Below are 56,749 nucleotides of genomic sequence, written 5' to 3' on the forward strand. Positions count from 1 at the left end.
GGCCGGGGCACAGGGGGCCGGGGCACAGGGGGCCGGGGCACAGGGGGCCGGGGCACAGGGGGCCGGGGCACAGGGGGCCGGGGCACAGGGGGCCGGGGCACAGGGGGCCGGGCCGCACTCGACCGGGCGCGGAAGGCCAGGGCGCGGGCTAGCGGCGCAGGGTGTGCATGGCCTGCGCGAACTCGTGGTGCCTGGCGAGCTCCCGCTCCACCGGCTCCACGACCATCCCCTCGGCCACCATCCCCACGCGGCGCCGCATCTCCAGCTCCAGCCGCTCCCTCTCCTTCGACGCCCCGAGGACGACGAAGTTGCGGGCCGCCACCGACGACAGTGCCCCCAGCCCGAGGACGCTGGCCATGGCGATGCCGACCCACGGCAGGGAGGCGGGGTCCTCGACCAGGGAGATCCCGGTCGGGATGCCCGTCAGGGAGGCCACGATCCAGATGAAGCCCAGCAGGAACGCCGCCACCAGCAGGTACTGCCACACCTGGACGGCTCTCCACCACCCGGGCACGAAGCCGAGGCGCGGGGCCACTTCCTCCAGCTCCTCCGAGAGCGCCTGCGGCAGCTGCCCCGACCGCGAACGGGCGGCGTGCTGCACGGCGGCCTTCCATGACGGCTGCATGTCCACCGACAGCCCGTCGGCCAGCGCCTGCACGGCGTTCTCGACCTCGGCCGGCTGGGCCGTCACGGCGCCGTCGGCCAGGCCCTGGATCTCTTCGCGCAGGTCGTCGAGGCGCAGGGCCTTCAGGGGGTCGGGACGCAGGGCCGACACGAGGCGGGTGACGGGCCAGCCGACGTACGCGGCCGACCTTTCGGCGTGGACGTTCTCCAGGGCCTCGCCCACCGCCGGGACGCCGACGGCGTCGCACAGCGCGTCGGTGAGCCCGACGCGGCGGGCCGCGTCGACGGAGGCGGGCGCCTCGCCGGGCGGGTCGAGGCGGCGCACGAGGCGGTCCAGGTCGGATTCGAGGCGCTGTACGGCGGCGCGGCGCCGGGTGACGGCGTCGGCCAGAACACTCTTGAGCGAGTCGATGCCGCGCCCGGTCACCGCGGAGGTGGTCACGACGGTCGGCTGCGAGACGCCTTCGCGGCGCAGCAGGTCGTTGAGGTCGATGACCAGTTCGGCCAGTTCCTCGGGGGCGAGCTTGTCGACCTGGTTGAGGGCGAAGACGGTGCCCGAGTCGTGGCCGGCGAGCTCGGCGACGTAGCGGCGGTGGGTGGCCGCGTCGGCGTACTTCTGCGGGTCGAGCACCCACACCACCAGGTCGGCGAGCCCGATGAGCCGGTCGGCCTCTGGGTCGGTCAGTGCCCTGATCGAGTCGTGGTCGGGCAGGTCCAGCAGGATCAGCCCGTGCAGCTGGGACTCGCCCTTGTCGAGGGCCGAGGAGCGGGAGAAGCGGTGGCGCCACTGGATCTGCAGCCAGTCGAGCAGCGGCGCGGCCCCTTCCAGCCCCCACACGCAGGCGTGGGTGCGGGCGGTGGTGGGACGGCGGACGCCGGTGGGCGACAGCTCCAGCCCCGACACCGCGTTGAACAGGGACGACTTGCCCGATCCCGTGCCGCCCGCGAGCGCGACCACGGTGTGGTCGGAGGAGAGCTTCAGCCGGTCACCGGCACGCAGCAGCAGCGTGCCGGCGTCGGAGAGGATCTTCTTGTCGAGCCGTCCAGGACCCAGCTCGACCACCTTGGACAGGGCCGCGAGCCGGGGCACCAAAGCCCCGCGGGTCGCCAAAGGGGTCGTCATCGCGCCACCTCGAGGTTGTACGTGGCCTGGTAGAGGCGCGCGGCGGCGGACTCGTCGGGGATCCCGGCGGAGTCGAGCACCTTCACGTACCTCATGGCCTCCTCGTCGAACAACATGCTGATGCGCGCGCGCAGGTCACTGAGTGACTTCAGCGAGATGCCGCGCAGCGACTCGGCGCCGAGCAGGGCCTTGACCAGGCGCTGCGGCACTCCGTCGGTCTGGCCGCCGAACAGTCCGACCATGAAGATCAGCGACAGGGCGTCGGCGTCGAAGGAGACGACCTTGGAGACCGAGCGCTTGGCCACGCCCTCGGTCCTGATCAGCTCCATCACGTGCTCCTGCCAGGCGCTGACCGCCCGGTTGGTGCGCCGGACCAGGTCTTCCGAGGGCCGCTCCAGCCCGGTCACGAGCGTCGAGCCGAGCTCGGAGCGCCGCCGCCACCTGGCCGCGACCTCCTCCGACGCCTTCGACGCGGCCGAGACGATGAGCGACTCCAGCCCGATGCGCAGCGCCGCCTTGAACGCCATCAGGCGCTCGGGCAGCTGCTTGGGCGGACGCCCGCGCAACTGCACGGTACGCAGCAGATCGCCGGAGCCCGCGAAGTCCTGCCAGCGTGCCAGGACCTCGCCGCGCAGCAGGGAGCCGTTGCGCGCCGACTCCTCGATGCGGGTGACGGCCCCCATGTAGGCGGCCTCGACGTCGGTGCGCAGCTCCCCTCGGAAGGCCACATGGCCTTCCATGTGGCGGGCCAGCTCGGGGATGCGGGTACGGAAGCTGTCGAGCACGCCGTTGAGCGTCTGCCGTACGGCCTGCGCCCGCCGTTCGCCGTCGACCGACAGCTCGGCCAGCCACAGCCTCAGGTCGGTCATCTCGCTGTCGGGCAGCCGCCCGTCGGAGACCTTCGACTCCTCCACGACGAACCGCTCCACGTCGCCCAGGCCGTATTCGGTGAGCATGCGGACGAAGTGCTTCAGCACCGTGTCGCGCGAGCGGGGCTGCACACGGGAGAGCACGATCGCCAGCCGTACGCCTCGCTCGCGAGCCAGCCTCAGCAGCTGCCAGGCGGGCGCGTCGGCGTAGCGGGTGGCGGTGGTGACGAAGATCCACAGGTCGGCGGCGTCCATCATGCGGTGCGCGATCTCGTGGTGCTCCTCGACGACCGAGTCGATGTCGGGGGTGTCGAGCAGGGCGACTCCCTGCGGGAGCTTCTCCGTCGCGGTGAGCACGATGCTGTCGGGCCCGGCCTCGACGGACGGCTTGTCGAGGCGCTTGAGCCCGCCGAGCAGGTCGCCCTCGGCGAACCACGGCAGGTCACCCGGGTGGCAGGCGAGCACGGGGGTGCCGGTCGTCGGGCGGCGTACGCCCGTGCGGCTGATGTTCTTCTCGGCGAGGGTGTTGACGAGGGTGGACTTGCCGGCGCCGGTGGATCCGGCGACCACGATCATGGCGGGGGCGGTGCTCACCTTGACGCGAGGGAGCACGTAGTCCTCGAGCTGGGCCAGCAGCTCGGCCCGCGCCTTCCTGGCCTCTTCCGCGCCGGGAAGGTCGAGGCCGAAGCGCAGGTCGCTGACGCTCTCGCGCAGCTGGCCCAGGGCAGCGGTCAGCTGCTGGACGGCCTCGTCGGGCAACTGAGCCTCGGCCGCCGCAGGTACGGCATCAGCGGCATGGGCGACGTCGGCGGCACTTACGACATCGGCGTCGGCGTCGGGCTCGGCGGCGGAGGGCACGGCCTCGTCCAACACCTGGGGCTCGTCAGAGAACTCCTCCGAGGAGTCGCCGGAAGGCTCGTCCGAAGGCTCGGCATCGCCGGAGGAATCGCCCAAGCCCTCGTCGACGTCCCCCGCATCCGCCTCCTCGGCATCGGGCGCGCCGGATGACGCCCCCTCCCCCACGGCAGCCTCGTCCCCCGGTTCGTCACGTTCCGAACCGTTCTCCTCGACCTCGCCGTCCGCCCCGTCGGCGACGGCGCGGATGTTCAGGGTCTGCTCCCCGGGCGACTCCGGGTGCTCGTTGTCCATGGCGGCGCCACCCGTCCTGTCGGCAGCGGTGTTCACGTCACCCGCTCCGCTCGAACCATTCCGACCTCCTGGCCGACCCTGACGACATCGCCGACGACGATGATCGCCGGCGGCCGAATGCCAGCAGCTGACACGCGGTCGGCCACGGTGGATAGCGAGGCGATTAGCTCCCGCTGGGTGGGAAGAGTACCGTCCTGTACCACCATTACGGGAGTTTCCGGCGAACGTCCTTCTCGAATTAGCGCCTCAGCGATCTTCCCGATGCGTTCGACGGCCATCATGAGCACCAGGGTGCCCTCGGTTCGCCCGAGTGCGGGCCAGTCGACGGTGGAGCGCGGGTCGCCGGGCGGGACGTGCACGGAGATCACGTGGAACTCCTGCGAGACCCCGCGATGCGTGACGGGAACCCCGGCGGAAGCGGGGGCGGCCACGGCGCTGGTGATGCCCGGGACGACCACGACGGGCACGCCGGCTTCGGCGCAGGCGATGGCCTCTTCGCCGCCGCGTCCGAAGACGAACGGGTCGCCGCCCTTGAGCCTGACGACGAACTTCCCGGCCAGGGCCCGGTCGACGAGGATGGCGTTGATCTCCTCCTGCGGCAGCGAGCGGCCGTAGGGGACCTTGGCGGCGTCGATGAGCTCGACGTCGGGCGCGAGTTCGTCGAGGAGTGCCCGCGGCGCGAGCCGGTCGGCGACGACGACGTCCGCCTGGGCGAGGAGCTGGCGCCCGCGCACGGTGATGAGGCCGGGGTCGCCGGGTCCGCCGCCGACGAGGGCGACGCCGACGGGCTTGGTACGGCTGCGCCTGGCGTCGACGGTGCCGTCGCGGAGCGCTCCCACGATCGCGTCGCGGATGCCGGCGGCCCTGCGCGGGTCGCCTCCGGCGGTGACGGCGACGCTGATCTCGTCGACCCGTCCGGAGGCGGGTGTCCAGGCGGCCGCGGCGTCCTTGTCGTCGGCGCGCACACACCAGACGCGTTCGGCCTCGGCTTCGGCGGCGACGGCCGCGTTGACGTCGCGGACGTCGGTGCAGGCCTGCACGAGCCAGGCGCCCGCGCAGTCTCCGTGCTGGTAGGGGCGGGCGTGCCAGGTGATGCGCCCGGCCTCGATGAGATCGTCGAGCGCGGGGGTGACCTCTGGGGACACCAGCGTCACCTGGGCGCCGGCCTCGATGAGGGCGGGCACGCGCCGCTGGGCCACGCGGCCGCCGCCCACGACGAGCACCTTGCGGCCGGAAAGCCGCAGGCCGAGGAGGTAGGGGCCCATGTCGGCGGATCTCCCGTTCACGAAGAATGGTGTGTTAAGAGGCAAACTTACCGGGTCATTTGCCTCAAATGTGTTAACGGTCGTCAAGCAGCGGCTGGCGCGGATCCCACCGCGTGCCACCAGCAAGATCCTTACGCCGCCGGGCCATCGCCGAGAGCGCTTCGAGAACCACGCGATTGCCGAGCATGGCGGTGATGTCGGCATGGTCGTACGGCGGAGCCACCTCCACCACCTCCATCCCCGCCAGCGGAAGTTCGTAACAAATCCGCCGGACCGAATCCAGCAATTGGCGCGCGGTCAGCCCGCCCGGTTCCGGGGTGCCGGTGCCGGGTGCGTGGCCGGGATCGCAGACGTCGATGTCGACAGAAAGGAAAATCTGGTCGCATTCGTCCAGCGCGATCGCGAACGCCTCCGTCAGGCATTCCTCCAGGCCCCGGTGGACGATCTCGGTCATCTCGTAGGAGCGCATGCGCTGCCCGGCCATCCATTCCAGCGTCTCCGGCTCAGGCCAGTAGCCGCGCAGGCCGATCTGCAGAAACCTGTCTCCCCTGATGGCGCCCGACTCGATCAGGCGGCGCATCGGCTGGCCGTGCCCGTGCAGGTGACCGAAGGCGATGTCGCCGGTGTCGGCGTGGGCGTCGAAATGGATCATCGAGGTGCGGCCCGGCTCGTGGGCGCGTGCCGTACCCCTGGCGTCGGGCAGCGCGACGGTGTGGTCACCGCCCAGGATCAGGGGCACGGCGCCGGTGACCGCGATGCGGTGCACGGCGTCCTCGATCGCGGCCAGCGAGCCGTCGACGTCGCCGGAGTAGCACTCCACGTCGCCCGCGTCGAGGACGCGCAGGTCCTTGAGGCCGTCGACGCGCAGGGCCAGGCTCGGGCGCGAGCCGTCGTGCGGCAGGTAGCAGGCCTGGCGCAGCGCCATCGGGCCGAACCTGGCGCCGGGCCGGTGGGAGGTGCCGCCGTCGAAGGGCGCCCCGATGATCACCACGTCGGCGCCGGCGAAGCTCGCCGGGTCGTTGACGTCGCACCGCTCGACGCCCAGGAAGGTGAGGTCGGGGCCGTACATGGGCCCGTACCTGGTCACTTCACCACCAGCTTCACGAACGGCAGCGCCAGGCCCGCCCGCCGGTAACCCTCGGGGGTGCCGTCGGCCTCGACGCCGATCATCCTCATCAGCCAGCGCGCGACCGTCGGGTGCTTGGCCGCGTAGTCGCGCATGATCTCGGCGCCCTCCTCCGGAGGCAGCGGCACGGCCAGGGCGGGCATCACCTTCCAGCCCACCTGGATCGCCACGTCAGGGTTTTCTGTGATGTTCCTGTACCACTGGGACCCGGCGCCGAAGCCGGAGCAGACCGTGTAGGAGCCGAGGTCGCGGTCCCTCTCGACGACCTCGATCACCGCGTGCCTGGTCAGGCCCGACACCCGGCCGGTGTGGCCGAGCATCAGGAACCGGGGGCCGAGCAGCGGACCGAGGCCGATCTTGTAGAGATGGATCGGCAGGCGGAACAGAACCCTGCTGAGGATCTTCACCCGCCCATCATCACATGGGCTTTTCCGACACTCCCGCCGAGTCGAACGTGGCGACCTCGTGCATCACCCGTACGGCCGCGCAGACCAGCGGGTGGGCGAGCAGCGCGCCGGTGCCCTCGCCCAGGCGCAGCTCCAGATCGACCAGCGGGCGCAGGCCCAGATGGCGCAGGGCGGCGGCGTGGCCGGGCTCGGCGGAGCGGTGCCCTGCCACGCAGTGGTCGATGGAGGCGGGCGCCAGGGCCTGGGCGGTCAGCGCCGCGGCTCCGGCGATCACGCCGTCGAGGATCACCGGCACCCTGGCCTCGGCGGCGGCCAGGACGAAGCCGGCGATGGCCGCGTGCTCGAAGCCGCCGACCGCGGCCAGCACCCGCAGGGGTTCCGTGCCCGGCTCGATGCCGTTGACCGACAGCGCCCGCCGTACGACGGCGACCTTGCGCGCGTGCGTCTCGTCGTCGATGCCGGTGCCGCGCCCGGTCACCTCGGCGGGGTCCAGGCCGGTGAAGGCCGAGATGAGGGCGGCGGAAGCGGTGGTGTTGGCGATGCCCATGTCGCCGGTGATCAGGCAGCGGGCGCCGGAGTCGATGAGCGTTCTGGCCACGGAGATGCCCGCTTCGAGGGCGGCGACGGCGTCGCCGGCGCTCATGGCGGGGCCGATGGACAGGTCGGCGGTGCCGTACCCGATCTTGCGCACGACGAGCCCGGGACCGGCGGGCAGGTCGGCGGCGACCCCCACGTCGACGACCGTGACGGAGGCCCCCACCTGGGCGGCGAAGGCGTTGGCCACCGCGCCTCCGGCGAGGAAGTTGGCCACCATCTGGACGGTGACCTCCTGCGGCCAGGGCGAGACGCCCTGGGCGTGCACGCCGTGGTCGGCGGCGAAGATCGCCAGCGCGGCCGGGGCGGGCATCGCGGGCGGGCAGACCCCGCCGGAGCCCGCGAGCCGTACCGCGACCTCCTCAAGGGCGCCGAGCGAGCCCGCGGGCTTGGTCAGCCGGGCCTGGTGGGCCAGCGCGTCGGCGACCGCGGACGCCGACGCGGGCCCGATGCCGGCGACAACCCGCTCAAGCTCCGAAGACAAGGGCTTCCTCGTAACGCTCGATCACCACGTCGGCCAGGGCCTCGCAGTCGCCGATGACCTCGGCGCAGCGGATGTCGAGTTCGGGGTGGCCGGCGCCGTACGCCAGGGCCTGCGCCCAGACCCGCTCCAGCATGCCGCCCGCGAACAGGAGGTACGGCAGGACGATCACGCGGCGGGCGCCCAGGCGGCGGCAGCGCTCCAGGCCGCCGGGCACGCCGGGAGGCGTGAGGGAGACGAACGCCGTCTCGACGGTCATGTAGTCGTAGCCGTGCGTCTCCCAGAACAGCCGCGAGACGCGGTGCACCTCGGCGTTGGCCGCCGGGTCGGTGGAGCCCTCGCCGACCAGCACGATCGCGGTCTCGGCGGCCGAGATGGGCTCGTCCTCGTCGTCGGTGACGAGCCTGAGCGGCCCGGTCGGGGCCAGGTCGGCGACGGCCTCGTCGAGCCGTTCCGCCAGCAGAGCGAGCACGCGGGGGTCGGGACCCAGGGGGCGTCCGGTGTCGTACATGAGCGTGGGGTGCCTCTCCTGCTCGAGCGCCATCGCCGCGGGGAACTCGTCGGGGGCCCTGTTGAGACTCAACGGCAGCGCCACGAGCCGGTGGTGGCCGCGCGCGACCAGGTTGGCGACGGAGTCGCTCAGCCGGGGGTTGGCCTGCTTGAGGTAACCGCCGGAGACCTCGGCGGCGGTCTGGTCGAGTCGGCAACGGAGGCGGTGGACGAAGCGGCCGAATTCCGCGGAACCGGCATCGTCGTGCGAGCCCTGCCCGATGAGCAGCAGCGGCGGCTTCATGTCGCGGGTTCACCTCGGGGGAAGAAAGCGGGACACGCGACAATAACAGGTCACGCCGGGTGAGCGGGCACCCCGTGGATGACGAAGACGGCACTCGACGGGGCCAGACCATGGCGCCCATCAGGCAGAACGCTCACCTGGGAGGCCTGGATGCACACTCCTTCCGCGCGGTAGCCGTGCTCGCGCATCCGGTCGTAGACGGCGGGCACCTGTTCGAGGGCCTTGACCGTGCACACCAGCGAGCGCGGCCGGCGCCCGGCGCACACGGCGACCACGTCGGGCCCGCCTCCACCGACGAAGACCGCGTCGGGGTCGGGCAGCGGTTCCAGCGCGGGCGGCGCCTGGCCCCTGGTCAGCGCCACCTTCACGCCGTGCTCCAGCACGCGGCGCCGCAGCCTGGCGCACGACTGCTCGTCGCGCTCGACCGCGATGACCGCCGCCCCGAGCCTGGCGCAGTCGACGGCGACCTCGCCGGTGCCGGCGCCGACGTCCCAGACCAGGTCGCCGAGGCGGGGCCCGAGCTTGGCGACCACGAAGGCGCGTACCTCGGCGGGCAGGTCGTCGCCGGTGAGCGCCCACTCCCGCGGCCCTGGTCGCAGGCCGCCGACCCAGCTGCGCTCGTGCGGGCGGTGCAGCGGGTCGAGCACCAGCACCACGTCGGGGTCCTTCCACGGCCGGGTGGTGGCCTCGCCCATGCGGCTGTGGCTGACCCGCTCGTCAGGTCCGCCCAGGTCCTCGCAGACGATCAGCGCGCGCGGCGTCGTCGGCGCCAGCTCGCGGGCGATCTCGCCGGGGCCGACGCCGGGCGTGCACAACACGCCGACCTTGTGGTGGGCGCGGCAGGCGTTGACGACGCGGTTGAGGTCGTGCGGGCCGGAGGGCGCGACGATCAGGGCGTCGTCCCAGTTCAGCCCGGCGCAGGCGAACGCGCGGGCGGGCAGCGACACCGCGGGCACGACCTGCGGCGTGATGCCGTGGCCGCGCAGCTCGCGCACCACGCCGAAGAAGCCGGGGTCACCCCCGGCCAGCACCACCGCGTCGCCCTCGCCGTGCTCCAGGTGCTCGTCGAGGGCCCGCAGCAGGTCGTCGTACGGCACGGCGTCCTTGTAGGGCACCCGCCGCGCGAGCGCCTCGGGCGCCACGACCAGCGCGGCCCGCCTCAGCAGATCGTGCGCCTTGGGTGACAGTTCGGACCCGTCCCAGCCGACAACCGCGATAGTCACGCCTCCAGAGTGACATCCGCCGCCGTCAGGCTGTAGACCACAGCGTCGTATCCCGCCAGGACCTTGCGCGCCACTCCCTCGCGCACGTATCCGGCCTTCTCCGCGACCCGCTGGGAGCCGGAGTTGTGCGCCACGGCGCGCAGGGTGATCCGGTGGAAGCCCTGCTCCAGCAGCAGCCAGCGGCTGACGGCGACCAGCGCCTCCAGGGCGTAGCCCCGGCCGCGGTGGCCCGGCACCGTGTTGTAGGCCACCTCGGCCACGCGGTGGAACCAGTCGACCGCGTCGAAGGAGACGGTGCCGACGAGCTCGTCGGTGGCCACGGCCCAGTCGATCCCGCCCCCGCGCAGGCGCTTGCGCTCGACGGTCTCCAGCGCCAGCGCCCTGGCGGCGGTCTCGTCCTCGATCCGCAGCCCGGTGTTGGCCAGGGTCAGCTCGTCCTGCGCGAGGGCCAGGAGCGCGGGCACGTCGGCCTCGGTGTAGCGGCGCAGCACCAGCCGCTCGGTGCGCATCTCGGTGAAGGGCAGCACCGGCGAGGGGTCGAAGCCCTCGCCCCTGACGAGGCTGAACAGCACCCTGTCGCCCTCGTCGTCGTAGCGGCGGAGCATGCCCTCCCAGGTGAAGCCCGACTTCTGCGCCACCCAGAGCGAGGCGATGTTGCCCGGTGCCGAGGTCAGCTCGATCCGGTTGATGGCGGTGTGCTCGAACACCCACGCGCACAGGGCGCGCACCGCCTCGGTCATGTAGCCGCGCCCGCGGTGGCCGGGGTGCGTGCCGTACCCGATCTCGGTCCTGCCCGCGTCGAGATCGGTCTTGAACAGGCTGGTGGCCCCCACGATCCGGCCGTCGAGGTCGGTGATGGCCACGTCGGTCGACTCCTGGATCCAGGGGCCGACGGCGTCCGGGTCGGCGGGGAGCGAGGGCGGCAGGAACGGCAGGCTCTCGGCCAGGATCGCGCGGATCTGCTCCTCGTCGCCCGCCAGGAAGCGGCGCAGGACCAGGCGCTCCGTTGTGATCTCGAAGTCATGTCCGAACATCTACGCATCCTCCTATATCGGACGGGTAGGGGCGAGTCCATGGAACGTGGAAGCGACAAGCACGGTCCGCGCCCGGATGAACAGCGGAAACACGTGACGGAGAGTCCGGTGCGCGGCGAGGAGCGGGTGGAAAGGCGGGGGTGGTGAGCCGTGCGGCTGGACTTCATCCGCCCCCTCTACGAAAGGCAGGAACCCTACGCCTCGGTCTACCTGGCCGGACTGAGCGGCCTTGAGCGGCTGCGGCGGTGGCGCTCGCTCAGCGGTGAGCTGGCCGACGCCGACCCGCGCGCCGTGGAGGTGCTGGAGAAGGCCGTCGCCGACACCGGCAGGGCACGGGCGTTGTTCGCCTGCGGTGACGAACTCGTCATGGCCGAGACCCTGCCCAGGGCGGCCGAGCAGGCACGGTGGGCCCCGCTGCCGCATGTGACGCCGATGCTGCGCGAGCGCGGCGAGAACGTGCCCCACCTGCGGGTCATCGTGGATCACGCCGGCGCCGAGCTGACCGTCTTCGGCGGCGGCTCGCCCCGTCGCAGCACGGCCGAGGCCGCTTCGTGGCCGCTGCAGAAGACCGCCCAGGGCGGCTGGTCTCAGCGCCACTACGAGCGCGGCGTGGAGGAGGCGTGGGAACGCAACGCCACCTCGGCGGCACGCGGCGTGGACGAGCAGGTGCGCAGGATCGGCGCCGAGCTGGTGATCGTGGCGGGCGAGCCGCGTTCGCGCTCGATGCTCTGCGACCACCTCGGCACCAAGGCCTCCGACCGGGTACTCATGGTCGAGCACGGCAGCCGGCGCGACCACGGCGGCTTCGAACGCGACGCCGAGACGGCGCTCGACTCCTGGCTGGAGCGGCGGCGCTCCGAGCTGATCGGCAGATACCGCCAGAGTGCCGGGCCGACCGGCTTCGAGGAGGTCGCCCACGTGCTGCGCGAGGGGCGCGCCGAGGCCGTGCTGCTGCCGGGCGAGCTGTCCGAGAGCGTGTGGGTCGGACCCGGCGGCACCCAGCTCGCGCGCACCCCCGACGAGCTGCGGCGCTGGGGCGTGGAGTCGTCGTCGGCCGACCGCGCCGACTCCGCGCTGGCGCGTGCCGCGGCGATGACCGACGCCGAGTTCTGGTTCTGCGACGAGCTGGACCAGGTCGCCGCCCTGCTCAGGTACTGATGACGACTTCGAGGGTCCGCGGCCCGTGGACCCCCTCGACCCGGTTCAGCTCGATGTCGCTGGTGGCGGAAGGGCCGCTGATCCACGTGGTCGGCCCGGACGGATCGAGCCTGGACAGGGCCTCGGGGACCGAGGCGGCGATCTGGTCGGCCCGCACCACGCACAGGTGGTAGTCGGGCACCAGGGTGAGCGCCCTGCGCCCCTGGGCCGCGTCGAGCACGATCGTGCCGGTCTCGGCGACGGCGACCGCGCACCCGGTCACCACGCCGTCGAGCGCGTCGAGCTCCCGCACCCCGAGCCGCTCTTCGCCGCTCTCGACGGTCAGGGCGAGCGCCGTCCGGCCGAGAGCGGCGCGCCAGCCCGCGGGCAGGCTGCCGGACGCGACCAGCCGCCTGCCCGCGGCCAGCTCGGCCAGCCTGGCCTCCAGCTCCGCCCCGGGCACGACGTGCACGACGGCCCGGTAGTCGGCCACCCGCTCGGCGAACAGCTCGACGACGCCCTCGCGGGGCGCGCTCCTGCGGTAGTCGCGCACGATCTCCACCGCGGGGGCGTCCGCGACAGCTTTCCTGATGCGGGCGAGGATCTCCTGCTTGGCGTTCACTGGCTCTCCCACCAGTCTCGGAAGGACTGCTCGGGGATCTCCGGCAGGTCTCTGGTGTCGGTCCAGGCGCTCATGGGGCCGGGCAGGCGCCTGGGTGCCAGTCCGCGGAAGCGGATGGCCAGCCGTTGCGCCCTGGCCAGCCGTACCGGCTTGTCAAGCACCCAGCCGGCGACCTTCATGCCGGCGCGCTCCGCCCGCTTGTGCGGGACCTTGGCCCGCAGGTCGACCAGGACCTCCGGGATGTCGATGGCCACCGGGCAGACCTCGTAGCAGGCGCCGCAGAGCGACGAGGCGTACGGCAGCGAGGCGTCGAGCTCGGTCTCGACCCCGCGCAGTTGCGGGGTGAGGATGGCGCCGATCGGTCCGGGATAGACCGAGCCGTAGGCGTGGCCGCCCGCCCGCTCGTAGACCGGGCAGACGTTCAGGCACGCCGAGCAGCGGATGCAGCGCAGCGCCTGGCGGCCCACCTCGTCGGCGAGCACGTTCGTGCGGCCGTTGTCGAGCAGGACCAGGTGGAAGGCCTGGCCGTCGGTGGAGCCCGTCCAGGTGGAGGTGTAGGGGTTCATGCGCTCGCCCGTCGAGCTCCTGGGCAGCAGCTGGAGGAAGACCTCCAGGTCCTGCCAGGTGGGCAGCAGCTTCTCGATGCCGACCACGCTGATCAGGGTCTCGGGCAGGGTCAGGCACATGCGCCCGTTGCCCTCCGATTCGAGCACGACGAGCGTGCCCGTCTCGGCGATCATGAAGTTGGCGCCGGAGACGGCGACCTTGGCCCGCAAAAACCGTTCGCGCAGGTGCAGTCTGGCCGCCTCGGCCAGCGCCTTCGGCTCGTCGGTCAGGTCCTTGGGGGCGTCGGGCATCTCGCGCAGGAAGATCTCGCGGATCTCGGCGCGGTTGCGGTGGATCGCCGGGACCAGGATGTGGCTGGGGAAGTCGTCGCCGAGCTGGACGATCAGCTCGGCCAGGTCCGTCTCGTAGGCCGTGATGCCCTGCTCGGCCAGGTGCTCGTTGAGCCCGATCTCCTGGGTGGCCATCGACTTGACCTTGACCACCTCGTTCTCGCCGGTGGCCTGGACCAGCTCGGTGACGATGCGGTTGGCCTCGGCGGCGTCCCTGGCCCAGTGGACGGTGCCGCCCGCGGCGGTGACGGCCTCCTCCAGCTGGAGCAGGTAGGTGTCGAGGTGGGCGAGGGTGTGGTCCTTGATGGCCTTGCCCGCGGCGCGCAGTTCCTGCCAGTCGGGCAGCTCGGCGACCACGGCGCCGCGTTTGCCCCTGATGGTGCGGGTGGCCTTCCTGAGGTTGAACCGCAACTGCGAGTCCTGTACAGCTTTCGCGGCATTTTTCGGGAAGTCGCCGGGCATGCCGAGGAACGTGCTCATCTGGCCGCCTCCGTCGAGGCGAGGATCTCGGCGAGATGCATGACCCTGACTCCTGACCTCTGCCTCCTGAGGGTGCCGCCGATGTGCATCAGGCAGGAGTTGTCGGCGGCGCACAACACCTCCGCGCCGGTGTCGAGCACGTTGCGGACCTTGTCGGAGCACATGGCCGCCGAGATCGCCGGGTTCTTCACGCTGAAGGTCCCTCCGAAGCCGCAGCACTCCTCCGCGCCGCCCAGCGGGACCAGCTCCAGGCCGCGCACCTTCGACAGGAGCCTGGCCGGCTTGTCGCCGAGCTTGAGTCCCCTGAGCGAGTGGCAGGTTGGGTGGTAGGTCACCCGGTGCGGGAAGTAGGCGCCCACGTCCTCGACCTCCAGGACGTCGAGCAGGAACTCCGACAGGTCGTACACCCGGGGCACCGGCTCGTCGATCAGCCTGGGGTACTGCTCGCGCACCATGGCCGCGCACGAGCCGCTGGGCGCCACGACCGCCTCGTGGCCGGAGAAGACCTCGGTGAAGTGCCGGGCGAGCCGGGCGCCCTGCTCCTTGTAGCCGGTGTTGACGTGCATCTGGCCGCAGCACGTCTGGGCCTTCGGGAACTCCACCTCGCAGCCCAGCCTGCGCAGCAGCGACACCACCGCCCGGCCGGTGTCCGGGAACAGCGTGTCGTTCACGCATGTGATGAAGAGGGCGACCCGCACGACTTCCCCTTATGGTCTGACCACAGTATGGTCTGACCATATGGCAGGCAACTGGGCACCCGTCAAGCGCACCCGCACCTTCGAGGAGGTGCTCGCGAGGATCGAGCAGCGCATCGTCGAGGACGGGCTGCGCGTCGGCGACCGGCTGCCCGGCGAACGGCAGCTCGCCGAGCAGTTGCAGGTGGGCCGCTCCTCGGTGCGCGAGGCCCTGCGCGTGCTGGAGACGCTCGGGGTCGTCTCGTCCTCGGCCGGGCGCGGGCCCGACGCCGGCGCGGTGCTCACCTCACGTCCCGGCACCGCCCTGACCGACCTGCTCCGCCTCCATCTCGGCCTGGCCGGGCTGGAGCTGTCGGAGATCATCGAAACGCGGCTGATGATCGAGCGGTTCGCCGCCTCGCGCGCCGCCGCCCTGCGCGCCGACACCTCCGCGCTCGACCTGGCGTTGGCCGCCATGGACGCCGCCCGCGACGCCGCCGAGTTCGTCGAGCACGACATCGCCTTCCACTGCGCCATCGCCGACGCCTCGGGCAACCGGCTCATCGGCGTCATCATGCGCTCGATCCGCGACTCCGTCAGGCCGCACGCCGTGGCCGCCGTGGAGCGGCTCGGGGTCGGCTCGGCCAGGCTGCGCGCCGAGCACCAGCTCATCCGCGACGCCATCGCCTCAGGAGACGCGGCCGCCGCGGCGACCGCTGTGAGCGAACACCTGGCCCACACCTACGACCTGGAGCTCTAGCGCCTGGCGTCGGCCACCCGGCAGCTCGCGCCCGAGCAGGTGCGCATGCCCTCCAGGAGGTACTCCAGGCGGAACAACAACGTCGGGCTGGCCGTCGCCGCCAGGTTGCGCAACTGGTGCGGGTCGTCCACCAGGTCGTAGAGCTGCGACTCCCCCGTGGCGTAGCGCACGTAGGTGTAGCGGTCGGTGCGCAGCGCGTTGTACGGAGGCACCGGCGTCTGCTTGGCCGAGAGCCTGCTGGTCGGCCGGTGGAACTCCACCAGCACGTTGCGGCGCCACCCGTCGGGCCGCTGCCCGCGCAGGAACGGCACCAGCGAGCGTCCCTCGACGAAGGACGGCGCCCGCGCGCCGCCGAGCTCGGCGATGGTCGGGCCCAGGTCGATGGTCCCGCACAGGTCGGTGTTGACCTCGCCGGCCTTCACCCCCGGACCGCGCACCACCATGGGCACCCGGATGGCTTCCTCGAACGGGGTGGTCTTGCCCTGCTTGAGCCGGTGGGTGCCAAGGTGGAAGCCGTTGTCCGAGGCGAAGATCACGTAGGTGTCGTCGAGCTTGCCCGCCTTGTCGAGCGCGTCGATCACCGAGCCGACGAGGTCGTCGACGCCGAGCATGGAGCGCAGCCTGGCGCGGTAGCGGTCGTCGATGCGGTCGATCCCGACGTCCTTGATCTTCGGCAGGGAGCGCAGCCAGCGCGGTTCCGCCTTGACGTCGTCCTGGTTGAACGACTTGGTGCGCGGGGCCTTGGCGTCGGCGAAGGCGTTGCTGTGGCGCAGCGCCGGATTGGCCGGGTTGTGCGGGCCGGTCGGCGCCAGGTAGAGGAAGAAGGGGTCGTCGGAGGCGGCGACGAACTCGCCCGCCTTGGTCGCGAGCACGTCGGACAGGTAGTCGGTCTCGGCCCAGCCGTAGTCGACGAGCTTGCCGGTGGAGTTGAGCGTGTAACCGTACTCCTCGTAGAGGTTGCGGACCGGCACCTCCCAGCGGTCCCAGCCGGGCGGCACGTAGGTGGCCGCCGTCGTGCCGCCCGGGTAGTGGTTGAGGTACTTGCCCATGAGGGCGGTGCGGTATCCGGCGTCCTTCATCCAGGTGCCGACCGTGGAACGATCCAGGTTGAGCTGGTAGAAGCGGTCGAACCCGCCTTCGGGGGCCGTGTTGGTCAGCACGCCGTGGCTGTGCACGTACTGGGAGCGCAGGATCGAGGAGCGGGAGGGGCAGCACCAGGAGTTGGTGACGAAGGTGCGGTCGAAGGACATGCCCTGCCGTACGAGGTGCTGGGAGATCTTCGGGAAAAGCGCCAGATTTCCCGCCTCGAGGTCATCGGCGAGAATCAGCACGATATTCGGGCGTTTGGCACGTTCCATTCCCATGGCCGTCATCGGTTCAGCTGCCACAACCAGCAACAACAGGACACATACGACGCGGTACAGACCCTTCAGCACAGAGGTCACCTTGCCCTGAAGATCGTGCATTGACACCCGGCTCCGGATAATAGAACTTGTTCTAATGAAACTCGGTCTCAATCTCGGCTACTGGCAGCGCTCCGCGGACGACGCCACCGAGACCGTGCGACTGGCCGAGCGGCTCGGCTACGACTCGGTGTGGACCGCCGAGGCCTACGGCAGCGACGCCTTCACCCCGCTGGCCTGGTACGGCGCACGCACCAGCCGCATCAAGCTGGGCACCTCGGTGGCGCAGATCTCCGCCCGCACGCCCGTCGCCACCGCCATGACCGCGATGACCCTGGATCATCTCACCGGGGGCCGCCTGATGCTCGGCATCGGCGCGTCCGGCCCCCAGGTCGTCGAGGGCTGGTACGGCCAGCGCTTCGCCCAGCCGCTGGCCAGGACCCGTGAATACGTCGACATCATGCGCAAGGTGTGGCGGCGCGAGGAGCCGGTCACCAACGACGGCAGGCACTACCCCCTGCCGCTGCCCGACAGCATCGGCAAGCCGTTGAAGTCGATCACCCATCCGCTGCGCGCCGACATCCCGCTCTACCTCGGCGCCGAGGGCCCCAAGAACGTCGCGCTCTCCGCCGAGATCGCCGACGGCTGGCTGCCGCTGTTCGCCTTCCCCTCGAAGATCCGGGAGATGTACGGCGAGGCGCTGTCGGGAGCCCACGCCGACTTCGACATCGCCGCCATGGTGATGGTGATCATCAACGACGACGTGAAGCAGGCGCTGAACGCCGTCAAGATGATGCTCACCCTCTACATCGGCGGCATGGGCGCCAAGCAGCGCAACTTCCACGCCGACATCATCGGCCGCATGGGCTTCGCCGACGCGGCCGAGCACATCCAGGCGCTGTACCTGTCGGGCAAGAAGGACGAGGCCTTCCACGCCATCCCCGACGAGCTGGCCGACGGCATCTCGCTGGTGGGACCGGCCGGGCGCATCAAGGAGCGCCTGGAGGCCTGGCGGGCCAGCCCGGTGACGAGCCTGCTGGTCATGGGTCCGCGCGACGAGCAGTCACTGACGACCGTGCGGGACCTGGTGCTGGGCTAGAGGGAGGAGGCCGCACTCAGCCGTACCGCTCGGCGAGCGCGTGGCCGATCGCGGCCAGGTGGTCTCGCACTCCGGGAGGGCCGGTCACCTCGAGCCATTCGACCAGCCCGGCGAGCTCGCCGGCGAGCGCGTACTCGTTGTGGCCTCGGATCACGATCTCGACGCGGCCGTCGGCCGCGGCCCCTCGCACCCGGAGCCGGTCGCCGAGCATCATCCTGAGCCGGCCCATCCCCCGGGGCGCGCACACCGCCTGGATCTCGAGCGGCGTCCGCCTGCGGTCGATCTCGTCGGCGATCTCGCGCCAGCTCGCGGCCAGGTCGAAGTCCTCCGGACGGTGCGCGGGATCGCCGGTCGGCTCGGCGGACGACACGCGGTCGATCCGGAAGGTCCGCCGGCCCGCGTCGGTGGCGGCGACGAGGTACCACGACGGGCCCTTGGCGACGATGCCCAGCGGGTGGACGGTTCTCTCGGTCCCGGCGCCTTCGCGGTCGACGTAGCCGAGCCGTACCTGGACGCCGCGGATCACCGCGTCCTGGAGTTCGTCGAGGAAGGGAGGCGGCCGGCGCTCGACCCGGTTCGCCCCCCACCGTTGCGGATCCACGACCAGCGACGACGCCGCGGCCTCCGCCTGCACCCGGAAGGGCTCCGGCAGGGCCTGGACGAGCTTGCGCAGGGCCGCCTTCACGGCCGGCGTGGCGGCCGACGCCTGGCCGGCGACCAGGAACAGGGCGCGGGCCTCGCTCGCGGTCAACCCGGACAGGTCGGTACGGGCACCGCCCACGAGCCGCCAGCCGCCGCTTCTGCCCTGCATGGAGTAGACGGGCACCCCGGCCATGGCCAGGGCGTCGAGGTCGCGGCGGGCGGTGCGCTCGGAGACCTCCAGCTCCCTGGCCACCTCGGCCGCCGTCACGTGCTGGCGCCGTTGCAGCAGGAGGAGGACGGCCACCAGCCGATCGGTTCGCATGCGGGCAACGCTTCCAGATAAACCGGTCATGAGGTGACCGGTTCTGGTCGGCACGATGGCGGCGCCAATGGTCGCCGTCTTCTGGAGGAAATGTGATGTTCAGTCCGACCCTTGTCCCGGTCAACGGCGTGAAGCTCGAAGTCTTCGAAGCCGGACGGCAGAACGCGGGCAAGCCCGTGGTGCTCTGCCACGGCTGGCCGGAGCACGCCTTCTCCTGGCGTCATCAGGTGCCCGCCCTGGTCGAGGCGGGCTACCACGTCATCGTGCCGAACCAGCGGGGTTACGGGAACTCCTCCCGCCCGGCCGAGGTCACGGATTACGACATCGAACACCTGTCGGGTGATCTCGTCGCGCTTCTCGATCACTACGGGTACGAGAAGGCCACCTTCGTCGGGCACGACTGGGGGGCGACCGTCGTGTGGGGACTGACCCTGCTGCATCCGGACCGGGTCGACAAGGTGATCAACCTGAGCGTGCCGTACCCCGATCGCGGGGAGAAGCCGTGGGTCGAGTTCATCGAGGACCTGCTGGGCACCGACTTCTACTACGTCCACTTCAACCGGCATCCGGGCGTCGCCGACGCCGTGCTGGAGGAGAACCCGGCCCGGTTCCTGCGCAACATGTTCCGGAAGAACGTGCCTGCCGCGGAGCCCGAGCCGGGTGTGGCGTTGCTCAACCTCGCCAGGGCGCAGACGCCGCCCGGCGAGCCCATCCTGAGCGACGGCGAACTGGCCGTTTACGTCTCCGCCTTCGAGACGTCAGGATTCACGGGCGGAATCAACTGGTACAGGAACGCCGACCGCAACTGGCACCTGCTGGCCGATGTGGATCCCGTCGTCCGGCAGCCCGCCCTCATGATCTACGCCGAGCGGGACGTGGTCCCGAGGGCTGAACGGCTGACGGACTTCGTTCCCAACGTGGACGTGGTCAGCCTGGACTGCGGTCATTGGATCCAGCAGGAGAAGCCGGAGGAGACGAACCAGGCGATTCTCACGTGGCTGGGCCGGCACACGGCCGACTAACGCCCGCGCTAGTCGGGACGCGGCGCCGGGTTCAGGGTCACCGAGCGCAGCAGCGGCCTGCTGAGCGCGCCCGCGGCCATGACCCCGGCGAAGCCGACCGCCACGCAGGTCAGCAGCGTCACCAGCCCTCTGACGTTCATCCCGGCGAACATGAACGGCATCGCGCAGAACATGCCGATCGCGATCGAGCCGCCACCCATGATCACCAGCGGGATCAGCGTCTCCGAGCGCCTGGCCCGGTCGAGCACCTCCAGGGGTGTGCCGGCCAGGCGCAGCAGCGCGTACGTCTGCCGCCTGTCGAGCACCGACGACGCCGCGGTGATGCCCGCGCTGGTGATCGCCACCAGGAACGACACGGCGAGCACGACGATCGTGCCGGTGGCGATGTCGGTCAGCAGCTGGCCGTCGACCATGCCGTCGTCGTTCTCGGTCGAGGCCGAGCGGCCGGGCGACAGGCCCGCCAGCGCGGTGCGCGCCCGGTCGAGGTTCTCCTGGCTCACGCCGGTGCCCAGCGCCACGATCAGGGTGTCCTTCCTCCGCTCCACGGTGGCCTTCACCTTCGCCTCGGCCAGCCGGTCGCGCGCCTCGGTCACCGAGACGTTCCCCGACAGCCTCAGCTGATGGGCGTCGCGGGTGCCGAGCAGGTCGGCGCTGGGGCTGAGCAGGCCGAGGAAGCCGGCGACGAACCCGGTCAGCGCCACCCCGCTCACCGTGCGCCAGGCGGCGCGCGGATCGTCGACCAGGCGGCGTCCCGCCAGGAGCTGGTGCGCGCGGCGTGCCCTCTTGGCGGTGATGCGCCCGATGAGGCCCACCACCCACGGGCCGGCCAGGTTGATCGCCAGGAAGGCCAGCCCGAGCACGATCACGATCACCGTGACGCTCGTCGCGCGGCTCACCATCGGCACCATCACCAGCGCCGCGATCAGGGCGATCACCCGCACGAACCGCATCGCCGGCGGCGTCTCCCGCTTGGCCACGCCCAGCGGGCTGACCACCACCCGCCGCAGGCCCACCACCGCCGACAGGCCCACGAGCAAAGGTACGGCCAGCAGGACCAGGCCCATCACCCAGAGCGGCGGCAGCAGATCGGTGACGAACCAGGCTCCGCCCTGCATCGGGATGCGGCTGAGCAAGGGCGAGGCCAGGCCGTACAGAAGTGTGCCGGCCACGGCCCCCGCGAACGCGACCATCACCGCCTCGGCCACCGTCATGCCCGCCACCTGGCCGGGGGTCGCGCCGATCAGCCGCAGCGAGGCCAGGCGCCGGTCGCGCCGCGCGACCGTCAGCCTGGCCGCCGCGCCGCCGAACACCAGCAGCGGGACGACCATCAGCACGCTGCCGATGAGGGCGAGCATCTGGTAGGCGATCGCGTCGTCCGTCGGCTCGCCGGCGAAGCTCGCGATCCTGGTCGGGGAGGCCGAGCCGTAGTCGCGCTTCACCTTGAACGCCGGGTCGCCCGGCTCCAGGCCGACCACCGCGACCAGCTCGGACGGCAGGACCAGGGCCTGCTCTCCGAGTTCACCACCCACCTGGCCGAACCTGGCGGCGAGCTGCTCCTCCGGCAGCTCGCCCGCCAGGTCCTTCAGCGCCGGGGAGAGCCAGGTCGTGCCCGGCCCGGGGAAGGCCGGCAGCCCGGGAGGCGCGGGGGCGCCTGGCTTGAGCGCGGCCAGCTCGACCACGAGGATCGGGGTGTCGCGCACGTAGTCCCAGCGGGTCGCCTGGATCGCCACCGCGTCGCCCTCGGCGGCGACGGGGTTGCGCCAGGCGCCGTGCTCGGCCCGCGCGTCGAAGGCCAGGTTGGCGCTCACCGCGAACAGCAGCAGCGCGGTGGAGATCACGACCGCGCCGAAGGTGAGCCAGGTGCCGAGCATGCCCTGCCGGCCGCCGCCGCGCAGCAGCCGCCAGGTGAGGGAGAGGGTCGCGCTCACGCGTGACCTCCGGCGGGCAGGACCGTCGTGTAGGCCGTCGCCTGCTGGGCGGTCAGGCGGCCGTCGCGCACCTCGACCGTGCGATCGCACCAGGAGGCCACGTTCGGGTCGTGGGTGACCACCACCAGGCACGCCTCGTTGTGTTTCGTCGCCTCCACCAGCAGCCGCATCGTCTCCTGGCCCGTCGTCTGGTCCAGCGCGCCCGTCGGCTCGTCGGCGAAGACCACCGCGGGCCTGCTGACCAGCGCCCTGGCGATCGCCACCCGCTGCGCCTGGCCGCCCGACAGCTCGCCGGGGCGGCGCGTCTCCATGCCCTGCAGGCCGAGCGGCGCGAACCACTCCCGCGCCTGCCGTACCGCCTGGGTCCTGGTCACGCCGCCGAGCATCAGCGGCAGCGCCACGTTCTCCTCGGCGGGCAGCTCCGGGAGCAGCTGGCCGAACTGGAAGACGAAGCCGAACCTGGTGCGGCGCAGCTCGCTGCGGCGGCGCTCGCCGAGGTTGTCGACGCGGTGGCCCATCAGGTGCACCTCGCCCTCGTCCGGCTTCATGATGCCCGCCAGGCAGTGCAGCAGGGTGGACTTGCCGGAGCCGCTCGGCCCCATGATCGCCACCGCTTCTTCCTGGCGGATGGTGATGTCCACCCCGGCCAGGGCCGTCGTGTGACCGAAATGCTTGGTCAGGAAGTGTCCGGACAGTACGTCGCTCATGGCATGAGAGCCTGCCGCCGCGGGCTGTCGCGCCGGATCGGTCGGGCGGCCGGTACGGCATCGGCCGAACGGCTGATCTTAAGCTGGGGGCGTGATCCGTGTGCTCATCGCCGACGACCAAGAGCTCGTCAGAACCGGCTTCCAGATGATCCTCGACGCCCAGCCGGACATGGAGGTCGTCTCCGCCGTCTCCGACGGCGCCGCCGCCGTGGCCGAGGCCAGGAGGCTGCGTCCTGACGTCTGCCTGCTCGACATCCGCATGCCCAAGCTCGACGGCCTGGAGGTCACCCGCCTGCTGGCCGGCCCCGGCGTCACCGACCCTCTGCGGGTGGTCATCGTCACCACCTTCGACCTCGACGAATACGTCTACGGCGCGCTGCGTTCCGGCGCCACCGGCTTCCTGCTGAAGGACAGCGGCCCGACGCTGCTGCTGGAGGCCATCCGCGCCGCCGCGCACGGCGACGCCCTCGTCTCCCCCTCCGTCACCGTGCGCCTGCTGCAGCACCTGGCGCAGCCCGCCGCGCCCAAGCCTCTCGACGAGCCGCTGACCGACCGCGAGCTGGACGTCGTACGGCTGATCGCGCGCGGCAGGACGAACCAGGAAGTGGCCGCCGAACTGTTCGTTTCCCTTTCGACGGTTAAGACCCACCTTGGGAGCATCTTCACGAAGCTGGGTGCCAGAAATCGGGTGGAAATCGCAGCTTGGGCATGGGAATCCGGCGTGGTGAACTGATTAACAACGGGCTTGGCGGGATAGAAGTGAATCAGCACCTCGGCGCATGGAGCGGGGGGAGAAAGATTCGTGCGCTTCACCATCCGGGCCCTTTATGTGACCCTCGCCGCGCAGGTCGTCGCGCTTACCGCGCTCGTCGTCTTCGAGGAGACGCGCGGCAGCCGGCTCGCCACCCAGATCGCCACCATCAACGGCGACCACTCCAGCACGGCCGCGCAGGCCGTCGTCGGTGACGTGACCGCCTTCGCGGTGCTCATCATGCTGCTGGTCGTCACCTTCCTCGGCGCGGCCTCGGCCTACCTGACCTGGCTGGTGCGCGCCCGCCAGGCCAATGACCGCGCGGCCGCCACCGCTCCCGTCCTCGCGGGCTGGTTCGTCCCCGTGGTCAACCTGGCGGCCCCGCTCGTGCTCGTCGACGACGTGTGGAAGAACTCCCGCCCGCCGTACGACCGGCGGACGCGGTGGCTGTTCCTGATCGCCGCGTGGTGGCTGGCCTTCCTCACGGCGGCGGCCTCGATCTTCCTGCGCCTGTCGGACCCGTCGGCGGACACGCTCACGGGGCTCGGGATCCGCGAGCTGGCGCTGGTGTGCGTGGCGGCCCTGCTGTGCGCGATGTCGGCCCGCGAGATCGTCCGCATCCAGACCTCACCGAGCCGCACCCGGCTCGTGAACGGCTCGCGGGCCCACGAGGCGGTCAGCAGCTCTTGAAGGACCTGTACCTGGAGTTGTAGGAGCAGCTGTCCTGCAGCTTTCCCGTCTCGTCGCGGAGGTAGGCGGTGTCGCTCGTCTGGTTCCAGACGTAGGAGTACGTGCCCTCGCCGCCTCGGCCCCAGTAGAGGGTGCCGGCGGTGTCCTTGCCGCGGCCCGTCCGCACGGTCACCGTCTTGCCGGGCTTGAGGGTGAAGCCGGTGAAGGTGTACGTGTGGCCGTACCCCTTGGTCTTGTCGTGGAGCGTCCAGTCGTCGAGTGCGACCTTCTCGCGGCTGACGTTCTTGATCTGGACGTACTCACCGTTCAGGCTCCTCTGGCTGCCGCTGTCAGGGGAGCCGGGAGAGTTGTAGTAGATCTTGGTGATCCTGATGGCCGGGCCTGCCGCTTGAGCAGGGTGAGAAACCACGGTCAAAGCCACCATTAAGGCCATCGACAGACGAACGATCATGGAACGCTCCAGTTTCGGGGGGATAAGAGATCATAAACGACCCCCGTGGCCGCGTGGCCATCGTCGGGCGGGGCACACTCCTCACATGACGATCGCGATCACGGGTGCCACCGGTCGCCTGGGAGGCAGGGTGGCGGCGCGGCTGGCGGCGGCGGGGGTCGCGCAGACCATGCTGGTCCGTGACCCGGCCAGGGCGCCGTGCCTGCCCGGGGCCACGGTGGCGCGGGCGGCGTTCGGGGAACGGGAGGAGGTCCGGCGGGCGCTGAGCGGCCACGACGTCGTGCTGATGGTGTCGGCCTCCGAGGCGCCCGACCGGCTGGAGCAGCACCTGGCCTTCGTCGACGCGGCGGCCGCGGCGGGCGTCGGGCACCTGGTCTACGTCTCGTTCTACGGCGCCTCGCCCGCGGCCACGTTCACCCTGGCCCGCGACCACTGGGCCACCGAGGAGCACATCAGGGCCGCCGGCCTGCCCTTCACCTTCCTGCGCGACAACCTGTACGCCGACTTCGTCCCGTTCATGGTGGGCGACGACGGGGTGATCCGCGGCCCCGCGGGCCAGGGGCGGGTGGCGATGGTCGCGCAGGACGACATCGCGGACGCCGCGGTGGCGGTGTTGCGGGATCCCGGCGCGCACGCGGGTAGGACCCACGACCTGACGGGGCCGCGGGCGCTGAGTTTCGGCGAGGTCGCCGAGACGATGACGCGGGTGCTGGGCAGGAAGGTCGCCTACCACGCGGAGAGCGTCGAGGAGGCCTACGCCTCCCGTGAGAGGTACGGCGCGCCGCGGTGGCAGGTCGACGCGTGGGTGTCGACCTACACCGCGGTCGCCGCCGGCGAGATGGAGGGTGTCAGCCAGGCCGTGCCCGAGTTGACGGGCCACCCGGCCAGGACGCTGGAAGAGGTGCTCGCGGCCTCGTAGCGGTCATGCCGCGGCCGGGCCCGAGCTGCCCTGGCTGGCGTGCCAGAGCTGGCGTGACGGGCTGACGATCGCCGGCCCGAGGTCGGCGTACGGCGAGAGCAGGAAGCCGTTGGCGTACTCGATGCGCCCGCCCGTGACACCGGGCGTGCTCGCCGGGTCTCGTTCGACCAGTTCCCTGACCGCGTCCGGGCCGCGGGCGCGCCAGAGCTTCTCCAGGTCGATGAGGTTCCAGCAGTCGAGAGCGCGCATGGAGACCGCCTTGGGCCCGGTGCGGCGGATCACCCCGCGCGCCACCATGAGCCACGAGGTGAACACCGTGGAGGCGCAGTGCCCCTGCACCGACTCGAAGAAGGTCAGGTCGACCGGCCCCGTCGAGTCGTCGAGGGTGGCGAAGATGACGCGCTGGCCGGAGCGGACGGCCGGGGTCTGGGTGGCCACCTTGACCCCGCCCACCAGCACCTGGGCGCCGTTGCGCTGATCCAGCAGGTCTCTGGCGCGCACCACGCCGAGCAGGTCGAGCAGTTCGTCGTGGAAGCTGACGATGTGGCGGCTGACGTCGATGCCGAGGATCTCCAGTTCGGCCTCGACCATCTCGGTCTCGGTCATCTCGGGCAGTTCGCCGGGCGCGATGTGCTCGGCGAAGCCCAGGGGCATCTGCACGGCCTCGTCGAGGCTCTGCCGTACGAGGACGGCGCGGGGGGCGTAGCCCTTGCGGGTGCGCGGCCGCGCGCCGACACCCGAGGCGGAGGCCCGTTCCAGGGCGCCGACCTGGGCGATGAGGTCGCGGCGGGTGAGTTCGCCTGGCCGCCAGCGCGGCCCGCCGTCGCCAGGACGCAGCTCGTGCAGGTCGTCGAGGCCGCCGACCTGCACGATGCGTTCCATGACGGGACGCGAGGGCCTGGCGCGGTCCCAGAAGTCCGACATCGAGGTGTACGGCCGGCCGGCGACCATGCGGTCGACCTCGGCCTCGCTGATGCCCTTGACGGCGGAGAACGGCACGCGCAGGGCGTAGCCGCGTCCGAGCTCCTCGGCGTGGAACCTGGTCCTGGGCCCCTGCTCCTCGGCGGGTCCCGCCAGGGACCGGGGGTCGACCCGCACCTCCATGCCGAGCCGTTCGACCTGCCAGTGCCGCCCCGATCGGTTGATGTCGAGCGGCAGGATGGTCACCCCGCACTGCCGTGCCTCGTCGACGATCACCCGCTGGGGGTACATGCCGGGCTCGTGGGTGAGCACCCCGGCGAAGAAGGCGGCGGCGTGGTGGCGTTTGAGCCAGGCCGACTGGTAGGTGGGCAGCGCGAAGGCGGCGGCGTGCGCCTTGCAGAAGCCGAAGGCCCCGAAGGCGTCGAGCACCCGCCAGGCCTCCTCGACCACGGCCGCGGAGTACCTCTTGTGCACCGAGGCGTGGAACCACTGCCGCACGTTCTCGCGGGTGGCGGGCGCGGCCAGGCTGCGCCGCATCCTCTCGGCCTCCGACAGCCCACAGCCGGTCATGGCGTCGATGACCTTGAGCACCTGCTCGTGGAAGACGACCACGCCGTGGGTCTCGCGCAGCGCGTCGTGCAGGTCTTCGTGCGGGTAGCGGGAGGCCCGCCAGCCATGGCGCATCTCCAGGTAGGGCGTGACCATGTCGGAGTTGACCGGTCCCGGGCGGAACAGCGAGATGTCGACGATCAGGTCGTGCATCGTGCGCGGCTCCAGCTTGGCCACCAGCTCGCGCTGGCCGGGCGACTCGATCTGGAAACACCCGAGGGTACGGCTGGCGCAGATCATGTCGTAGGTGGCGGAGTCGTCGTGGGGCACGGCGTCGAGCTCGATCTCGAGGTCGTCGACCCGCTTGATCTCGCTGAGCGTGTAGGCCATGGCCGACTGCATGCGCACGCCGAGCACGTCGAGCTTGAGCAGCCCTGCCTCCTCGACGTCGTCCTTGTCGAACTGCGACATCGGGAACTCCAGCATGCTGCGCTCGATCGGCGTGGTGTCGCGCAGGGTGGAGTTGCCGATGAGCACGCCGCACGGGTGCAGGGCGATGTGCCTGGGCAGGCCGTCGAGCTTCTCGGCCAGGGAGAAGACCTTGCCGAGCCCGGCCTCGCCGAGCCGCGACTCGCGCAGCTCCGGCAGGTCGGTCAGGGCGGAGCTGATCTGGCGGGCCCTGATGTGCGGGAAGGCCTTGGCGATGAGGTCGATCTCGTGCGGGGGTAGTCCCATGGCGGCGCCCACGTCGCGGATGGCGCTGCGGGCGCGGTAGGTCTCCATCATCGACACGCAGGCCACGCGCGCCTCGCCGTACATGTCGAAGATCGCCTTGTAGCAGTCGAGGCGGCGGGCGGACTCGACGTCGATGTCGATGTCGGGCAGGCCGATGCGGCCCTCCGACAGGAAACGCTCCATCAGCAGGCCGTGGTCGAGCGGGTTGATCTCGCCGATCCGCAGCAGGTAGTTGACCAGGCTGCCGGCTCCCGAGCCGCGGATGGCGCAGCGGATGTCCATGCCGCGGATGCGGTCGGTGATGCCGGCGACGGAGATGAAGTAGCCGGACAGCTCCTTCCGCTCGATGATCGACAGCTCCAGCCTCAGCCGGTCCTTGGCGTCGGCGGAGTTGCCGAGCCCGCGCTCGTACAGGCCGTCGTAGCAGCGGTTGCGCAGCAGCGGCACCGGGTCCCTGCCGACCTCGGGCAGGTTCAGCCTTCCCGCCTTGAGCCCGAGGACCTGGAGGGGGTCCATGGCGCAGGCCTCGGCCAGCCGCCGGGTGGTGCGCAGCAGGCGGGTGATGCGCTGATCGTCGGCGCCGCAGATCTTCCGCGCGACCTGGAGCATCTCCTTGGTCGACTTGAGGTAGGCGTGGGAGGTGGCGCGTTCCAGGTGGCGGGGGTGCAGCGGCACCAGCTGGCGGGCGGCGTCGAGCACGTCGCCGGTCTGGTGGTCGGCGGGGTCGAGGTAGCGCACGGCGTTGGTCAGGATCGCCGGCACTCCCGTCGACTCGGCCAGGGCGAGCATGCGGACCGCGGTGGCGGCGTCGCGGTAGCCGTACTGGTCGATCACCTCGACGGCCACCGTCAGGCCGGCGCGCCATCGTTCCAGCAGGGCCCTGGCCTGCTCGTCGCGTCCGGCGGCGACGGCGCGTCCGACGTCGGAGCGCGGCCCGAGCAGGACGATCAGGCCGGGGTGGGCGCCGACCAGGTCGGCGGTGATCGTGGGCGAGCCTCGCTCCCCCGCACGATGGGCGGCGGTGACCAGGCGGCAGAGCGAGGCCCACGCGTCGGAGCGGGCCAGCACGGTGACCCGGTCCTGGGATTGCGGCCCGGTCCTGGGCCGGTCCTGACCGGTGGAGGCGAGCGCGAGGTCCACGCCGAAGACCGACTTGAGCCCGGCCTCGGCGCAGGCCTGGGCGTGCTTGACGGCGCCGTAGAGGCCGTCGCGGTCGGTCAGCGCGAGCATGTCCATGCCGTGCTCGACCGCCCTGGCGACCAGCGCGGGAGGGAAGGTCGTGCCGTAGCGCATGGAGTAGGCGGAGGCGACGTGGAGGTGGACGAAGGGCGTCATCAGTCCCACGCCCTCAGCAGCAGCCAGCCGCCGCTGGCGGTGTCGAAGCGCAGTTCGTAGGTGCCGGCTTCGCGGCCGGGGCTGGCTTCGACGCGCCAGAACTGGCGCTCGCCCGGGTCGTTCTCACCGGTCTTCCACCATTCGCGGGCGACCACCCAGTGATCGAGCACGCGGCGGACGAGGTAGAGCCGGTCGCGCCAGACGAACTGGGTGGGCTCCCCGTCGCGGGTCCACACCTCGATCGGATCGCCGTAGAGTCTGCTCAAGATCCTCTTCTCCCAGGAGTCCTCGCGAACTGCCCGGGGGAAGACGGGCGCTACGTATCGAACATACGTTCCAACGCCTCAAAAAGCAAGCTGGCGGCCGAGGGGGTTGGCGCCGATCGAGTTGCGGATGCTGAAGGCCACGCTGCCCGCCCGGTAGCGGTCATCGGACCACTCCACGGGCCGCCCTTCGTTCGTCGTGGTGATGCGCCGCTGGCGCAACAGCGGGCTGCCCCGCCGTACGGTGAGCAACCGGGAGTCCTGCGCCCCCGCCGCGACCGCGTCGATGAGATGCTCCCCGTAGGCGAAGATCAGCCCGACCGAGTCGAACAGCGCCTGGGTGACCGATTCGCAGTCGCCCGGCAGCGCCTCGACCGCCGGCGCGATCCAGTCGGCGTAGACGGTCCGCTCCAGCAGCACCGGCTCGCCCTCCAGGGTGCGCACCCGCATCACCTCCAGCACCGCCGGGCACGACAGCCGGGCGCTCTCCACGCCACGGGCGGCCCGCCTGCGCTGGGAGATCACCTGGCCGCCGAAGCGGTAGCCGTTGGCACGCGCCCACTGCGCGAAGCTGTGCAGTTCGGCGAAGCTCTGGCTGCGGGTGGTGCCCAGCACGATGCGCCGCGCGCCCTGCCGCGACCCCACCAGCCCTTCGGCCACCAGGACCGCGATCGCCTGGCGCACGGTGCCGCGTGCGGCGCGGTAGTGCGCAGCCAGTTCTGACTCGGAAGGCAACAGAGTCCCGACCGGGTGTGTGCCGTTCATGATGTCATCGCGCAGCTCAGCGGCTATGTGTTCATACCGCGCAACCACCCAGGACCACTCCCATTCACCGAAACGCAACGAAGTAGGGCTGTTCTTGTCTGGACAAGTTTTCTATGGTCCAGACATATCCCATTTCTATGGAGGCGACGTGTCCGCTTTGCGAGTCGCAGGTCTCATAGCAGCCCTTACCGTAGTCACCGCGGCCTGCGGCGCCGCACCGTCCACCCAGACCCAGCCCTCGGCGGCCGGCGGCGTGGACGCCAAGACCGCCACCTCGGCCACCGACTTCGGCGGCCTGGACAAGCTCGTCGAGGCCGCCAAGAAGGAGGGCAACCTCCACGTCATCGCCCTGCCCCCCGACTGGGCCAACTACGGCGAGATCATCAAGGCCTTCGAGACCAAGTACGGCATCAAGGTCGAGAGCGAGAACCCCGACGCCTCCAGCGCCGACGAGATCACCGCGCTGAAGACCCGCAAGGGCCAGCCCAACGCCCCCGACGTCGTCGACATCAGCCAGTCGTGGGCCTTCACCGGCGCCAAGGAAGGCCTGTTCGCGCCGTACAAGGTGCAGGCCTTCGACAAGATCCCCGAGGGTCAGAAGGACCCGGGCGGCCTGTGGGTCAACGACTACGGCGGCTACGTCTCCATCGGCTGCGAGGCCAAGAAGGTCGGCACCTGCCCCCAGACCTTCGCCGACCTGCTCAAGCCCGAGTACAAGGGCCTGGTCGCGCTCAACGGCAACCCGAACAAGTCCGGCTCGGCCTTCGGCGGCGTCTGGGCGGCCTCGCTGTCCAACGGCGGCTCCCTCGACGACATCGCCCCCGGCGTGGAGTTCTTCAAGAAGCTCAAGGCCGCGGGCAACTTCAACCCGATCGAGTCCACCCCGGCGACCGTCGAGAAGGGCGAGACGCCGATCTCGATCGACTGGGACTACCTCAACGCCGGATACCGCGAGCAGTTCATGCCCAAGGGCCTGGACTTCCAGGTCGCGGTGCCCACCGACGGCGTCTACGCCTCCTACTACGTGCAGGCCATCAACAAGGACGCGCCGCACCCGGCCGCCGCGCGCCTGTGGCAGGAGTTCCTCTACAGCGCCGAGGGCCAGAACCTGTGGCTCAAGGGCGGCGCCCGCCCGGTGCTGATGCCCTCGATGCAGGCCGACGGCACCATCGACAAGGCGCTGGCCGACAAGCTGCCGCCCGTCCAGGGTGAGGCCCAGTTCCCGACCGAGGCGCAGACCAAGGCGGCGCAGGACGCTCTGGCCAAGAGCTGGGACGCGGCTGTAGCGGGCTGATGAAGCGCATCATCGGCGCGCTGCCGCTGCTCGTCTTCACCGCGCTCGCCCTCGGGATCCCCGCCATCGCCATGGTGGCGGGGGCCTTCGACCGCGGCATGGGCAACCTGGCGCTGACCATGCAGGGCGGCTACCTGCTCGCCCTGCTGAACAGCGTCAAGCTGTCGGCCGTGGTGGCGGTGCTGGGCGCGATCCTGGGCACCTTCCTGGCCCAGGTGGTGGTCAGGTCCCGCTTCCGCGAGGCGGTGCTCACCGCCTCCGGCGTGCTGGCCAACTTCGGGGGCGTGCCGCTGGCCTTCTTCTGGGTGGCGACCCTCGGGAACTCCGGCATGATCAGCTCGCTGCTGGGGCTGCCGTTCGGGACGCTGTTCTCCTTCTGGGGGCTGGCGCTCGTCTACCTGTACTTCTCCATCCCGCTCATGGTGCTGGCCATCGCGCCCGCGCTCGACGGGCTCAAGCCGCAGTGGCGCGAGGCGGCGATGAACAGCGGGGCCTCCGCCTGGCACTACTGGCGTTACGTCGCGCTTCCGGTGCTGACCCCGGGCCTGCTGGGCGGGGTGGTGCTGCTGTTCGGCTCGGCGTTCGCCGCCTACGCCACCGCCGCCGCGATGGGCGCGGGGACGGTGCTGCCGCTGATCACGCTGAAGATCGCCGCGGCGCTCTCGGGCGACGTGCAGACCGGTTACGAGAGCGTGGGCCTGGCGCTCGCGCTCGACATGGTCGTGGTCGCCGCCCTGGTCATGGTGGTCTACGTGCCGCTGCAGAGGAGGAGTACCCGATGGCTGCAGTGACCTCCCGTGGCGCCGTGCGGCCCGGCAGGTGGCACGTGGCGGTCTGGGCCCTGGCCGCGCTCTACTTCCTGGTGCCGCTGGCCTGCTCGGTCTGGTTCACCGTCTACAACTCCGCGCAGGGCCTGTCCCTGGAGCCCTACACGGAGCTGCTGGTCACCGAGGGGTTCACCGCCAGCCTGCTGCTGTCGCTCGGCCTGGCCGCCGCCACGATCGTGCTGGTCCTGGCGCTCATGCTGCCCGCGATGATCACCGTACGGCTCGCGGCTCCCGGCCTGCGTCCCGTGCTCGAGGTGGTCTGCACCCTGCCCCTCGTCATCCCGCCGATCGCGTTCGTCTCCGGCTTCGGCAAGTCGCTGGCGGTCGGCAACGAGCTCCTGGCGCCCACCCCGTTCTGGGCGACGCTGACCGCGATGCGCAGCACCACCTTCCCGCTGGTGCTGGTCTTCGCCTACGTCATCCTCGTGCTGCCGTTCGTCTACCGTGCCCTCGACGCGGGACTGCGCACCATGGACGTGCGCACCCTCGTGGAGGCCGCGCGCAACCTCGGCGCCTCCTGGCCGCACGTGATGTTCCGCGTGCTGATCCCCAACCTGCGCTCGGCCCTGGCCAGCGCCGCGTTCCTGTCGCTCGCGCTGGTGCTGGGTGAGTACACCATGGCCTCGCTCCTGGGTTACCAGCCGTTCGCGGTGTGGATCGTGACCATCTCCGGGTCCAAGGGGCAGATGTCGGTGGCCGCCTCGGTGCTCAGCCTCGTCCTGATCTGGGCGCTCCTGCTCAGCATTTCCGGTATCTCCCGAAAGAGAGCCTCGAAGTGACCGCCCAACTGGAGTTCCGGCAGCTCCGCCGTACCTTCGGCAAGACCGTAGCCCTCGACGGCTTCGACCTCACCATCGAGCCGGGCGAGCTCGTCGCCCTGCTCGGGCCGTCCGGGTGCGGCAAGACCACGGCGTTGCGCTGCGTGGCCGGCTTCGAGACGCCCGACTCCGGAGCGGTGCTGCTCGACGGCAAGGACATCACCCGCGTCCCGGCCAACAAGCGCGACGCGGGCATGGTCTTCCAGGCCTACTCGCTCTTCCCCAACCTCAACGCGCTCGACAACGTCGCCTTCGGCCTGCGGGTGCGCAAGGTCGCCCAGACCACGCGCCGGGCCAAGGCGCTGGAGCTCCTGGAGCTCGTGGGCCTGGCCACCCACGCCGACCGCTACCCGCACCAGCTGTCGGGCGGCCAGCAGCAGCGTGTAGCCCTGGCCAGGGCACTCGCCCTGGAGCCCAGGGTGCTGCTGCTCGACGAGCCGCTGTCGGCGCTGGACGCCAAGGTCAGAGTGGGGCTGCGCGAGGAGATCCGCCGGCTGCAGCTCGACCTCGGGATCACGACCGTCTTCGTCACCCACGACCAGGAGGAGGCGCTGTCGATCGCCGACCGCGTCGCCGTGCTGCGCGATGGGCGGCTGGAGCAGTGCGGGTCGCCCGCCGAGGTCTACGACCGCCCGGCCACGCCGTTCGTGGCCGAGTTCGTCGGCACGATGAACCACCTGCCCGGGCGCGTCTCCGGCGACCAGGTGACGGTGCTGGGGCAGCTGCTCCCGCTCGACTCGGACACCTCGCTGACCGACGTCGACGTGCTCGTACGGCCGGAGGCGGTCCGCGTGGAGCCCGAGCCCGACGGGAGGGCGGAGATCGTGGCCGCCTCCTTCCGCGGCGCCTCCGTGCGGCTGCGCGTCGCCCTGGAGGGCGGCGAGGTGCTGGCGGACGTGCCCGGCCACGAGGCGATGCGCCTGGGACCCGGGACCAGGGTGTCGGTCAGGCTGGTCGAGCGGCCGGTCCTCGTCGCCCCGCGCCGCGCCGACGCGCCGCTGCCCGTGACCCCGTCGGAGGATCCCGCCGGTGTGGTGTGACGCCGTGCTGTTCGACATGGACGGCACGCTCGTCGACACGGAAGGGCTGTGGTGGCAGTGCGTCGCCCTGGTCGCCGGCGAGTTCGGCGTGCCCCTGAGCGAGGCCGACATGCCTGAGGTGCTCGGACGGACGATCGCCGACACCGCCGCCTACCTGGCGCCGGGCGACCCGGGCCCGCTCGCCGCCCGGCTGGGCGAGGAGTTCGGCCGCCGGGTCGCCGCCGGGGTCGAGCTCCTGCCGGGGGCCCTGGAGCTGCTCGCGGAGCTGGGCGAGGCGGGCATCCCCACGGCCCTGGTGAGCGCCTCGCCCCGGAGCGTGGTGGACCGGGTGCTACCGCTGCTCGACGGGCACGAGTTCAAGACCACCGTGGCCGACGGCGAGACGGCCAGGGGCAAGCCGTACGCCGACCCGTACGTGGAGGCGGTGGCGCGGCTGGGCGTGGTGGCCGCGCGGTGCGTCGCGGTGGAGGACAGCCCCACGGGGATCGCCGCCGCGCGGGCGGCGGGGTGCCGGGTGTTCGAGGTACGGCACGGCCGGCTGCCGACGCTGCGCGAACTGGCGGATTGAGTACGACCTACTCAGGCGTTCAACCGCCCGTCACCCGCACCATCCTTCTCAGGCGCAATCCCGAGGAGGACTGATCGTGGGTGCTGAACACAGAGCGCGTGCCCGGCGTCGCTGGGGCACGCTGGGGGCGCTGAGCGTGCTGCTGGTGGCGATGATTCCGGCGCTGGCCACGCAGTCCGCCGCCGCGGCCCCGAACCGCTCGCTGACCTTCTCCATCGACTATCTCCGGCAGATCGAGGATCCGGACAGCGGTGGCGTGGGCGACGGGGACTACTTCCCCAGGGTCAAGATCGGAGACGGGCCGCTGGAGCAGGGGCCGCGGATCCAGGACGACGAGTTCGAGCCGAAAGGGCTGCCGGAGGCCCCCAACGGCTGGGTCTTCACCAACAACAACCTGCCCGGCGACAAGGACACCGTGGACATCTCGGTGGCGTTGTGGGACTACGACTCAGGGGGCAACTCCAACGAGGACCGGATGGACATCAGTCCCCGCGACCAGGACGTCGTCCTGGATCTGACCTACGACTTCCGCACCGGCGCCCTGACCGGCGACGGCTTCGTCTTCGGCACACCCTGCACGCACTCCAACGGCCAGCCCAAGGGCCAGAGCTGCGTCCAGGGCGACGGCGACCACGGCTTCCCCCGCAACAACGACGGCAGGATCACCCGGCTGGGCATCAGCATCGTCAACGACACCGACGGTGACGGCATCCCTGACGCCGTCGAGCTGAACGGCGTCCGCGACAGGTCGGGCGCGATGATCGCCGACCTGCCCGCGCTGGGCGCCGACCCGTGCCGCAAGACGATCGTGCTGCAGACCGACTTCATGGTCGACGCCGCTCCCGCCACCGCGCACTCGCACCAGCCCAAGGCCGGGGCGATCACGCTGGTGCGCGACGTCTTCAACGCGGCCCCGGTCAAGGTGGCCGATCCGTGTCCGTATCCGGGGCCCAGGAGCGACGGCATCGACTTCGTGCACATCCCGGGTGCGCAGCTGGCCGAGCAGGCGTTCATGGGGATGGCCAACAACAACGACTTCCGCAACGCGCGCACCGCGAACCTGCGCGCGGAGCTGGCCCCCTACGCGCACTACACGATCTTCGCGCACGACCTCGTGACCACCAACGGCGCCGGGAGCGTCAACAGTCCTGGCACCTCCGGCCAGTGCTGCGAACCCACCAGGGACAACAACAAGGACTTCATCGTCACCCTCGGCTCCTGGCGCACCATGTGCGTCGTGGACTTCGGCACCGACTACGCCGGCGACGGCATGCTCCAGAGCACACGCTCGGGCGACGACGTGATCCCCGCCGGCACCACCCAGATCCACGTCGGCAACAACGGGGTCTGCGACTCGACCAGCGGGCACGCGACCGACCGCCAGGTGCTCACGGTCGGCACGGGGGCGGCGGACGCCAGGGTCGGCACCGAGGTCGACCAGGCGGGCACGATCCTGCACGAGCTCGGCCACGCGCTGGGCCTGCGGCATGGCGGGGACAACAACGACCAGTACAAGCCCAACTACCTCAGCGTCATGAACTACTTCTTCCAGACGGGCATCCCCAACAGCCCGCCGCCGCTGCTGGTCAACCAGCTGCGCGACTGGCAGAAGGGCGCGGTGCGGCTGGGCTTCTCGACCGGCGGGCTGCCGCAGCTGGTCGAGGGGTCGCTGCTGGAGAACAACGGCATCTCCGGCGGCGCCGACTTCACCTTCTGGTGGACCGTACTCAACCCCGCCACCGGGTTCAGGCCGCTGCGCTCGGACATCGGCAACGGGCCGCTCAACTGGAACGACACCACCAATCCCACGACCGGGGCGCCCCTCTTCGAGACCAACGCCGTGCCGCTGGACATCAACGCGGAGAACGGCCTGACCACCCTGTCCGACCACAACGACTGGCCGGCGATCAAGTACCGGGCGATCCAGTCGCCGGACGTCAGGGGCCCGGCCTGCAGCGGATACCCGGCGGGCGCGCCGACCTGCACGGGATCCGGCGAAGAGCTCGCCTTCTCGACCGTCGTCAACCAGGAGATGTCGTTCTTCAACCTCTACGACCCCGACGTCAAGGTCGGCAAGACCGTGGACAAGGCCGACGCGGAGCCCGGTGACACGCTCACCTACCAGGTGAAGCTGGACAACATCGGGACCGGGCCGGCCGCCTCCATCGTGGTGACCGACGATCCGCCCACCGGGGCCGACCAGACGCGTGCCCTGCCGTACCTCGGCGTGGGCAACAGCGCCACCGAGACGTTCACCTACGAGATCCCGTGCGACACCGCGGACGCGGCCGTGCTGACCAACAAGGCGACGGTGACGGCCAAGGACACGGCCGGCGGGGCCGAGGCCAACACCGGGGACAACAGCGCTCAGGCCTCGACCACGATCCACGCGCCCCGCCTCACGCTGGACAAGACCGCGCCCGCCACGGTCAACGCCGGCGAGGCGATGACGATCGGCCTCAAGGTCGCCAACGTCGGCAGCGCGAACGCCACGGGCGTCGTGCTCACCGACACGCTGCCCGCCGAGGTGTACTACAGCAAGGCTCTCGACCAGGGCGCGGGGCCCAAGCCTGACACCGTCACCCGCAACGCGGACGGGACCACGACGCTGACGTGGACGCTGGGCAGCCTCGCCGCGGCTCAGGATCTGTCGGTGCACTTCACGGCCAGGCCCAGCCTGCTGTTCACGGCCGGCGCCGAGCTGCCCGACACCGCCACCGTGACGTACGGCAACGCCAAGGGCTGCACCTACGACCCGGTGACGGACTCGGCCGCGACCGGCGTCACCGAGGTCACGCCGTCGCGCGCCCCCCGCTCCCACGGCTACTGGAAGACGCACCCGGAGGAGCGCACCTGGGAGCTGCTGGCCCGCGTGCAGGCCACGGACCAGCGGTTCGACTCGTCGGGTGACGGCGAGCTGAGCAACGCGGAGGCGGGCGCCGTCCTGTCGGCGAACGGCCCGCAACCGGCGCCGGCGAGGTTCCAGCTGGCGGCGACGCTGCTCGACCTGGGCGCCAGGCACATCAACGCCTCCACGCGGATCGACTCGGCGCTGTCCCGCCGGCTCGGCACGGGCACGGTGGGCGCGGCGGTCAGGTACGCGTTCGCGACGCTCGCGCTGCCGGTGAGCAGTGCGACGGCGCAGCGCTACTCCGACGCCACCGCCCTGCTGGACGAGATCGTCAACAACAGGAGCGAGGTCTACTGACGCCGCCGGGCGTCGACCTCGATCTCGATCCTCATCCGCGGGTCCGCGAGCCCGCAGACGAGCATGGTGGCCGCTGGCCGGACCTCGCCGAAACACCGGCGCAGGACCGGCCAGCACGGCTCGAAGTCGGCCCGGTCGGGCAGCAGGTAGCGAACCCGCACCACGTCGGCGAAGGTGCACTTCGCCTCGGCCAGTGCGGCCTCGATGTTGCGCAGGCACTGCTCGGCCTGCTCCACCACGTCGTCGGAGATCGTCATGGTGGAGTAGTCGAACCCGGTGGTCCCCGACACGTACACCTGGTCGCCGTCCACCACGGCACGGGCGTAGCCGATCTGCTCCTCGAAGGTGGAGCCGCTGAGGATCGAACGTCGCTCTGTCATGCGCGGAACCCTAGCTGGCGGCCCGCGACCCGTGGAGGGAGGGGACGATTGCCACTAAGCTGGCCGACCGTGAACCAGATCGGACGCTATCGCCTGCTGCAGGTCCTGGGCAGGGGCGGCATGGGCACCGTCTACATGGCGGAGGACCCCCAGGGCACGCGCGTCGCGGTCAAGGTGATCAATCCCGAGTTCTCCCAGCACGAGCAGTTCCGCATGCGCTTCCGGCGCGAGGCGGAGGCCGCGCAGAGGGTGCGGCGGTTCTCGACGGCGGCCGTGCTCGACGCCGACCTCGCGGGCGACCAGCTCTACGTGGTCACCGAATACGTGCCGGGCCCCAACCTGGAAGAGGCCGTACGGCAGAGCGGGCCGCTCAAGGGCTCCAACCTCGACGCCCTGGCCGTGAGCGTGGCCACCGCGCTGACGGCGATCCACGGCGCCGGGGTCGTGCACCGCGATCTCAAGCCGTCGAACGTGCTGCTCTCCCCCATCGGCCCCCGGGTGATCGACTTCGGCATCGCCCGCGCGCTCGACATGCTCGGCGGCGTCACGGGCACCGGCGAGCTGATCGGCACCCCGCGTTACATGGCTCCCGAGGTGCTGCGCGGCGAGCCGGTCTCGCCCGCGTGCGACGTCTTCTCGTGGGGCTGCCTGATGACCTACGCGGCCACCGGGCGGGCGCCGTTCGGGGGCGAGGCGCTTCCGGCGATCGTCTACCAGGTGCTCAACACCGAGCCCGACCTGTCGGGGGTGGAACCCGGACTGCGGGAGCTGGTCCAGGCGGCGCTGGTCAAGGACCCGCAGCGCCGCCCGACCGCGCAGCAGCTGCTCGACCATCTCGTCGGGCGCCAGTCGCAGCAGACCGCCCAGGTGAACTGGCAGCAGTCGCACACCACCCCGTACACACAGTCCCAGGCCGGGAAGTCCGGCCGCAAGGGGATGCTGATCGGCGCCGCCGCGGCGATCGCGGTGCTGGCGGGCGGCGCGGTGACGGCGTGGGCGCTACTGACCTCGAGCGCGCCGCCCAACCTGCCGCGCGTCTACGGCGACGACTTCACCAACGCCTCGGGCGACTGGCGCGGCACCTACAACGCCGACAGCGACAACAGCTACGGCTACACCAACGACGGCGCCTACGGCCTCGATGCCGCACAGTACAGCGAGGAGGAGTTCGCCCAGGCGCCGATCCCCTTCCTCGTCGGCGAGCCCACCGCGACGCCGATGCCGACCGACTCGCCGACCGCGCGGGTGCCCGACTCGGTGGTGGTCGGGGTCGACGCGACCGTCAAGAGTGTGGTGGGCAACGGCGAGTACGGCCTGTGGTGCCGGGGCGACGGCGACGGCACCTACTACGAGTTCGCCGTGAGCACCGCGGGCGAGGCCCGCATCCGCAAGGTCGTCAACCAGGCGGGCAGCAACCTGGAGAGCCCCGTCAAGGTGGAGGGCTTCAAGCCGCGCGAGAAGAACCGCCTGGAGGCCTCCTGCGAGCAGGCGGGCGGCTCGGTGCGGCTGACGTTGTGGATCAACGGCAAGGAGGTCCAGCGCGTCGAGGACTCCGCCGGGCTGGCGCCGGGCCACGTGGGCATGGTCTCCCGGGTCCAGAAGGGCAGCGAGTCGGTGCTGAAGGTCGTCTACGACAACTTCGAGCTGCGCGGCTCCACGGCTAAATGACCCCCGCGCGGGCGGCGGCCAGCGCGGCGTCCGCCGACCGGATCGCGTCGCCGGGCGTGACCGGCTCGTGGGTGACGAAGAGCCGGTAGTAGATCGGCGCCACCGCCACCCTGATCACCTCCTCGGCGTCGACGGAGGCGGGCAGTTCCCCGCGCTCGACCGCCTGCCGTACGACCCCGGCCGACTGGTCGTGGCGGGCGGCGAAGAAGCGGTGCAGCGCCTGGGCGGCGGCGGGGTCCTGCATGGCGGCGGCCACGAAGGCCGACGAGACCGGGCCCATCGCGGGATCGGCGAACCCCGACTGCACGAGCAGGGCGATGCCGCGCAGGTCCTCCTGGACCGAGCCGGTGTCGGGCACCGGCCACGGCTCCTCCTCGGCCAGTGCCAGCGCGTCGGCGACCAGGCCCTCGGCGTTGCCCCAGCGCCGGTAGACGGTGGTCTTGTGCACGCCTGAGCGCAGGGCGACGTTCTCCACGGTCAGCGCCTGGAAGCCGTGCTCGGCGAGTTCGGCCAGCGTCGCCTGCCGTACGGCGTCGCGTACGCGGGCGCTGCGCCCTCCTGGACGTTGCAAAAGCTACTCCAGTTGCATTAGGTGAAGTACTGAGCTACGTTAAAGCTACACAAGTTGCGATTGGAGTTCCACCTGACCACCCAGCTCACCCTTCGCGGGATCACCAAGTCGTACGGCGACCGCCTCGTCCTCGACCAGGTCACCCTGTCCATCAAGCCCGGCGAGCGCGCAGGCATCGTCGGCGAGAACGGCAGCGGCAAGTCCACGCTCCTGCGCATCCTGAGCGGAAGCGAGCAGCCCGACGAGGGCGAGGTGCTCCTCACCGGCCAGGCGGCGCATCTGGAGCAGACCCTCCGCGCGAGCACCGTCCAGGACGCCGTCGACCAGGCGTTGGCCGAGCTGCGCGAGCTGGAGCGGCGCATGCTGCGGGCCGCCGAGGAGCAGGACATGGAGACCTACGGCGAGCTGCTGACCGCCTTCGAGGCGCGTGACGGCTACGAGGCCGACGCGCGGGTCGACAGGTCCATGCACGGCCTGGGCCTGTCCGGCATCGAGCGCGACCGCCCCCTGAACACCCTGTCGGGAGGCGAGCAGGCCCGCCTGGCCCTCGCCTGCCTGCTGGCCGCCTCCCCCGAGGTGATGCTGCTCGACGAGCCCACCAACCACCTCGACGAGGCGGCGCTGACGTGGCTGGAGGAGCGGCTGCGCGGCCATCGCGGCACCGTCGTGGTGGTCTCGCACGACCGGCTCTTCCTCGACCGGGTCGCCACCGTGATCATCGAGGTCGCCGACGGCGGCGTCACCCGCTTCGGAGGCGACTACACCTCCTTCACCCGGGCCAAGGCCGCCGCCCGCGCCCGATGGGAGCAGGCGTACGGCGAATGGCTGGCGGAGATCGCCTCGCTGAAGGAGCACGCCACGACCACCGCCCATCGGGTGGCCGCGGGGAGGACCATGAAGGACAACAACAAGATGGCCTACGACCGCAACGCCGGGCGGGTGCAGAGCTCCATCTCCTCGCGGGTGCGCCAGGCCGCCGAGCGGGTGCGGCGCCTGGAGGAGCATCCGGTGCCCAGGCCGCCCGAGCCCCTCCGCTTCAGGGGCGGCTTCACCACCTCCGGGCGCGGCGAGCGGCTGCTCGTCACCGGACCCAACGGCTCCGGCAAGACCACGCTCCTGGACCGGATGTACGAACAGTCCTGCGGCCGGGCCGGCTACCTGCGCCAGGAGGAGAGCTTCGACCCCGCCCACACCCTGCTCCAGGCCTACGGCGGCGACCGCGAGGAGCTGCTGGCGACCGGCCTGTTCCACCCTGAGACGCTGGAGGTAAGGACGGGCGCGCTGTCCGAAGGCCAGCGCAGGCGCCTGGCGCTGGCCCGGGTGCTCGCGGGCGAGCACGATCTGCTGCTGCTCGACGAGCCCACCAACCACCTGTCGCCGGCCCTGGTGGAGGAGCTGGAGCAGGCGCTGCGCGACTACGAGGGAGCGCTGGTGGTGGTCACCCACGACCGGGCGCTGCGCGAACGATTCGAGGGAAGGACGGTGGCTGTCTGATGCGGGTCGACGGTTCTCCTTACGGTGTGGCCCACGGGCCCGGCGGGGCGTTGTGGTTCACGATGGCGAAGGAAGGCAGGGTCGGGCGCCTGACCGACGGCGTGATCGACACGTTCGAGGTCGGTGGGCAGCCCACGGTGATCGTCGCCGGTCCCGACGGGGCCATGTGGTTCGCCGACTTCACGGGCGACCGCATCGGCAGGATCGTCCACGACGAGGTGAGCTTCTTCGAGGCCGGCTCGCCGTACGGGATCTGCTTCGCCCCCGACGGCGGGTTGTGGTTCACCCAGGTGCAGGCCGACAGGGTCTCCCGTCTCGGCGGCGAGTCCTACGAGGTCGAGGGCATGCCCTCGGCGATCGCCGCGGGTTCAGGCGGCGCCCTGTGGGTGACGCTCAACCAGGGCAACGCGATCGCCAGGATCGCCTCCGGGCAGGTCACGCGCTTCCCGCTGCCCACCGAGGGCGGCATGCCGGTGGGCATCACGGCCGGCCCCGACGGCGCGATGTGGTTCGTCGAGATCGGCGCCGGCCAGATCGGCAGGATCGCCGCGGACGGCACGATCACCGAGTTCCCGCTGCCCGACCGGGGCGCCAGGCCGCACGCCATCGTGACGGGCCGCGACGGGGCGTTGTGGTTCACCGAGTGGGGCGTGCACCGGCTGGGGCGCATCACGCCTGACGGCGAGATCACCGAGTACGACCTGCCGGGCACCGAGCCCCACGGCCTCACGGACGATCTGTGGGTCGCCCTCGAGTCCGGGGTTCTGCACCGGGTTTAATCGCTTCATGCGAGCGATAGTCATCTCCGCCCAGGGCGGTCCCGAGGTCCTTGAATACGCCGAACACCCCGACCCCACGCCGGGGCCCGGGCAGGTGGTGGTCGACGTCGCCGCCAGCGGCGTCAACTTCATCGACATCTACCACCGCTCGGGCGTCTACCCGGTGCAGGTGCCCAGCCCGATCGGCTCGGAGGGCGCGGGCACCGTCTCGGCGGTCGGCGAAGGCGTCACCGGCGTCTCCGTCGGCGACACCGTCGGCTGGGTCAACATCCTGGGCAGCTACGCGGAGAAGGCCGTCGTCGCCGCCGACCGGCTGGTGCCGGTGCCCGACGGCCTGGCGCCCGACCTGGCCGCCGCCGCGCTGCTCCAGGGCATGACCGCGCACTTCCTGGTCCGCTCGGCTCACGAGGTCAAGGCGGGCGAACAGGTTCTCGTGCACGCGGGCGCGGGCGGAATGGGCCAGCTGCTCATCCAGCTGTCCAAGCTGCACGGCGCGACCGTGCACACGACCGTCTCCAGCGAGGCCAAGGCCGAGCTGGCCCGCGCGGCGGGCGCCGACGAGGTGCACACCTACGACTCCTTCGCCGACACCCTGCGCGACAGCATGGACGTCGTCTACGACGGCGTCGGCGCCTCCACCTTCGACGGCAGCCTGGTCGCCGTCCGGCCGCGCGGCCTCATGGTCCTGTACGGCGGAGCCAGCGGCCCCGTGCCGCCCCTGGACCCGCAGCAGCTCAACCGCCAGGGCTCGATCTTCCTGACCCGCCCCTCCCTCGTGCACTACATCGCCGATCGCGAGGAACTGCTGTGGCGGGCACGCGAGGTCTTCGACTGGGTCGCCAAGGGCGAGCTGAAGATCAACGTCTCCGAGCGCTACCCGCTGTCCGAGGCGTCCAGGGCGCACGAGGACCTGGCCGCCCGCCGAACCACCGGCAAGCTGCTGCTCATCCCCTAGACGGCCGCCCGAGCATCCGGGCCCCGGCCGCGCAGGCCAGGGCCCGGCTCCGGAAGTGCGGCACGCCGTTCGGCACGTGGGAGATGCGCCGCACTCCCGAGTGGCTGGTCGAGCAGCCCAGCGCTCCCCTGCCGGGCGTGCTGGCCGCGGCCGCGGCCGATGTGGCTCACCAGTCTTGGTCGAGGCCTGACATGCGGCGGAGGTATTCGTCCTCGTCGATCTCACCGGCGGCGTAGCGGCGCTTGAGGATCTCGCGCGGGTCTTCCTGCTTGGGGGCGCGGCGCTGAGCGGCCAGCATGATGCCGATCACCACCACGGCGATCACCGCGATGACGAACAGCACCACCAGCAGTCTGCCCATACCCCGATGATAGACGGGTGGAGACGGCTTTCGTTCTCGGTGGCGGCGGCGTGCTGGGCGCGCACGAGGTCGGGATGTTGCGTGCGCTGGAGGAGGCGGGCATCCGGCCCGACCTGGTGCTGGGCACCTCGATCGGGGCGCTGAACGGCGCCCTGGTGGCCTGTGGCGGCGATGCGGTCAAGCAGCTGACCTCGTTGTGGTTGTCGGACGTGGTGCGCACCGCCTTCGCCGGAAATTTCCTGACACGGCTCTCGACCCTGGCCCGCACCGGCACCCATCTGCATCCCATCGGCCCCCTGCGCTCCGTGCTCACCTCCGTGGTGCCCTTCCAGACCATCGAGGAGCTGCCCGTGCCCTTCCAGTGCGTGGCCGCCTCCGTCGAGAGGGCCAGGGCGCACTGGTTCACCTCGGGGCCCCTGGTCGACTCGGTGCTGGCCTCGTGCGCGGTGCCGGGGCTGCTGCCGCCGGTGCGCCTCGACGGGCAGCACTTCTTCGACGGGGGGCTGGTGCACAGCATCCCGGTCGGCCGTGCCGTACAACTCGGGGCCCGGCGGATCTTCGTGCTGCACGTCGGGCGCGTCGAGCATCCGCTGCGGGCGCCGCGCCGCCCGTGGGAGGTCGGGCTGGTGGCGTTCGAGATCGCGCGGCGGCACCGGTTCGGGGAGGAGATGGAGTCGCTTCCCGACGATGTCGAGGTGCACGTCCTGCCGACCGGGTCGACGGCTCCGACCTCGCCCTTCCGCTACCGGGACCTGTCGAGGATCTCGGCGTGGATCGATCAGGCCTACACGGCTTCTTCCCGATATCTCCGGACAAGCGCAGTATGAAAGGGTGCTCCCTCCCCGCATCCTGCGGCGCCTGATCCTCGCCCCGCTGGTCCTGGTGCTCACCGTGGCCGTGATCCTCACACTGCCGCTGTGGCTCGTCGTGATCACCGCGGTGTCGTTACGGCTGCCGCCCCCGCAGCGTCGCGGCGCCCGCTTCCTGTGGTTCGGGGTGGCCTGGCTGGTCCTGGAATGCGGCGTGCTGGCCGCCTGCCTGGGGCTGTGGGTGGCCAGCGGCCTGGGCGGGCGGTTGCGCCGCGACGAGTTCCAGGAACGCCACTACGGGCTCATCCGCTGGTTCCTGGGCAAGGTGTACGGCGCGGCCGTGGTGATCTTCCAGCTCAGCGTCACCGTGGAGGAGCCCGTCCTGACCTCCGACGAGCAGGCCGCCAGGCTCACCCGCCCCGTGATCGTGCTGGCCAGGCATGCCGGCCCCGGCGACTCCTTCCTGCTCGTCCATCACCTGCTCGCCAGGTACGGCAGGCAGCCGCGCATCGTGATGAAGGCCGCCCTGCAGTTCGATCCCTCGCTCGACGTGCTGATCAACCGCCTGCCCAACGCCTTCGTGCCGCGCAAGGTGAGCGAGAGCGGCATCCTGGCCGAGATCCGCCGCCTGGCCGCGGGCATGGACGCCGACGACGCCCTGGTGATCTTCCCCGAGGGCGGCAACTTCACCCCGCGCCGCAAACGCGCCGCCGTCCAGCGCCTGGAGGAGCGCGGCCTGTCCGCCGAGGCCAAGCGCGCCGACAACCTCGACCACCTGCTGCCGCCGCGCCCCGGCGGGGCCATCGCCGCCATCGAGGCCTGCCCGGCCGCCGACGTGATCTTCGTGGCGCACACCGGGCTCGACCACCTCATCACCATCGGCGACGTCTGGCGCCAGCTGCCCGTGCGGGCGCAGATCACCGCCAAGTGGTGGCGGGTGCCCGCCGACGAGGTGCCGAAGGAGGACCGCATCTCCTGGCTCTACGACCAGTGGGAGGCGATCGACGAGTGGATCACCTCCACCAAGCGGGTCGGGCCCTAGGGGGCTCGCGAACCGCCAGGCGGGTCGGGCCCTAGGCGGCTCGCGAACCGCCAGGCGGGCCGGGTCCTAGGCGCGCTCGAACTGCCAGACGACCAGGTACGGGATGTCCGCGCTCGCCGCGCGGGCCGCGACGGGCACGAGATCGGTCAGGCTCCACGGCCAGACCTCCCACGGCCCCGGCTCCGTCGCCGGCTCGGGCGCCGGGCCCATCTCCGCGTAGCTGGGCGAACCGGGCTCCTCGCACCGCCGTACCTGGAGGCCCGCGGCCAGGCCCGCCCTGATGTAGTCGCCGATGAGGTGGCGGTGGCTGGCCACCCGGGCCGGGCGGCCGTCCGGCAGCCGCAGCAAGGGGATGTGGCCGCGCAGGATGCTCTCGGGGTGCATGTCGGAGATCACCAGGTGCCCGCCCGGCCGCAGCACCCGGCCGAACTCGGCGAACACCGGGCCCAGGTCGCGCACGTGCGTCAGCGCCAGCGAGCAGGTGACCAGGTCGACGCAGCCGTCGGGCAGCGGCAGCCGGGTCAGGTCGCCCTCCAGGAAGGCGCCCTCGGGGACCCGCCGCCGCGCCCTGTCGAGCATCTCCTGGGAGCTGTCGACGCCCGTCACCCGGTGGCCCCGCCCCACGAGCCTGGCCGCCAGGCGGCCGGTGCCGCAGGCGGCGTCGAGGGCGTCGCCCGGGGGCAGGGTGTCGAGGATCGCGTCGATGCGCGGCTGGTCGGAGTCGAACGCCGTGTTGGGCCCGTCGTAGGTCTGCGACCAGACGCGGTAGCCCTCGAGAGTGTCGATCGTGGCGACGTCGACCGGGCGCAGGTCGTCGTTGTCGAAAAGCTTCCTGATCTCGGCCAGGCGCTCCTCCACGAAGCGGGCGTCGTGCTCGCCGGTGAAGGCACGGAGCAGGGCCAGGCCCTCCACACCGAGGACGTAGGCCAGGGGGTGCTCGTACGGCATGGGTGCGAGGCTAACGCCGGGGCGGCGGGCGAGCCATCGGTTTTCGGGCCGGCTGTCGTCAGGCTCCGAGCCTTCCGGCCGGCGGGAGCGTCGGCACCGGTCCTGTGCCCTTCTCGATGAGCCTCAGCAGGGCGCCGGTGTCGAGGTGCCGCTCGACGAGGTCGCCGAGGGCGTCGAGACGCTCCTCGCGCAGGTCGGCGAAGCAGGTGCCGGGATCGGCGGTGAAGTCGCGGCCCGCCAGCACGGCCACCTCCCGCAGGAAGGCGCGCCTGAACGCGTCGTTCTCCAGCGCCCCGTGCCACGTCGTGCCGAACACGTCGCCCTCCCGGCACCCGTCGAGGAACGGCTCGCCGCCCGACACCGTGACGACGCCGTGGTGGATCTCGTAGGCCTTCACCTCATGGCCGCGCCACGAACCTTCCGGGCGGGCGAGCGTCTTGTCGGGGCGGAAGGCCACCGCGGCGGGCAGCAGGCCGAGCCCGGGGACGACACCCGCCTTCGACTCCACCTCGTCCGCGATCTCGTGGCTCAGCATCTGGAAACCGCCGCAGATCCCCAGCAGCGGGCCCTTCCTGGCGGCCAGGGCGTCGGCCAGGCCCCGCTCGCGCAACCACGCCAGATCGTCGACCGTGGCCCGCGAGCCAGGCAGCACCACCAGGTCGGCGTCGTCGAGCTCGGCCGGCGAGGTGACGAAGCGCACCACCACGCCCGGCTCGCAGGCCAGGGCGTCGAGATCGGTGAAGTTGGAGATGCGCGGCAGCCGCACCACCGCCACCCTCAGGGTCTGCCTGCCATACGGCTCTCGGGCCTGGACCTGGCGGCTGTCGAGCGCCAGGGAGTCCTCGACGTCCAGCCACAGGCCGTCGAGCCAGGGCAGCACCCCGTAGACGGCGCGGCCGGTCAGCTGCTCGATCGTGTCGAGGCCGGGCCGCAGGAGCTCCACCGCTCCCCGGAACTTGTTGACGACGAACCCCGCGATGTGCGCCTGATCCGCCTCGTCCAGCAGCGCGACCGTCCCGTAGAACGCGGCGAACACCCCGCCGCGGTCGATGTCGCCCACGACCACCACCGGCAGATCCGCCGCGCGGGCCAGGCCCATGTTCGCGATGTCGCCCGCCCGCAGGTTGATCTCCGCCGGGCTGCCCGCCCCCTCGCAGATCACCACGTCGTAGGCGGCACGCAGCCGGTCGAGCGACTCCAGCGCCGCCCGTCGCAGCCGGTCGCGGAACGCGCCGTACTCCAGCGCGTCGACGTCGGCCACCGGCCTGCCCATCAGCACCACCTGGCTGCGCCGGTCGCTGCCCGGCTTCAGCAGGATCGGGTTCATGTCGGCCACCGGCTCCAGCCCGGCCGCCTGCGCCTGCATCGCCTGCGCCCGGCCGATCTCCGCGCCGTCGGCCGTCACGAACGAGTTGAGCGACATGTTCTGCGCCTTGAACGGCGCCACCCGCACGCCCTGGCGCGCCAGCCAGCGGCAGATGCCCGCCGTGACCACGCTCTTGCCCGCGTCCGATGTCGTCCCGGCGACCAGCAGTGCACCCTTCACGCTGCCAAGGTAGCGTGATCACGTGGCCCTGGATTCAGCGGCTCTCACGGTCGGCGACGCCGTCGAGGGTGCTGGTGGGCGCCCTCGGAGCCACGGCGACGGCTATCGCCGTTCTGATCCGCCACATCACCACCGGCCCCGCGAACAGCCCCGCCGCGAACACGAGCAACGCCCCCCGCATCCCCGCCCAGGTGGCCAGCGCGCCCGCCAGCAACGCCCCCAGCGGGGTGGCGCCCCAGGTGATCCACCGGGCCGAGGCCGCCAGCCGTCCTTGCATCTCGGCCGGGGTCAGCAGTTGCCGCAGGCTCTTCTGCACGCTCTGGAAGACGATCGCCGCCACCAGCAGCAACCCCCACGACACCCCCATCACGATCTGACCGGCCAGGCCGGGTCCGATCAGGCCGATGGGCGACACGAAGAGCGGGTACGCGAGCGCCGCCCCGATCAGCACCCGCGCCGTGCCGTACCGGCTGGTGAGAGGTTCGGCGAGCATGCCGCCGGCCAGGCCGCCCAGCATGCCGACGCCGAGGACCAGGCCGAGCGCCTGGCTCGACCAGCCCAGCTCGCGCGCCAGGTAGGTGATCTCCAGCGCGCTCGTCCCCGCCAGGCAGAAGCTGATCGTCGCCATCCCGAACAGCAGCGGGCCGATCACCGGGTGGCGGACGACGTACCGAAGTCCCTCGGCGATCTCGCGGCGCAGTCCCGAGCGGTCACGGGGCTGCGGTTTCGGCTCCGGGGTGCGGATGAAGGCCATCGTCGCCGCCGCGGCCAGGAACGAGGCCGCGTCGACGAGCACCGCCTTGGCGGGGCCGAGCAGGGCGATCAGCACGCCGCTCAGGGCCGGGCCCGACATGCCTGAGACGGTGATCGTCGTCGTGAGTCTGGCGTTGCCCTGCATGATCCGTTCGGGCCCGAGGATGAGCAGCGGGTAGGTCTGGTAGGCCGGGGAGTAGAACACCTCGCAGATCCCGGCGAGCAGGGCGACGGCCCAGAGGTGACCGATCGTGAGAGCGCCGGCCATCGCGGCCAGGGGCAGGGTCAGCATGATCAGGCCCGAGAGGGTCAGGCTCCAGATCATGATCGGCCGTTTGCGCCACCGGTCGGCGAGCGCTCCGGCGGGCAGCGACGCGAACAGCACCGGCGCCTTCCGGGCTGCCGTCAGCAGGCCGAGCTCCATCGGGGAGGCGTTGAGCAACAGGCCCGCGATCAGCGGGATGGCGAGGGTGGACACCTCGCTGCCGAGCGCGCTCGTCGTCTGCCCCGCCCATAACAGGCGGAAGTCGCGGTGTTTCGAAAGTTTCAGGGGCGATGGTGGGCTGCTCGTCATCTTCTACCTGGTGGTTCGGAGTGCCGTACCGGGCCGTGGTGAAGGTGCGATTGACAATGTGTCGATAGTTTCATGACTCTACCGATAGTTTCCGTCCTCACGGGAAGGTAGCCGCCCTTGAACGACATCCCCTGGATCCGGCGACTGGTCCGCGGCGCCTGCGTCATGGCGCTCGTCCTGGCCGCGATCACTCTCCCCAGCGGCGCCCACGCCGACACGACCATCACCTCCAACCAGACCGGCAACGACAACGGCTATTTCTACTCCTTCTGGACCGACAGCCCGGGCACCATCTCCATGACCCTCTCCACGGGAGGCAACTACCGCACCTCGTGGAGCAACACCGGCAACTTCGTCGCCGGGAAAGGCTGGAGCACCGGCGGTCGCCGTACCGTGAACTACTCGGGCAGCTTCAACCCGTCGGGCAACGCCTACCTGACGCTCTACGGGTGGACGCGCAATCCGCTCGTGGAGTACTACATCGTCGACAACTGGGGCACCTATCGGCCTACCGGGACCTACAAGGGCACGGTGACCAGCGACGGCGGGACCTACGACATCTACCAGACGACCCGCTACAACGCCCCCTCCATCGAGGGCAACCGGACGTTCAACCAGTACTGGAGCGTGCGCCAGTCCAAGCGCACCGGCGGGACGATCACCTCGGGCAACCACTTCGACGCGTGGGCCAGGAACGGCATGAGCCTGGGCGGCCATGACTACATGATCATGGCTACGGAGGGCTACCAGAGCAGCGGCAACTCCAACATCACCGTGGGCGGGTCCGGTGGCGGCGGCGGAGGAGGGGGCGGCGGTGGCGGCGGTGGGTGTACGGCGACGCTCTCCGGCGGGCAGCAGTGGAGCGACCGCTACAACCTCAACGTGTCGGTCAGCGGCTCCAGCACCTGGACCGTGACCATGAACGTGCCCTCCCCCGCGAAGATCATCGCCTCGTGGAACATCAGTGCCAGCTATCCCAGCGCCCAGGTGCTGACGGCCCGGCCCAACGGGAGCGGCAACAACTGGGGGGTGACGATCCAGCACAACGGCAACTGGACCTGGCCGACGGTCTCCTGCAGCGCCGGGTGAGTCCGGTTCCCGCTGTTGTCACGCTTTAGGAAACGCTGTATCCATCAAGGGTGAGGATGCGGTGGGATGTGATCGTGGTCGGGGCCGGGCCCGGAGGGCTGGCGTGTGCCATCGCCGCGGCCGAGGCGGGTGCGCGGGTGCTGGTGCTGGAGCAGGCCCCCGACATCGGCGGGGCACTGCCGTACTCCGGCGGGCACCTGTCGGCGGGCGGCTTCTCCGGGCAGCGTGAGCGCGGCATCGAGGACGACCCGGAGCGGCACTACGCGGACATCGTGCGGATCAGCCGGGGAACCGGGCGCGAGGACCTGACGCGGTTGTCGCTGGCCGAGCAGCCGGCGGTGCTGGAGTGGCTGGCCGGGGGCGGGTTCGTCACCGATCCCGGCACGCCGCGCATCGTGTACGGGCATGAGCCGTACACGACGCCCCGCACCGTGCACGCGACCGAGACACCCGGCGGGCCCGCGGTGCTGGCGGCACTGCGGCGGCTGCTCGAACCGCACGTGGCGCGGGGGCGGGTGCGGGTGGTGTGCGGTACGGCGGTCGCGGAGCTGCTGGTCGAGGGCGGCTCGGGTGGAGGCCCGGGTGGAGGCGCGGACGGCAGCTCGATCGGCGACCCGACGGGCGGCCGGACGGGCGACTCGACCGGCGGCTTGACCGGCCGCCCGACCAGCGGCCCGACGGGCGACTCGACCGGGGACTCCTTAGTCGGCCCCCTCGGCGGCGTCGTCACGGGTGTGATCACCGAGGATGGTCGGCGGTGGGAGGCGGCGGCCGTGGTGCTGGCGACCGGCGGGTTCGGGTTCAACGCCGAGCTCTTCGCCGAGCTGGAGGGCGCACCACTCACCACCTCCGCCGCACCCACCTCCACCGGCTCCGGACTCCTCATGGCCAGGCGGATCGGCGCAGGAGTCCAGGGCGTGGGGCGCTACCTGCCGACCTTCGGCGGCCTCCCACCGGAGTCCGACGACGATCCACGCATCGACTGGATACACCGGCCCCACCTGGTGGCGCAGGAACGCCCGCCGTGGGAGATCTACGTCGATCGGCACGGCCGACGCTGGATCGCCGAGGACGAACCGAGCATCGACCGCAAGGAACGGGCGCTCATGAAGGTGGAGCGGATGACGTTCTGGATGATCTTCGACGCTCGGGCACTGCGGGAGTCGCCCCCGATGGTGCACGGGTGGTCGCCGCAGGAACTGCACGCCGCGTGCGGGCGGCGTCGCGGGGTGCATCGGGCCGGGACGCTGGAGGAGCTGGCGTCCCTCGCCGGAATCTCGGGCCCCGGGCTGGCTGAGCAGGTGCGGCGGTACAACGCGGGGGTGAGGGACGGCGTGGACGAGGATTTCGGGCGCACCCACCTGCCCGCGGTGATCGGCGAGGCGCCGTTCTACGCCGTCGAGAACCGGCCGGTCACGCTGATCACCTTCGCGGGGGTCGACGTGGACTCGCGGCTGCGGGTGCGACGGGAGGACGGGCAGGTCATTCCCGGGCTGTACGCGGTGGGCGAGGTCATCGGGTCGGCGGCCGTCAACGGGAACGCGTTCTGCTCGGGGATGTGCCTCACACCGGCGATGGCGTTCGGGCGGCTGGTGGGCCGATCCCTCGCCCAACGACCGGAATCGGCGTCGGCTTGAACGGCATCGGCGGCATCGGCATCGGCGGGTCTGACGGCGCTGCCAGGCTCTGCGGCTTCAGCGCGTGTCTTCGCCGAACCGGAACCCGGCGGCGCGGAGTCTGGCCGATGAGACCGGCACCACCGGGAGGCGGATCTGGCTGCGATAGGTGAGCCGGGGCAGCCCCTCGGCGTCGCAGATGGCGGCGAACGCTTCGGCGTTGGTGGGCGGGGTCTCCGCGTCCGGGTAGGCGTTGTAGACGCCCGTCAGCCCCTCCGTCACCACGAACGCGAGCGCCGCAGCGGCGTCGCGATAGTCGATGCGGTACAGCAGCGCATCGGCCGCGAATGGCACGGCGCCGCCCAGGTGGCTGTGCGCGAAACGCACCCGGGCCGGGTAGTCGAGGTCCGCTGGGTGCCCATGGACGTCAGGGATGCGCACGACGGCGCCGCCGGGGGCGGACAGGACCGCTCGCTCGGCGGCGAGGTAGGAGCGCGGCGAGGGGTCGGGGCTGTCGGTCGTGGGTGAGCTCTCGTCGAGTACGGCACCAGCGCCCGTGGAATGCCCATCACCGTCGGCACCAGCGCCCGTGGAAGACTCGTAACCGTCGGCACCAGCGCCCGTGGAAGACCCGTCACCGTCGTCGGCATCAACGAGGTCGCCGGGAGCCGCCCGCCCGCCCCCGTCGCTGGGCGCGGCGTCCTTCGATACGCCGCTGCCGTACACCGACCCCGAGCTGGCGAACACCACCCTGTCATGCACCGCCGCCGCCGTACGGGCTGTCGTCACCAGCGTGTCGGTGTACTCCGCCTCCCTCGCCGCGGCGTCGACGGCGCGGGCCAGCCGCGGACCGACCGTCAGCACCACCGCGTCGGCCCCCTCCACGGCCCGCGCGACGGCGGCGCGGTCGCTGCCGCGCAGCACCACCACCTCGGCACACACCGCGGCCAGCTCGGCCACCCGTCCAGGAGTCGTGGTCGTCCCCACGACGACGTGCCCGGCACCCGTCAGAAGCCGAGCGAGCTCAAGCCCCACATGCCCGCACCCGATGACCGCGCACCGCACGACCCACCTCCGGAGGGAAACAGCGTTTCACTCCGGACGATTGTGCGGTGTCACGTCACCCCAGGCAACCGTTCTCAGGGAGCCACCAGGACCGGAGACCCCAGCGGCATCTTCGCCAGCACCTTCAGCGCGCTCGCGGGCACCCGGATGCACCCGTGCGTGACCGCCTTGCCGAACACCTTCTTGTCCGGCCACCCGTGGAAGGCCACCGTGCCGGGCCCGCCGCCGAACGTGTCGAGCGTCGGCGAGTGGGTGCCCAGCGGCAGGATCAGCGGGCTGTACGTCTTCTTCTTCGGCGACATCAGCGCCAGCATGAAGGTACGGCCCGTGGGGGTCGGCGTCTCGGGCCCGCCGATCGCGACCGGCCAGGTGCCGAGCTTCTTCTTGCCCTTCATCACGATCAGCTGCTTGGTGCTGAGCGTCACGATCGCCCGGTGGCTGCTGCGGGCGGTCTTCAGTCCCTTGGACTTGATCCAGCCGGTCAGGTGGTTCGGCTTGCTGGGCAGGAGCACCCGGTACCAGCCCTTGCGCGACTCCATCACCGGCACCCAGGTCTGGCTGCCGAGCTGCTTCGCCGGCAGAGTGGCCACAGGCTTGGCGCCGCCCGGCTGCGCGTAGACGTAGACCGTGCGCACCGGGTGGACGACGAAGCCGCTCAGCTTGCCGTACAGATCGGTGTCGGCGGGGAGCCCGCTCAGTGTCGTGAAGGTCGTCGCCTGGGGCAGCTTGGCGACCGCCTCCGTGGTGGCGGCACTCGTGACAGGCGCGGCCGCGACACCGGCGGGTGTCGAGGCGACGAGGCTGGCGGCGACGAGCGCGGCGCCGATCAGTCGGCGGGGGGCAGCGAGGGGCACGATCGGCTCCAGGGTTGTACGTCACAAACGACACGAATGCCTAACCGTTTGGCCCAGCTGTATAACGGTTTGGAACGTTTCAGTGGTGTGGGTCAACGGATGCGTCATTCTTGCATAGATGAGTCCCATGAGACTCAGCTCTCTTACTCCCCGAGGTGCGGTCGTGACACCCCCAAGACTCTCTTCCTTCAGTCGTCGGCTCACGGCGACCCTCATGCTCGCGGCGGGGGCGCTCGCGGCGCTCGTCGTCTCCACCAGCCCCTCCGCCGGAGCGGCCCTGGGGACCCCGCCCGGCGACAACGGCACCGTCAAGGTCCACGAGTCGACCACTCCTGAGGATGACCCCCGCGATGAACCGCAGGTGTGCGTGTTCTACCTGGTCGGGTCGGGCTTCGACAAGCTCCAGGCGGTCGACTGGGAGATCAAGTCCCACCCGCCCACCGGTGACGGCACTCTGGCGAAGAGCGGAAGCCTCACCCTCGTCAACGGGCACGGCCGTACCGCCGACATGATCCTCCCCAGCGGGCACTACAAGCTGTACTGGGACTTCGTCGGCAGCAACGGCGCGCCCAAGCACAAGACGTTCTGGGTGAAGTGCGGGAACGAACCGACTCCCACGTCGACGCCCACGCAGACGCACACCCCCACCACCTCGCCGACCTGCGGCTGCACGCACACCCCGAAGCCGAGCCACACCCCGACTTCGACCCCCACCACCACCCCCACCCAGACGCCCACTCCCACGTACACCCCGACTCCGACCCACACCCCGACCCCCACGCCGACGGTGACCCACACCGGCGGCAAGGGCACCACGGTGACCAACACCTGGGTCGACTGGAGCGAGGACGTGCCGGAGACGGACGAGACCCCCAAGCCCGCCCCGACCCCCACGCCGGTGAAGACCTCCGTCCCCGTCACCGGCTGACATTCGGCGCATGAACGAAACGAGGGCCCGGATCGGAACACGATCCGGGCCCTCGCCTTTGCGCAGCTGACGAAGCGGGCTCTTCCCCTTCCCAGGCTGCGAGGTCTTCGGACGGCAGACATCACCCAGGCTCTGGCCACGCTGCACGCACATCGTTGATCGCCTGGCAGGCACCAGCGCGGCTCTCCCCCAGGGCGTCCAGCTCCCGGTGCGATGCCGACCTGTTGCCTCGGGCCATGGCGGCTCAACCCCTGCGGTCAGTACAACACCTAGAACCGCCTCGGCCACCCACACCCCCGCGTAAGGCCGGCCCCCGTTGGATGGGCGTTCCACCGCGGGCCTGCCGCCTTCGCGATCACCCCCCCGTGCCCGTACGGCGGAGCGGACGGCTCCGCCGTACAACGGAAGGCCGCCTCAGCCCGACGGGGCCTTGGCGTACTCGTCGGCGCCGCCGGCGAAGTCGTAAGCCACGGCCTGCTCGTCGCCCACCACCCAGGCGTCGTGCCCGGGCGGGCAGACGAACACGTCGCCGGGCCCCACTTCCGACTCGGTGCCGTCACGCATGCGCAGGTGGATGCGCCCCTGGACGACGAACCCGTTGTGGTGGACCTCGCACAGCTCGGTGCCGGCGATCGGCCCGACCGACTCGGACCACTTCCACCCCGGTTCCAGCGTGATGACGCCGAAGCTGAGACCACTCAGCCCCAGCACATCGAGGTGGCCGCGCGGAAAGTCACGGCGTTCGTCCGGCTTGTCGATGTTCTTGATCTCGATCATGCTCTTCGTCCCCTTTCACACCGGCGGGGAGAATGTCCGAGCAGTCAGATGGTCAGCGGCACGGGGTGGATCTCGTCGGCCGGGTGCCCCGCACGCTGGTGGATGCGCTGGACGGCGTCGGCGTCCGGCGCCTCCGACAGGCAGTAGACGAGCCCGGAGTCCGGGTCGGCCCACGCCTGCTCGAAAGTGACCTGCTCTTCCCCTTGGATGGCCAGGTCGGCGTCGTGGGCCTGCTTGAGCTGGTCCGCGGTGATGCCGGTCATGCCATGGTGGACATCCATGAATTTCATGGTTCCTCCCGGTTCATATCCATCCCAGCGTAGATCCGACCCACGCCACCGGTTCCCCTCTGTTGGTTCAAGCCTGTCCATGGTGGAGCCAGGTCACGCCTGGATCCGTAGCGACTGCATCCCGGCATTCCAGCAGGTGCTGTCCAGCGATCCCTCCGCCTGCTCCGCCGCCGACTGCCGCCACCCCTGAGACAGACCTGTCGGCGGACCCGCCGACAGCCGGGACTGCCAAGCGCGCAACGCACCACCTCGGCAATTCCGATCCGCCGTTCAATGATCATGTGGCCTCAGCGGCGGCCTTGACGTGCTCGTTCCGCACCCGGAGGAGCCGGGGCATATACCAGTTGAGCACAGCACGCTCAGCGATAGCCCCGAGCGGCCCGAGCGGTGCGGCGAACTCGACGCAATCTCGCATCACTGTGCCGCCCTTCCCGTCCGGCTCGAAGTGGTGTGCGTGGTGCCACCGTTTGAACGGACCGGACATCTGCTCATCGACGAAGTAGCCGGGCGGATCGTAGGCGCTGATGACAGAGGTCATGCGCCAGCGCAGGCCGAAGTGCCTGGCCTGCCAGGTGACGGTGTCACCCAACCTCAACCGACCCGAAGTGACACCATCGATGGCCCGCTCGCCGGAGCCGGCCATTGAGGCTGTGTGAACCTCGACTTCCAGCGAGACGGCGAAAACGCGCTGAGGAGGCGCCGCAACAGCTGTGGTGATCTCAAAGCGCGGCATCTC

Annotated in this window: 53 protein-coding genes; 22 read left to right on the top strand and 31 right to left on the bottom strand. The window is 71.2% G+C overall.

The genetic code is table 11. The features are described from left to right. Positions 1-148: 148 nt before the first annotated feature. The 9 genes from HNR30_RS24040 to HNR30_RS24080 all read right to left on the bottom strand — a co-directional run bounded on the left by HNR30_RS24040 (position 149) and on the right by HNR30_RS24080 (position 10,688). Positions 149-1,747 (bottom strand): P-loop NTPase family protein, encoded by a 1,599-nt coding sequence (locus tag HNR30_RS24040; RefSeq protein WP_181612300.1) that lies wholly within the window; start codon positions 1,745-1,747, stop codon positions 149-151. Continuing rightward, positions 1,744-3,801 (bottom strand): GTPase, encoded by a 2,058-nt coding sequence (locus HNR30_RS24045; RefSeq protein WP_312894595.1) that lies wholly within the window; start codon positions 3,799-3,801, stop codon positions 1,744-1,746. The genes HNR30_RS24040 and HNR30_RS24045 overlap by 4 nt, the downstream gene beginning before the upstream one ends. Next, positions 3,798-5,030: a uroporphyrinogen-III C-methyltransferase gene (gene cobA, locus HNR30_RS24050; RefSeq protein WP_181613016.1), complete on the bottom strand. Its 1,233-nt coding sequence runs from the start codon at positions 5,028-5,030 to the stop codon at positions 3,798-3,800. The genes HNR30_RS24045 and cobA overlap by 4 nt, the downstream gene beginning before the upstream one ends. A 73-nt stretch (positions 5,031-5,103) precedes the next feature. Then, positions 5,104-6,117 (bottom strand): agmatinase, encoded by a 1,014-nt coding sequence (gene speB / locus HNR30_RS24055; RefSeq protein ID WP_181612301.1) that lies wholly within the window; start codon positions 6,115-6,117, stop codon positions 5,104-5,106. After that, positions 6,114-6,563 carry a nitroreductase family deazaflavin-dependent oxidoreductase gene (locus tag HNR30_RS24060; protein WP_312894596.1) on the bottom strand — a complete coding sequence of 150 codons (450 nt, stop codon included), beginning with the start codon at positions 6,561-6,563 and terminating at the stop codon, positions 6,114-6,116. The genes speB and HNR30_RS24060 overlap by 4 nt, the downstream gene beginning before the upstream one ends. A gap of 10 nt (positions 6,564-6,573) precedes the next feature. After that, on the bottom strand, positions 6,574-7,641 hold the full coding sequence (cobT, locus tag HNR30_RS24065; RefSeq protein ID WP_181612302.1) for a nicotinate-nucleotide--dimethylbenzimidazole phosphoribosyltransferase: 1,068 nt from the start codon (positions 7,639-7,641) through the stop codon (positions 6,574-6,576). Further along, entirely contained in the window at positions 7,625-8,431 is an 807-nt protein-coding gene (locus HNR30_RS24070) for a sirohydrochlorin chelatase (protein WP_181612303.1), read from the bottom strand. Before HNR30_RS24070 ends, cobT begins: the two co-directional genes overlap by 17 nt. A gap of 50 nt (positions 8,432-8,481) precedes the next feature. Further along, positions 8,482-9,654 carry a bifunctional cobalt-precorrin-7 (C(5))-methyltransferase/cobalt-precorrin-6B (C(15))-methyltransferase gene (locus tag HNR30_RS49430; RefSeq protein WP_312894597.1) on the bottom strand — a complete coding sequence of 391 codons (1,173 nt, stop codon included), beginning with the start codon at positions 9,652-9,654 and terminating at the stop codon, positions 8,482-8,484. Beyond that, entirely contained in the window at positions 9,651-10,688 is a 1,038-nt protein-coding gene (locus HNR30_RS24080) for a GNAT family N-acetyltransferase (RefSeq protein ID WP_181612304.1), read from the bottom strand. The genes HNR30_RS49430 and HNR30_RS24080 overlap by 4 nt, the downstream gene beginning before the upstream one ends. Positions 10,689-10,838: 150 nt before the next feature. Between HNR30_RS24080 and HNR30_RS24085 the strand changes: the two genes are divergently transcribed. Beyond that, complete coding sequence (locus tag HNR30_RS24085) at positions 10,839-11,846, top strand: baeRF2 domain-containing protein (protein WP_181612305.1); 1,008 nt, start codon at positions 10,839-10,841, stop codon at positions 11,844-11,846. Here HNR30_RS24085 and HNR30_RS24090 read toward each other — a convergent pair. From HNR30_RS24090 to HNR30_RS24100, 3 genes are read right to left on the bottom strand one after another with little or no spacing between them, the layout of a single operon-like run. Beyond that, the gene (locus tag HNR30_RS24090) at positions 11,836-12,447 is read right to left on the bottom strand and encodes a LutC/YkgG family protein (RefSeq protein ID WP_181612306.1); all 612 of its coding nucleotides are present in this window, start codon (positions 12,445-12,447) and stop codon (positions 11,836-11,838) included. The genes HNR30_RS24085 and HNR30_RS24090 overlap by 11 nt on opposite strands. Continuing rightward, positions 12,444-13,823, bottom strand: a complete 1,380-nt coding sequence (locus HNR30_RS24095) for a lactate utilization protein B (protein WP_181612307.1) — start codon at positions 13,821-13,823, stop codon at positions 12,444-12,446. The genes HNR30_RS24090 and HNR30_RS24095 overlap by 4 nt, the downstream gene beginning before the upstream one ends. After that, positions 13,820-14,521, bottom strand: coding sequence for a (Fe-S)-binding protein (locus HNR30_RS24100; RefSeq protein WP_181612308.1), 702 nt, complete (start codon positions 14,519-14,521; stop codon positions 13,820-13,822). Before HNR30_RS24100 ends, HNR30_RS24095 begins: the two co-directional genes overlap by 4 nt. Positions 14,522-14,561: 40 nt before the next feature. On the opposite strand from HNR30_RS24100, the gene HNR30_RS24105 reads away from it, so the two are divergent. Then, a complete protein-coding gene (locus tag HNR30_RS24105; protein WP_181612309.1) occupies positions 14,562-15,257 on the top strand; it encodes a FadR/GntR family transcriptional regulator in 696 nt (231 codons plus the stop codon). On the opposite strand, the gene HNR30_RS24110 is transcribed toward HNR30_RS24105, so the two are convergent. Continuing rightward, positions 15,254-16,630, bottom strand: coding sequence for a sulfatase family protein (locus HNR30_RS24110; RefSeq protein WP_246379136.1), 1,377 nt, complete (start codon positions 16,628-16,630; stop codon positions 15,254-15,256). The genes HNR30_RS24105 and HNR30_RS24110 overlap by 4 nt on opposite strands. 127 nt (positions 16,631-16,757) lie before the next feature. Between HNR30_RS24110 and HNR30_RS24115 the strand changes: the two genes are divergently transcribed. Next, positions 16,758-17,759 carry an LLM class F420-dependent oxidoreductase gene (locus HNR30_RS24115; protein WP_181612311.1) on the top strand — a complete coding sequence of 334 codons (1,002 nt, stop codon included), beginning with the start codon at positions 16,758-16,760 and terminating at the stop codon, positions 17,757-17,759. Positions 17,760-17,775: 16 nt separating this feature from the next. On the opposite strand, the gene HNR30_RS24120 is transcribed toward HNR30_RS24115, so the two are convergent. After that, complete coding sequence (locus HNR30_RS24120) at positions 17,776-18,723, bottom strand: helix-turn-helix transcriptional regulator (RefSeq protein ID WP_181612312.1); 948 nt, start codon at positions 18,721-18,723, stop codon at positions 17,776-17,778. 95 nt (positions 18,724-18,818) lie between these two features. On the opposite strand from HNR30_RS24120, the gene HNR30_RS24125 reads away from it, so the two are divergent. Beyond that, positions 18,819-19,745: an alpha/beta fold hydrolase gene (locus HNR30_RS24125; protein WP_181612313.1), complete on the top strand. Its 927-nt coding sequence runs from the start codon at positions 18,819-18,821 to the stop codon at positions 19,743-19,745. Positions 19,746-19,753: 8 nt separating this feature from the next. On the opposite strand, the gene HNR30_RS24130 is transcribed toward HNR30_RS24125, so the two are convergent. Then, positions 19,754-21,673 carry an FtsX-like permease family protein gene (locus tag HNR30_RS24130; RefSeq protein ID WP_312894599.1) on the bottom strand — a complete coding sequence of 640 codons (1,920 nt, stop codon included), beginning with the start codon at positions 21,671-21,673 and terminating at the stop codon, positions 19,754-19,756. Then, complete coding sequence (locus HNR30_RS24135) at positions 21,670-22,380, bottom strand: ABC transporter ATP-binding protein (protein ID WP_181612314.1); 711 nt, start codon at positions 22,378-22,380, stop codon at positions 21,670-21,672. Before HNR30_RS24135 ends, HNR30_RS24130 begins: the two co-directional genes overlap by 4 nt. A 91-nt stretch (positions 22,381-22,471) precedes the next feature. Between HNR30_RS24135 and HNR30_RS24140 the strand changes: the two genes are divergently transcribed. Further along, positions 22,472-23,113 carry a response regulator gene (locus HNR30_RS24140; RefSeq protein ID WP_312894601.1) on the top strand — a complete coding sequence of 214 codons (642 nt, stop codon included), beginning with the start codon at positions 22,472-22,474 and terminating at the stop codon, positions 23,111-23,113. A gap of 69 nt (positions 23,114-23,182) precedes the next feature. Next, positions 23,183-23,821: a DUF4328 domain-containing protein gene (locus tag HNR30_RS24145; protein ID WP_181612315.1), complete on the top strand. Its 639-nt coding sequence runs from the start codon at positions 23,183-23,185 to the stop codon at positions 23,819-23,821. Here the strand turns inward: HNR30_RS24145 and HNR30_RS24150 are convergent. After that, on the bottom strand, positions 23,808-24,230 hold the full coding sequence (locus HNR30_RS24150) for a lamin tail domain-containing protein (protein ID WP_312894602.1): 423 nt from the start codon (positions 24,228-24,230) through the stop codon (positions 23,808-23,810). The two genes, HNR30_RS24145 and HNR30_RS24150, sit on opposite strands and share 14 nt — an antisense overlap. Positions 24,231-24,357: 127 nt before the next feature. Between HNR30_RS24150 and HNR30_RS24155 the strand changes: the two genes are divergently transcribed. Next, positions 24,358-25,191 (top strand): SDR family oxidoreductase, encoded by an 834-nt coding sequence (locus HNR30_RS24155; RefSeq protein ID WP_181612317.1) that lies wholly within the window; start codon positions 24,358-24,360, stop codon positions 25,189-25,191. A 3-nt stretch (positions 25,192-25,194) separates the two neighbouring features. Here HNR30_RS24155 and HNR30_RS24160 read toward each other — a convergent pair whose 3' ends face one another. From HNR30_RS24160 to HNR30_RS24170, 3 genes are all read right to left on the bottom strand, one after another. Further along, positions 25,195-28,731: a DNA polymerase III subunit alpha gene (locus tag HNR30_RS24160; RefSeq protein ID WP_181612318.1), complete on the bottom strand. Its 3,537-nt coding sequence runs from the start codon at positions 28,729-28,731 to the stop codon at positions 25,195-25,197. Beyond that, a complete protein-coding gene (locus tag HNR30_RS24165) occupies positions 28,731-28,997 on the bottom strand; it encodes a DUF6504 family protein (protein WP_181612319.1) in 267 nt (88 codons plus the stop codon). The genes HNR30_RS24160 and HNR30_RS24165 overlap by 1 nt, the downstream gene beginning before the upstream one ends. 78 nt (positions 28,998-29,075) lie before the next feature. Then, positions 29,076-29,807 carry a GntR family transcriptional regulator gene (locus HNR30_RS24170; RefSeq protein ID WP_181612320.1) on the bottom strand — a complete coding sequence of 244 codons (732 nt, stop codon included), beginning with the start codon at positions 29,805-29,807 and terminating at the stop codon, positions 29,076-29,078. Between the two features lie 100 nt (positions 29,808-29,907). Between HNR30_RS24170 and HNR30_RS24175 the strand changes: the two genes are divergently transcribed. The 6 genes from HNR30_RS24175 to HNR30_RS50260 all read left to right on the top strand — a co-directional run bounded on the left by HNR30_RS24175 (position 29,908) and on the right by HNR30_RS50260 (position 37,514). Next, a complete protein-coding gene (locus HNR30_RS24175) occupies positions 29,908-31,053 on the top strand; it encodes an ABC transporter substrate-binding protein (protein WP_312894603.1) in 1,146 nt (381 codons plus the stop codon). Continuing rightward, positions 31,053-31,844, top strand: a complete 792-nt coding sequence (locus tag HNR30_RS24180; RefSeq protein WP_181612322.1) for an ABC transporter permease — start codon at positions 31,053-31,055, stop codon at positions 31,842-31,844. The genes HNR30_RS24175 and HNR30_RS24180 overlap by 1 nt, the downstream gene beginning before the upstream one ends. Next, positions 31,832-32,659, top strand: a complete 828-nt coding sequence (locus HNR30_RS24185) for an ABC transporter permease (RefSeq protein ID WP_181612323.1) — start codon at positions 31,832-31,834, stop codon at positions 32,657-32,659. Before HNR30_RS24180 ends, HNR30_RS24185 begins: the two co-directional genes overlap by 13 nt. Next, complete coding sequence (locus tag HNR30_RS24190) at positions 32,656-33,738, top strand: ABC transporter ATP-binding protein (RefSeq protein ID WP_181612324.1); 1,083 nt, start codon at positions 32,656-32,658, stop codon at positions 33,736-33,738. The genes HNR30_RS24185 and HNR30_RS24190 overlap by 4 nt, the downstream gene beginning before the upstream one ends. Further along, the gene (locus tag HNR30_RS24195) at positions 33,728-34,306 is read left to right on the top strand and encodes an HAD family hydrolase (RefSeq protein WP_312894605.1); all 579 of its coding nucleotides are present in this window, start codon (positions 33,728-33,730) and stop codon (positions 34,304-34,306) included. Before HNR30_RS24190 ends, HNR30_RS24195 begins: the two co-directional genes overlap by 11 nt. A 76-nt stretch (positions 34,307-34,382) precedes the next feature. Continuing rightward, on the top strand, positions 34,383-37,514 hold the full coding sequence (locus HNR30_RS50260; RefSeq protein ID WP_181612325.1) for a CLIPPER-2 domain-containing protein: 3,132 nt from the start codon (positions 34,383-34,385) through the stop codon (positions 37,512-37,514). On the opposite strand, the gene HNR30_RS24205 is transcribed toward HNR30_RS50260, so the two are convergent. Continuing rightward, entirely contained in the window at positions 37,508-37,894 is a 387-nt protein-coding gene (locus HNR30_RS24205; RefSeq protein ID WP_181612326.1) for a RidA family protein, read from the bottom strand. The two genes, HNR30_RS50260 and HNR30_RS24205, sit on opposite strands and share 7 nt — an antisense overlap. Before the next feature lie 69 nt (positions 37,895-37,963). Here HNR30_RS24205 and HNR30_RS24210 point away from each other — a divergent pair, with 69 nt between their 5' ends. Further along, on the top strand, positions 37,964-39,562 hold the full coding sequence (locus tag HNR30_RS24210; RefSeq protein WP_181612327.1) for a serine/threonine-protein kinase: 1,599 nt from the start codon (positions 37,964-37,966) through the stop codon (positions 39,560-39,562). Here the strand turns inward: HNR30_RS24210 and HNR30_RS24215 are convergent. Then, entirely contained in the window at positions 39,555-40,133 is a 579-nt protein-coding gene (locus HNR30_RS24215) for a TetR/AcrR family transcriptional regulator (RefSeq protein WP_181612328.1), read from the bottom strand. The genes HNR30_RS24210 and HNR30_RS24215 overlap by 8 nt on opposite strands. 54 nt (positions 40,134-40,187) lie before the next feature. Here HNR30_RS24215 and HNR30_RS24220 point away from each other — a divergent pair, with 54 nt between their 5' ends. The 3 genes from HNR30_RS24220 to HNR30_RS24230 are packed head-to-tail and all read left to right on the top strand — an operon-like array spanning position 40,188 to position 43,361. Next, a complete protein-coding gene (locus tag HNR30_RS24220; protein WP_220133964.1) occupies positions 40,188-41,627 on the top strand; it encodes an ABC-F family ATP-binding cassette domain-containing protein in 1,440 nt (479 codons plus the stop codon). Further along, positions 41,627-42,406 (top strand): Vgb family protein, encoded by a 780-nt coding sequence (locus HNR30_RS24225; protein WP_181612329.1) that lies wholly within the window; start codon positions 41,627-41,629, stop codon positions 42,404-42,406. The genes HNR30_RS24220 and HNR30_RS24225 overlap by 1 nt, the downstream gene beginning before the upstream one ends. A gap of 7 nt (positions 42,407-42,413) precedes the next feature. Next, positions 42,414-43,361, top strand: a complete 948-nt coding sequence (locus HNR30_RS24230; RefSeq protein ID WP_181612330.1) for a quinone oxidoreductase family protein — start codon at positions 42,414-42,416, stop codon at positions 43,359-43,361. A gap of 166 nt (positions 43,362-43,527) precedes the next feature. Here the strand turns inward: HNR30_RS24230 and HNR30_RS24235 are convergent, their stop codons facing one another. Beyond that, the gene (locus HNR30_RS24235; protein ID WP_181612331.1) at positions 43,528-43,722 is read right to left on the bottom strand and encodes an SHOCT domain-containing protein; all 195 of its coding nucleotides are present in this window, start codon (positions 43,720-43,722) and stop codon (positions 43,528-43,530) included. Positions 43,723-43,739: 17 nt separating this feature from the next. Here HNR30_RS24235 and HNR30_RS24240 point away from each other — a divergent pair, with 17 nt between their 5' ends. Next, on the top strand, positions 43,740-44,549 hold the full coding sequence (locus HNR30_RS24240) for a patatin-like phospholipase family protein (RefSeq protein ID WP_181612332.1): 810 nt from the start codon (positions 43,740-43,742) through the stop codon (positions 44,547-44,549). A 4-nt stretch (positions 44,550-44,553) separates the two neighbouring features. Next, complete coding sequence (locus tag HNR30_RS24245; protein ID WP_181612333.1) at positions 44,554-45,573, top strand: 1-acyl-sn-glycerol-3-phosphate acyltransferase; 1,020 nt, start codon at positions 44,554-44,556, stop codon at positions 45,571-45,573. A 66-nt stretch (positions 45,574-45,639) separates the two neighbouring features. On the opposite strand, the gene HNR30_RS24250 is transcribed toward HNR30_RS24245, so the two are convergent. From HNR30_RS24250 to HNR30_RS24260, 3 genes are read right to left on the bottom strand one after another with little or no spacing between them, the layout of a single operon-like run. After that, the gene (locus HNR30_RS24250; protein ID WP_181612334.1) at positions 45,640-46,521 is read right to left on the bottom strand and encodes a class I SAM-dependent methyltransferase; all 882 of its coding nucleotides are present in this window, start codon (positions 46,519-46,521) and stop codon (positions 45,640-45,642) included. A gap of 58 nt (positions 46,522-46,579) precedes the next feature. Next, positions 46,580-48,067 carry a cobyric acid synthase gene (locus HNR30_RS24255; RefSeq protein WP_181612335.1) on the bottom strand — a complete coding sequence of 496 codons (1,488 nt, stop codon included), beginning with the start codon at positions 48,065-48,067 and terminating at the stop codon, positions 46,580-46,582. 34 nt (positions 48,068-48,101) lie between these two features. Further along, complete coding sequence (locus tag HNR30_RS24260; protein WP_181612336.1) at positions 48,102-49,394, bottom strand: MFS transporter; 1,293 nt, start codon at positions 49,392-49,394, stop codon at positions 48,102-48,104. A gap of 165 nt (positions 49,395-49,559) precedes the next feature. Between HNR30_RS24260 and xynA the strand changes: the two genes are divergently transcribed. Continuing rightward, positions 49,560-50,483 (top strand): endo-1,4-beta-xylanase XynA, encoded by a 924-nt coding sequence (gene xynA, locus HNR30_RS24265; protein WP_181613023.1) that lies wholly within the window; start codon positions 49,560-49,562, stop codon positions 50,481-50,483. 56 nt (positions 50,484-50,539) lie between these two features. Further along, positions 50,540-52,120, top strand: coding sequence for an FAD-dependent oxidoreductase (locus tag HNR30_RS24270; RefSeq protein WP_246379254.1), 1,581 nt, complete (start codon positions 50,540-50,542; stop codon positions 52,118-52,120). 57 nt (positions 52,121-52,177) lie between these two features. On the opposite strand, the gene HNR30_RS24275 is transcribed toward HNR30_RS24270, so the two are convergent. Both HNR30_RS24275 and HNR30_RS50265 read right to left on the bottom strand, forming a co-directional pair. Next, the gene (locus HNR30_RS24275; protein WP_220133966.1) at positions 52,178-53,164 is read right to left on the bottom strand and encodes an NAD-dependent epimerase/dehydratase family protein; all 987 of its coding nucleotides are present in this window, start codon (positions 53,162-53,164) and stop codon (positions 52,178-52,180) included. 74 nt (positions 53,165-53,238) lie between these two features. Then, on the bottom strand, positions 53,239-54,018 hold the full coding sequence (locus HNR30_RS50265; protein ID WP_181612339.1) for a protein-sorting L,D-transpeptidase LdtCP: 780 nt from the start codon (positions 54,016-54,018) through the stop codon (positions 53,239-53,241). 163 nt (positions 54,019-54,181) lie between these two features. On the opposite strand from HNR30_RS50265, the gene HNR30_RS24285 reads away from it, so the two are divergent. Continuing rightward, positions 54,182-54,946: an APAP(6x)LPVTG-CTERM sorting domain-containing protein gene (locus HNR30_RS24285; RefSeq protein ID WP_181612340.1), complete on the top strand. Its 765-nt coding sequence runs from the start codon at positions 54,182-54,184 to the stop codon at positions 54,944-54,946. 414 nt (positions 54,947-55,360) lie between these two features. Here the strand turns inward: HNR30_RS24285 and HNR30_RS24290 are convergent, their stop codons facing one another. From HNR30_RS24290 to HNR30_RS24300, 3 genes are all read right to left on the bottom strand, one after another. Beyond that, a complete protein-coding gene (locus tag HNR30_RS24290) occupies positions 55,361-55,723 on the bottom strand; it encodes a cupin domain-containing protein (protein ID WP_181612341.1) in 363 nt (120 codons plus the stop codon). 44 nt (positions 55,724-55,767) lie between these two features. Further along, positions 55,768-56,004, bottom strand: coding sequence for an SCO4226 family nickel-binding protein (locus HNR30_RS24295; protein ID WP_246379138.1), 237 nt, complete (start codon positions 56,002-56,004; stop codon positions 55,768-55,770). A 286-nt stretch (positions 56,005-56,290) separates the two neighbouring features. Continuing rightward, positions 56,291-56,746 carry an SRPBCC family protein gene (locus HNR30_RS24300; protein ID WP_181612343.1) on the bottom strand — a complete coding sequence of 152 codons (456 nt, stop codon included), beginning with the start codon at positions 56,744-56,746 and terminating at the stop codon, positions 56,291-56,293. Positions 56,747-56,749 lie beyond the last annotated feature (3 nt).

This window comes from Nonomuraea soli (genome assembly GCF_013761175.1).
Taxonomy (GTDB): domain Bacteria; phylum Actinomycetota; class Actinomycetes; order Streptosporangiales; family Streptosporangiaceae; genus Nonomuraea; species Nonomuraea soli.

What these genes read in the sequence shown, in the direction of transcription:
- HNR30_RS24040 (WP_181612300.1), bottom strand. Translation starts at nt 1,747, where the DNA reads ATGACGACCCCTTTGGCGACCCGCGGGGCTTTGGTGCCCCGGCTCGCG.
- cobA (WP_181613016.1), bottom strand. Translation starts at nt 5,030, where the DNA reads ATGGGCCCCTACCTCCTCGGCCTGCGGCTTTCCGGCCGCAAGGTGCTC.
- HNR30_RS24070 (WP_181612303.1), bottom strand. Translation starts at nt 8,431, where the DNA reads ATGAAGCCGCCGCTGCTGCTCATCGGGCAGGGCTCGCACGACGATGCC.
- HNR30_RS24080 (WP_181612304.1), bottom strand. Translation starts at nt 10,688, where the DNA reads ATGTTCGGACATGACTTCGAGATCACAACGGAGCGCCTGGTCCTGCGC.
- HNR30_RS24095 (WP_181612307.1), bottom strand. Translation starts at nt 13,823, where the DNA reads ATGAGCACGTTCCTCGGCATGCCCGGCGACTTCCCGAAAAATGCCGCG.
- HNR30_RS24105 (WP_181612309.1), top strand. Translation starts at nt 14,562, where the DNA reads ATGGCAGGCAACTGGGCACCCGTCAAGCGCACCCGCACCTTCGAGGAG.
- HNR30_RS24110 (WP_246379136.1), bottom strand. Translation starts at nt 16,630, where the DNA reads ATGACGGCCATGGGAATGGAACGTGCCAAACGCCCGAATATCGTGCTG.
- HNR30_RS24115 (WP_181612311.1), top strand. Translation starts at nt 16,758, where the DNA reads ATGAAACTCGGTCTCAATCTCGGCTACTGGCAGCGCTCCGCGGACGAC.
- HNR30_RS24120 (WP_181612312.1), bottom strand. Translation starts at nt 18,723, where the DNA reads ATGCGAACCGATCGGCTGGTGGCCGTCCTCCTCCTGCTGCAACGGCGC.
- HNR30_RS24125 (WP_181612313.1), top strand. Translation starts at nt 18,819, where the DNA reads ATGTTCAGTCCGACCCTTGTCCCGGTCAACGGCGTGAAGCTCGAAGTC.
- HNR30_RS24135 (WP_181612314.1), bottom strand. Translation starts at nt 22,380, where the DNA reads ATGAGCGACGTACTGTCCGGACACTTCCTGACCAAGCATTTCGGTCAC.
- HNR30_RS24155 (WP_181612317.1), top strand. Translation starts at nt 24,358, where the DNA reads ATGACGATCGCGATCACGGGTGCCACCGGTCGCCTGGGAGGCAGGGTG.
- HNR30_RS24160 (WP_181612318.1), bottom strand. Translation starts at nt 28,731, where the DNA reads ATGACGCCCTTCGTCCACCTCCACGTCGCCTCCGCCTACTCCATGCGC.
- HNR30_RS24180 (WP_181612322.1), top strand. Translation starts at nt 31,053, where the DNA reads ATGAAGCGCATCATCGGCGCGCTGCCGCTGCTCGTCTTCACCGCGCTC.
- HNR30_RS24185 (WP_181612323.1), top strand. Translation starts at nt 31,832, where the DNA reads ATGGCTGCAGTGACCTCCCGTGGCGCCGTGCGGCCCGGCAGGTGGCAC.
- HNR30_RS24205 (WP_181612326.1), bottom strand. Translation starts at nt 37,894, where the DNA reads ATGACAGAGCGACGTTCGATCCTCAGCGGCTCCACCTTCGAGGAGCAG.
- HNR30_RS24225 (WP_181612329.1), top strand. Translation starts at nt 41,627, where the DNA reads ATGCGGGTCGACGGTTCTCCTTACGGTGTGGCCCACGGGCCCGGCGGG.
- HNR30_RS24230 (WP_181612330.1), top strand. Translation starts at nt 42,414, where the DNA reads ATGCGAGCGATAGTCATCTCCGCCCAGGGCGGTCCCGAGGTCCTTGAA.
- HNR30_RS24235 (WP_181612331.1), bottom strand. Translation starts at nt 43,722, where the DNA reads ATGGGCAGACTGCTGGTGGTGCTGTTCGTCATCGCGGTGATCGCCGTG.
- HNR30_RS24250 (WP_181612334.1), bottom strand. Translation starts at nt 46,521, where the DNA reads ATGCCGTACGAGCACCCCCTGGCCTACGTCCTCGGTGTGGAGGGCCTG.
- HNR30_RS24260 (WP_181612336.1), bottom strand. Translation starts at nt 49,394, where the DNA reads ATGACGAGCAGCCCACCATCGCCCCTGAAACTTTCGAAACACCGCGAC.
- xynA (WP_181613023.1), top strand. Translation starts at nt 49,560, where the DNA reads ATGGCGCTCGTCCTGGCCGCGATCACTCTCCCCAGCGGCGCCCACGCC.
- HNR30_RS24270 (WP_246379254.1), top strand. Translation starts at nt 50,540, where the DNA reads ATGCGGTGGGATGTGATCGTGGTCGGGGCCGGGCCCGGAGGGCTGGCG.
- HNR30_RS24290 (WP_181612341.1), bottom strand. Translation starts at nt 55,723, where the DNA reads ATGATCGAGATCAAGAACATCGACAAGCCGGACGAACGCCGTGACTTT.
- HNR30_RS24295 (WP_246379138.1), bottom strand. Translation starts at nt 56,004, where the DNA reads ATGGATGTCCACCATGGCATGACCGGCATCACCGCGGACCAGCTCAAG.
- HNR30_RS24300 (WP_181612343.1), bottom strand. Translation starts at nt 56,746, where the DNA reads ATGCCGCGCTTTGAGATCACCACAGCTGTTGCGGCGCCTCCTCAGCGC.